We start from the raw sequence: 57671 nt of genomic DNA on the forward strand, positions 1-57671 counted from the left end.
CGCGAGCTGGGTGAGTTGGTACAACACCGAGCGACTACACGGATCCATTGACTACATCCCACCGAAGGAACACGAAATGTGGTACCGTCTCACCAATCCCAACAGGGAGCAATCAGAAGCCCACGCGACTTAAACACCCACCCTCACACTCCCGGGGCGAGTCAATCCTCGAAGACGGATGCATGCTCACCGACGGGAGACTTGACTTCGTGTTCCTCACCGGCGAGGCCGTCCCCCTTGAGCTTCCGCAACGCTGGAGCCCAGTGCTGCGCACAGGCGACCTCGGGGCTATAGGGCGTTGCTGACCGGCTGTGAGAAAGCCTTGAGATCCTCCCATGAATCGGCACGAGCCGTGTCTTGCTCGTAGGCGATCAAGTAGCCCCAGTGCTGCCCCGCATAGGCATTCTCGGCAATCAGACGCCGCACTAGCGCTTCGGCGGCTTTACGCTTCGCCTGAACTTTGACGTCATCGCGGCCGCGCTCGTCTTTACCCTCAATGATCCAATGCACCCCGTTGGTATCGAAGGCCACGAAGTCTGGGAAATAGCGGTCCTTAGCATTGTAGTACACGAAGGCTTTGTCTTGCGGATGTAGTCTGTGCCACCACACGATCCCCGGCGAGGTGTTCAGTAAACGGGCGAGCTGGTATTCGCCAGTGAAAGAGTCGAAGTATTCCTCGGCGAACAAGGACTTAAACCAGCCCCCATAGACCCTGCCGCGCACGAACTGGTCGCGGATCTCGATCTGGTCATGCACCGTCTCACCCAGCGGAAGCGTGTAACCGCTGTCTGGCATCTGCTTGGGGTGAATAGACGACACCTCTCGGGTAGCCCGCAGAGTTTCGACCGTATAGTTCTTCACAAGCCCCAACAGTTCAGCGCGAGCGGAATCCAGCGATTTCACCGTCCAACCACTAAACGACACGTGCTGCATGAACTTCGGCACCAGGAACGTAGCAACGTAGCGGGCAGTTTGCTCGGTCTTGGGCACCAGAGACATGTTGACCACCAGTTTGATCAGTGCGTCTTGCGCATCAGCGTCATCGACGTGCACGGAGTCCACCTCGGCGCTTTCTCGATCCTCGGCCCGTAGTTTCTTGCCCAGCGCGGCGATGATCTCCTTACGCAACAGCACGTCTCCGGTGGATGTGACCCGACGGGCCGCTTGTTCGATCTCAGAGTCACTGATCTCAGACAGGTCAATCGGCGGCTGCTGCACCGTCATCGTCGTCACTGGGAATTGATACGACACCTCAGCAAACTTGGGGTTACGTTCGATCGAAATAACCTCCCACGTGGATTCTTCCTCCTGATCGGTGATGGTGCGAACACCAACACCAGGCCGCCCGGTGCCCGCAACGCCACCGCCATCGACAGAGACCACGCCCAGCTGAGCAACCACACCGAGATCGTTACTATTTGAATCAGCGCCCGCCTCTGATATGGTCGCAACCTTTGGGTGATCGCCGCTGATCGCGGGCGTGCCCGTACCTGTATCGGATTCTTCGGCGACCTTACGGATTACCTCCTCCACTGTGGTCTTATCTGGTGCGGCGACGGCTTCTTCCAGCCCGAACTGCTGCAGCACGTTCTCAGCATTAAGCAACTCGGTGAAGGACTGATGGGCGATAATGTCGAGCTGGTCAATCTGCCACACGCCGGTGTATTTGCCAAACGGCAGCCTCAACCCGCGCCCCATCGTCTGCTGGGTCAGCACCTCGGATGCCATCGCCCGCAGGGTCACCACAACGGCAATGTTCTTGACATCCCAACCCTCTTTAAGTTTATTCACGCTTACTACAGCAAGCACCGGAGAATGGGGACGATCAAGCTCGTTGAGACGACGCTGGGTTAGGTCATCTTCGTGCTTGGAATCCACCTGCAACACGGCGTCGTCCCGACCAAGGTATTCGGGGGTGCGTAGCAACTCAGCTACCTGGGTGGCGTGCTCAACATCCGAACACACCACGAACGCGACCGCGTTGAGATGAGCACGGTTGTTGCTTGCCGCGTAGGAGTCGTAGTACGTCTGCTTGAGGGCGCGTAGCTGCAGCGCGTCACGCAGCTGCTGTTCCTCCGACGCTCCATCAGTCCCGTAACCGGTTTTGCGGAAGGACAACACCGGGGCCTTGACATACTTGTCTTGAATCGCACGGTACAGCGGGTACTCGTAGATTACGTGATCAGTTTTCTTATCTACCGACGCCGTCAGCCCGATTGCTGCCGCCGGGTCAAGCTCTTTCAAAGCAGTGTTAAACGCCACCGCGCTTGAGCCATACAGGTGGGACTCGTCTGCAATCACCACCAGATCGTCTAGGCCCTTCAGATAGTCGAAGAGCACACCAGCGTTCTCATCAAATCTGCGAGGCTTGCGACGAATCGCATCCTGCGTGGCTCCGTGGGTATCGCCTTCAGCATCCTTCGGCGCGATGAGCTGCTGAATGTTGAAGATAAACGCCAGCATCGGGGTTTCGCGACCAAACGCAAGCCGCGCAGGACCATTCTGGCGGGCGATCCACGCCGAATAATCCTGTGGGGTGACCACCTCAGCTGGCACCGGCGAACCCGCAATATAGCGGCTAGAGCCATTGGTGAAGTTCTGTACGGTCTTTGCCTGCACCGTCTTACCCGGGGTAACGATCACGACATTACCCACCCCCTGACGGCGCAAGTACTCAATAAAAGCTGCCATTAGATATGTCTTACCAACACCCGTGGCGAGGTTAAGCACCTGCATCACGGACGGGTCATAGCCACCATCGAGTGTGAAGATGAGCTGCCGGAGCGCTTCTTTGTTCGGAGTCCGCAGATCGAACTCTGCACTGATGGACTCCAGCAAATCCGAATCAAAGCTGATGTTGAGCCTCGTCGACATTACACGTCACCACCTTCCGAGTAGCGAAAAATATCATCCGGGATAGCAATCACCCGCGACCCCTTCACCAGTTTGCGCAGATGATGGCGCACTCCGTCCATCACCGTGGTGGCCGCCAACACGATCGTCTCACCGGACCACACCTGGGTGGCTAACCACTCGACAATCTCCGGGGTGGCCACACCCTCCACCACCTTCAACAAGGCGTTACCGCGACGGGCATCAAAAACATAATCATCATCCGGGTGCAACAACGTGAATCCAAGGTTTGCCGCCACCGAGTCAATCAGGGTCTGCCCACTAGCAGCAGCCGTCAGCATCACCCGGTCCAGAGTGGGATCATAATCGAAACAGGCAGGCGACAGGTGAGCCACCTGGAAACCACCACCACCACGCCAATTCACTACGTCCTTCGAGCGCTTCGTCTTTGCTGCCGACTTCAACGCCTTTACCCGTGGGTCTTTCTTCAACTCCGGATCATCGGCAATCAGCTTGTTCAACACCGACGTGAACTTCGCGGCATCATCAGGAGAGACACCATCCGGCAACTCGACACCATCGGCGGCGATTCGCCCTCCCTTCGTGCGGGTTATCCCACCCGGATCCTCATCGTTGACAACCTTCACCAGTCGCGGGCGCGTGAAGCGGTCGAAGGTGTCTTCCACAAGTTCACAAGTCACCCAATGCCTGCCCATCTTCTGCGCCACCGCAGCCGTAGTCCCAGAACCACCAAACACGTCTAGGACGATGTCGCCGGGGTTTGAGCCGATATGAATAATCCGCTCAAGCAGACGCTCAGGCTTAGGAGTAGAGAAGGGGCTATCGTTGGGGAATAATTTCTTGATTTCGTTCTTTGCCCCGCGATTATGACCTACTTCAGTGTTACTCCACCATGTCTGAGGAGGAACGCCCCTATCCGGAATGTATGCCTTCAGGCCGAAACCGCCTTCAGCGCCTTCTTTTCCGCGCAATAAAACCCTCGGTAGTGGGAAGGTTGCCAAGCGCTCGCGCGCGAAAGCGATGGCTTCCTCTCCCCAGTCTGGAATCGTCAAACAATGCACGTCGGTTCGAATTTCGACCCCAGCGCCTTCGATTATGCCCCGCTTCTCGAGTTCTAGTGGGTCAGGCGGAGTTAGCTGATAATTACCCCATGAACGCATGAGTTCCAACATTGTCTCTTGAGCGAAGTACCAGTTAGCATTTTTGCCTGGGTAGATCATTTTCCCAGTGATTGGATGCTGGATGCCGTAAACACTCGGGTGCTGTCTTTTACCAATCGCGTGTCGAGCTGTGGGGTCGCCATCCCACCAAGGTCCATCAGGATCACCATCGGGGTTTTTGAACCGTGCATTATCAGAGGCGGATCGAGCCATTCTGTTTACGTTAAACAACTCGGAATTTTCGTATATCAAAATAGTGTCGTGATCGCTACTGAAACCTTCAGCATTGTTTCGAGGTCCATCGGCTTTTTGCCACACGACCTCAGCAACAAAATTCCTCGCACCGAACACCTCATCCATGAGCAGCCGCATCCGATGGACTTCGACGTCATCCAGGTGCACCCAAATAGAACCGTCCTCGGATAGCAGCTTCTTCATATGAAGGAGCCGGTCACGCATCATGGTGAGCCACACAGAGTGTTCGAGATTGTCCTCGTAATTGGCGAACGTCTGCGCTGTATTGAAGGGCGGGTCAATGTAGATGAGCTTGATCTTGCCCACGTACTTTTTAGCCAGCTCCGGCACGCGGGTGAGCGCTTCGAGCACGTCACCGGATTCTCCGAGGATTAGCAGGTTGTCATCCTGGGGCTCAACATCAGCGCGCTCGGAGTACTCGAACTCGTCATTCTTGGGCGACTGGACGCCCCGAACGTACTCATCCATGATGAGCGTGTGGGTCTCGCAGTAACGAGGGTCAGACGGGTCAACCCACGTGTAGCCGTACTTGCCGGTTTCGGTGGGAATGAGGGCTTTGTCCTTGTTGTACCAGGTGAGTTGGAGTCGTTGTTTTGTCATCTACTTAACTGCCCCATTTGTTACGACTAAGACAGCTTCGCTTACGAGCTTGCGGTCAATACATCCATGTGGGTCTTTAATCTCAACAATGTCTCCCTCATATATAGGAGCATCCACCGAGACGAAACCAGAATCGAGTTGAGTTTGTGCCTGGATAGAAAAATGCTTCGCATTGGCAGCACCCTCGGCGTGAACAACTTCAACTGTTTCACAGTCAAACGTACGGAACACTGGCGGTTCAATGGTCACAAGACGCTCCTCTCTAATTTTGAATAAGCAGCTCAGGGTGAATCAATCAGGCGGCTAAATCGTAGTTCGCGCGCGATTGTATCCGGCGTGTCATAAAAATTTCAAAAATCTTGATCCTTGAGATACGCTCAAGAAGCTTCTCTAGCTTTGGCACCGAGTCATACGCGGAATCAAACTGCTCCTTGAGGTCGTCGAGAAACAATGGCTCGATGGTCTTTAAAATATTCGGCACCGACGTATAGTGCTGGCCCAGCTCCGAACGAGCCCCGGACTGCACCACGGCCTGGAACATGGAGCCGAAAATATCGGGATTAATGTCCTGCCAGATGAGGCGGCCAAGCTCGATGAGCAGGTTCCGGGACTTCCGATCGAACTGGGGAATCCGGTAGGCGGCATCCTTGGAGAACAAGCGCCCGTTCACGTAAGGGAATACCTGCAGGTGCTCGGCGAGATGGGACTTATCCTTGACGTCGAGGGCATCGAAAATCTCCGCGATCACGTAGGCAACGTCCGAGCCATCCTCCTGCGTCCGGGAGGCGACGGCCTTGGTGAAAGCGCCCTCCGGGAAAAGGTCCGTGTCCTCCGCGAAGTAGCAAAACAACAACCGGGTGAAGAAGATGTTCAGGCCGTGACGGCCCGCCTCCGTAGTCAGGACGTCGGGGTTATTGGCTACGAGGGCATCAAAGAGTTTACCCATCTTCTCCGCGGCCTTGGTGTCCGCGTGTCTTTCCGCGGCAAACTGCGCCTTTTCCATGCCCGCCCAGGGCAGGAAGAAGGCATAGTGCTTGTCAATCTGCGCGATGGGAAAGATTCGGTTTTCATTGGTCTTGGTGTCCACTGCGGCGAGCCAATGGTGATCCGAGGCGATAACAAAACGAGTGGTGTAGCGGACCACACGCTCGTGCTTCCTTAGTTCCTCGGCGGCTTGGAGCAGGCGCGCCTCCCGCTCCGCAGGAGAGAGGGATGCAGAAGATGCGGCGATGTTCCGGTAGTACACCACGTTCTTCTGCGCGTACTCGCACGAGAGATCCTCGGCCACGTTGATGGAGCCATTGCGCAGGCGGGTGATGCTGCTGGTGGAGCGGCCGTACGCGGCGAGGAGATCGAAGAGCAGCTCGTCAGAGTATTCCTCCCGGCCCGCGAGGGCCTGGACGCGCTCTTCGATGGTCTTGACGTTCAGCGGGGGCAAGATGGGGCCTTCTTGGTGATTCAGGGAGGATCGTACAGACTAATACTCTACGGCAACAGTAAACCGGCTAATGAAATTTGCCGTTCTGGAGGCCCACGCCGAATATCCCGTCCTCCCCGAAGAAGAGCCGGGGACGTGACACACTCCCCCGACCCTCGCGTACCTACCCCACCACCTCGTCCCGCAGCACGGACATGGGAATCGAACCCAGGGCCAGGGCCGCGGAGTGGAAGTCGCGCAGGCTCATGCCCGCGGCCAGGGCCTCGTCGCGCACGCCCTCCCACATGCGCTGGCCCAGGGCATAGGAAGGGGCCTGCCCCGGCCAACCCAGGTAGCGATCCAGCTCGAAGGCCAGGTTGGCCTCGTCCATCGCGGTGTTGTCGCGCAGGAAGGTCTTGGCGTAGGAGGCGTCCCAGATGCCGGTGCCCTCCGGCACCTTTTTGCCCAGGTGCACGCCGATGTCGAGCACCACGCGGGCGGCGCGCAGACGCTGGGCGTCGAGGAGACCCATGCGGTAACCGGGGTCGTCCTCGTAGCCGAGGTCGGCCATGAGCTGCTCGGCGTAGAGCGCCCAGCCCTCCCCGTGCCCGGAGATCCAGCAGGCGGAGCGCCGCCACAGGTTGAGCGCCTCGCCCTGGAGCAGCGCGGTGCCGCATTGCAGGTGGTGGCCGGGCACGCCCTCGTGGAAGACGGTGGTGAGTTCCTGCCAGGTGTGGAAGGTCTCCTGGCCCCGGGGCACGGACCACCACATGCGACCCGGTCGGGAGAGGTCGTCGCTGGGCGGGGTGTAGAAGATACCGCCGGTGCCGGCGGGATCGATCCGGGCGTCCACGCGGCGCAGCGCCTCGGGGATGTCAAAGTGGGTACCGGCAAGTTCGCGGATCGCGCCGTCGGCGGTCTCCTGCATCCAGGCACGCAGGTTCTCGGTGCCGGTGATGAGGTAGCGCTCATCCTTGTTGAGCTGGTGCATGGCCTGGCGCACCGTGGCGTCCGGGCCGTAGAGCTGGCGGGCCACGGCCTTTTGCTCGGCGGCGATCTCGCACAGCCGCTCCCAGCCCCAGCAGTAGGCCTCGTCTAGGTCCACCTCGTCGCCCACGAACTCCCGGGAGAACAGCTCGTAGCGCTCGCGGCCCACGGCGTCGCAGGGGGCGGCGGCGGGCACCAGGTTTTCGCCGAGCCAGTCTGCCATCTCCGCGAAGGCCTCCTTGGCCCGCTCCACCTCGGCGGATTCCGGGGCCACGCCCAGGTTTTCCAGCATGGAGCCGGAATCGGCCAGGGCCTCGCACTGCCCGATCACGGCGTCGATCTGGCGCAGCGCGGCGGCCTTGCCGGAGCCGGCCGCTAGGGCGAGGGATTCGCGGTAGCCGCGCAGCGCGGCGGGCACCTTGGACAGGCGGGAGCGCACCTGGTCGCGCTGCTCCGGGGTCTCGGTGGGCATGACCAGGAAGACGTCGCGGATCGTCTGCACCGGGGAGTCGATGTTATTGAGCAGGCGCAGATCCTCGCTGTGGTGGTGCTTGTCCAGCGCCACGCCCAGGCGGTTGCGCAGGGCGGCGGCGGTGACGTAATCGACGGCGTCGAAGTCGTCCTCGTCGTCGCACTCGTCGGTGCCCTCGTCGAAGGCCACCACGTCCATGACCATCTCGCGGGTGCGCTCGGCCACGGCGGACCAATATTCCGGGGAGAAGTCCTGAAGCTCGCCGTCGTAGCCGTCGATGCCGAGGTGGGTGGCGTCGGTGGGCGAGAGCGCCGCCATGTCATTGACAAAGGCCTCGCAAGCGGCATCGAGGAGCGAGGGTTCGCGCGCGGGCTGGGCCACCGCAGAGCGTACGGATTCCGCTGAACTCATAGCCCGCTATCTTAACCACGCCGCCGAGCCCTAGGCTAATGATCCACGGAGCACTCCGGCGGGCCGAATCATTCCGGTGCCGTGCCCGCGTGGGAGGGGTTCCACCGCCAAAAGAGAGTGAGACTAAATTATATTTAGTGAACCCCCTTCACCCAAAGAAATAGTGGCTGCTTTTCCGCTTGACGCGGGACATCACACCCATTACCATTTTTCTCGCTAGAAAGATAGGCGCACAAAGCACTATCCCCGCGCACCGAAAGAGGTTACCGTGCTCACTTTCAAGAGGACTGCCGCCACCGGTCTGGCCGCCGCGATCGCGCTCCTAAGCTCCGTGGTGCCCGCCAGCGCCGGCCCCAGCCCCATCCTGCGCCAGGGGGGCATCATCAAGCCCCCAGGCTCTACCGTTTGCTCCGTCACGGTCGTCTCGACCACGACCGCGTACACGGCCAAGCACTGCGGGCACGGACAGTGGAAAGTGGGCGCGCCCATCTACAACCTCAAGGGTGAGGTTCTCGGTGTGATCGACGGCATGGGAAGCAGCTCCGGCCCGGATGCCATCGACGCCGTGCGCATCAAGCTCAAGGACAACGTCCGGGTGATCGGCGCCAACGGCACGCGGGATCCCAGGACCATGAAGATCGGCGAGACGGTCAAAGTCATGGGCCATATGACCCACTCCACCGGGACCTACAGCAGCGATAAGCGCCTCTCATGGGCAAATACTAATTTCCCCAGCACCGTGATCACGGTGCAGGTTCCCAACACCGGAGGGGACTCCGGCGGAGCGGTCACTGATGCTCAGGGCAAGGTCATCGGTATCATCAAGGGCGGGATCGATAACCATGACACGCGCTTTGTGCCCATCGACATGATCCACAAGTACCTGCCAGAGCATTAAGAAAAAGCCACGGCCACGGTGGTTCCCGCAGCGCGGGAACCACCTTTTTTCATCCTGCTTCATAAATTAAGATTCCCCCTCACCGTGCTCCCTGCCTCGCACTCCGTTGCGTCATCGGCCGCGCCCACCTCATAATCTCAAGTGGATTAACTCACAATCCACCCATCCCCGAGGGGCTACCTCATGCACACACCCTTGGCCTGACCATCGCCGGGCTACTCATCATCGCGCTCACCGTGAGCCTGCTCATCCGGGGCAAGACCAGCCCCGTAGTGGCCATGACGCTGGTTTCGGTCGCCGGCGCCCTGCTCATGGGCTACGGGCCGGGGAGAGATCGGGGAGTTCTTCGACTCGGGCCTGGGCTCCGTGATGAACGTGGTAGTAATGTTCATCTTCGCCATCATCTACTTCGGCATCCTCCAAGACATCGGTTTGTTTAACCCGGTGGTCACCGACCTGATCAAGGCCACGCGGGACAACGTGGTGCTGGCGGCCATCGGCACGGTGGTCCACTTCGACGGCGCGGGGGACATTACCTTCCTACTCACCATCCCGGCGCTGCTGGCGCTGTACCAGGTCATGCACATGAGCCGCTATGTGCTGCTGAGCATCATGGCGCTGGTGCTGGGGCTTAAGGAGCGGCACCAGATCGCCCGTCTGCGCCGCTCGTCGGAGTTCGTGGGCCAAGGCGAGGTGGGCGTGGACGCCCTCGCGGTGCAGCTTGTGGAGCACCAGCGCGCCGAGCGGGCCAGACAGGGGTATCGCTACCGCGAGGCGCGCTGGTCACGGGTGGCCACGGACGCGATCTCGGTGGCGCCGCTGACGGGGTGATGTCCTAAAAACGCAGCCCAGACCATGCGGTCTGCTATGATCTAGACTCAACTAGACTATGCGGTTCATAATGCCTACTATGTGACCATGCCATACCGCAGCATCGCCTCCGCCTTTGCCCGTCCGTTTACCCCCGCGGCGCAGTGCTTACAGGTGATGCGCCAGACCACGGTGTCCACCCGCCTCGACCTCATCCGGGCCACCGGGTTCTCCCAATCCACCGTGACCCGCGCGGTCTCGGCCCTTCTCGACGCCGGATACATCACCCGCCGCCCCGACCTCGCGGAGATCGGCCATCGCGGCCGTCCCACCATCCCCCTGGAGATCAGCCCGGAGGACACCATGTTCGCGGGCATCGCCGTGGGCACCTCAGAGACCACCCTGGGCCTCTACGACCTGCGCGGGCAGCTGCTGCGGCGCACCACCGTGGCCGCCTCGGCGGCGATGGTCAGCCAGTACGACTTCCTCGAATACATCATCGCGGCCCTGCACCGCATCCTGACCCCCATGACCCGCCGCCTGGTGAGCGTGGGCGTGACCGTCTCCGGGGAGGTCAGCCCGGAGGGCGTGGTGGAGGCCCCGAACCTCGGCTGGAGCGGCACCGACATCGCCGCGGACCTGCGCTACTACTTCCCCGTCCCGGTCACCGTCTCTGGGATCGCCCCCGCGATGCTGGCCGCCGAACACCTCACCACCCCGACGACCTCCCCCCACCCCACGCTGGCCCTTTTCGCCGACGATTCCCTGAGCACCGCGCTGGAGGCCCCGGAGGGCATCACCGCGCTGAGCGCCCCCGGCGCGCCCCTGACCACGGGGGATCTGCTGCGCGAGGTGCGCAACCTCGGGGTGGAGGCCCCCACCCTGGCCGACGCCGTGGCCCACCCCGCCGCCCGGCCGATCCTCAACGCCCGGGCGCACGGCCTGGCGCAGCTCGCCGTGGAGCTGGTGCGCCGCCACCAGCCGCAGCGCCTGGTGATCGCGGGCAGCGCCTTTACCGCCGATCCGGAGGCTCCCCGCATCTTCGGCGCCTCGGTGCGCGAGGCCCTGGGCCGGTTCGACTGCCTCAACCGCAGCGTGGAGCTGCGCATGATCCCCTCCCACGCGGAGATCGTGCACGCAATCACCCGGGCGGCGGCCCTGGATCTGGTGTTGCGCGATCCGCTACAGCTCAACCTGCTGCCCTCCTCCTAACCGCCCCGCCAAACAGACCGATAAGTGCAGAAATAACATACCGCTTTGTCATATTGGTCACGGAGAGGCCGCCTGCGGGCATAAAATCCGCGGCGCGACGTTGGGCCAAGGGTACGACGACACAGCGGTAACGAAGAGGTAGCCTATGACTTCCACCCCCTCCCCCACCGCAGCCCCGGCCCGGCGGCTGCCCTCCTGGATGACCAACTTCGGCGCGCAGGTGGTGGCGGGCCTCATCCTCGGCCTCGCCCTGGGGTTCGCCGCCCGGGCGATGGCCGAGGACAACTGGCTCGCCGCCACCCTCGACGCCGTCGGCTCCACCTACGTGCAGCTGCTCAAGCTCCTGATCCCGCCGCTGGTTTTCGCGGCCGTGGTCACCTCCGTGGCCAACCTCCGCAAGGTCACCAACGCCGCCCGGCTGGCGGTGTCCACCCTGGTGTGGTTTGCCATCACGGCCTTCTTCTCCGTGCTCTCCGGCATCCTGGTGGCCCTGGTGCTCAAGCCCGGCGAGGGCACCTCGATCGACCCCACCACCGCGGCCGATCCCTCCCGCACGGGCAGCTGGCTCGGCTTCCTGGAATCCATCGTCCCGGCCAACTTCCTGGGGCTGTCCGCCGCGGAGTCCTCCGGGGAGATCTCCCTGGGCTTTCACGTGCTGCAAATCCTGGTGATCTCCCTGGCCATCGGCGTGGCCGCCGTGCGCGCGGGCAGGGCCGCCGAGCCCTTCCTGGCCTTTGCCGAATCCTTCCTCAAGGTGATCCAGGAGGTGCTGTGGTGGATCATCCGCCTGGCACCCATCGGTACCGCCGCGCTCATCGGCACCGCCGTGGCCAGTTATGGTTGGGACGCTCTGGGTTCCCTGGGCAAGTTCGTCATCGCCGTCTACGCGGGCCTGGCGCTGGTGCTCGGCGTGGTCTATCCGGCGGTGCTGCGCTTCGCCGGGCTGCCGGTGATGGGCTTCTACCGGCGCGTGTGGCCGGTGACCTCCCTCGGCTTCGTCACTCGCTCCTCCATGGGCGTCATGCCGGTCACCCAGCGGGTTTCCGAGGAGTCCCTGGGCGTGCCGCGCGAGTACGCCTCCTTTGCCATCCCCCTGGGCGCCACCACCAAGATGGACGGCTGCGCCGCCGTGTATCCGGCCGTGGCCGCGATCTTCGTCGCTCAGTTCTACGGGGTGCACCTGGATCTCACGCACTACCTGCTCATCATCTTCGTCTCCGTGATCGGTTCGGCGGCCACCGCCGGCACCACCGGCGCCACGGTCATGCTCACCCTCACCCTGTCCACCCTGGGGTTGCCCCTGGCCGGCGTGGGGTTGCTGCTGGCCATCGAGCCGATCATCGACATGGGTCGCACCGCCGTCAACGTCACCGGCCAGGCCCTCGTGGCGGCCGTGGTGTCTAAGCGGGCGGGCATCCTGGACGAGCAGCCGTGGCGGGGTGCGGATGAGCAAACCGCGCTTTTTTCCTAGGATAGGAACATGGACTTGACCATCCGCCGGGAAACGGAAGCGGACATCACCACCATCCGCTCCCTGATCACCCGCGCCTTCGCCGACGACTACCATTCCTGGCACAACGAGCAGGAATTGGTGGAAAAGCTGCGCGATGCGGAACAACTCTCCCTCTCCCTGGTGGCCGTCTCGGACATAGACATCGTGGGGTTCCTCGGCGCCACCCGCGTGCGCTGCGGCGACGGCTCCACCGGCTGGTGCGTGCTGGGCCCCCTCGCCATCGAACCGGAGGCCCGCCGGGGCGGCGTCGGCACCGCGCTGCTCGCCCAGGCGCTGACCGCGCTGCGCGGGGAGGGCACCCGCGGGGTCGCCGCGCTGGGCAACCCGGATTTTTACCACAAGTTTGGATTCCGCCCCGCCCCGGGCCTGCGCCTGGGGCTCGACCGCAAGCCCGGGGCCCAGGTGGAGGTGCTGGCCCTCTCCCTGGACGGCTCCCCTCTTCCCCAGGGCGACGTCGCCCCCCTGGCCGGAGGGCCGCAAACGTGAGCGGGCTGTGGAACGCGAGCGTGCGCATCGCGGGCACGGCAGTGGCCCTCTGGGCGGTCACCGGGCTCATCGCCGGGGTATCCGTCTACGGCGCGACCTCGGGGGAACGCCTCGTCTCTTTTCTGTGCTCCGCCGCCCTCATCGTCGCCCTCAACATGACGGTGCGCCCCGTCCTGCGGTTGATCGGCCTGCCGCTGACCATCCTCACCCTGGGATTCTTCGCCCTCGTCATCAACGCCCTGGTGTTTCTCTTCGCCGGATCCCTCTCCGCCGCGCTGGGCCTGGGGCTGACCGTGGATGGCTTCCGCGCGGCCTTCTGGGGAGCCGTGGTCATGGGCCTGGCCAACTGGTTAATCGGCCCGCTCACCGGGATGCTGCGGGTGCGGGGCTAGGCCTATCACGACGCGAAGGGGTGCCACCATGATCGATTTTTCCGCCACGGCCGACGCGGTGGCACCCCACCTGCTCGGCTGCACCCTCCGCCACGCCGGGGTCACCGTGCGGCTCACGGAGGTGGAGGCCTACCTCGGCGCCGAGGACGCCGCCGCCCACACCTACCGCGGAAAGACCCCACGCAACCAGGCGATGTTCGGGCCCGGCGGGCGCATGTACGTCTATCTCTCCTACGGGATTCACCGCGCCGGCAATATCGTGTGCGCTCCGGAGGGCATCGGCCAGGGGTGCCTGCTGCGCGCCGGCGAGGTCATCGGCGGCGAAGACATTGCGCGGCAACGCCGCGGCGACGTTCCCTTCCATCGCCTCGCCCAGGGTCCGGGCAACCTCGGCCGCGCCCTGGGCCTCGACCTGGGAGATAACGGCGCTCCGGTCACCGGGCCCGATTTCGTGCTACGGCCACGCGCGACGGAACCCGAATGGGTGCGCGGGCCGCGCGTGGGGATCTCCAAGAACGCGGACGCACCCCTGCGGTTCTGGATTCCCGGGAACAAGACCGTCAGCGCGCGGCGGGGGCGAGTAAAGGGGAAGTGAGGATAGGAGGTCATATGTCGATGTTCCACAGAAATTTCGACATGTTTCCCCAACGTGTCGATCTCATCGACACGTCCCCCGGCTGCCGCGCGCTCCTCGCTGGGCGCGCAAAAAAGTCAGCGCTAGGCTTCCGCGTGGGTAGAAGGAGACGAGGTGAGATGTCGAATAAAAAGGCCCACCGCGCTGGCCGGATTGGTTCCCACCTCCTCGAAAGCAAGTTCCGTGATGTTCTCTGCAGCCTGCTTCCATCTTTGAACGGGAAAACCCGTACACAGCGCTTTACCCGTGGGCCCTTCCATGTATCCTTCCCCTTTTAGCTTCTGCTGAAACCACTCCCTGCCCTGAACAGGGATCTTTCCCTCGCTCACATGAGCATAGAGCCAGCAATCAAAGCTTTCGTGCGATACCACCAGGTTCACCGCTATTTTCTTGCCCGTGTTTTCCGGCACAGCGCGGCCGCCCGATGCAATTCTTCCCGTGGAGTATCATCCACGTCTACCAGCACATATACCCTGCGAAAGTCCTCCCGCCGCGCCTTGATCATCGCCGTTTCCACCGCTTTGACGGGATCTAGAGCCTCAGAGTCCACCCGCACATACGGCCACCGTTCTACCCTTTTGAGGAGGCTCAGATAATCCGGCTCCGTTCGCGTCCCCTGGCAAAAGATCAGCGTCTTCACACCCCTTTGCGCCCCATATCCTCACCCCTCCCTTTTCTGACGGATATGACGAATCTCCTCGATAGCCCGCTCGATGTCCGTGCCCGGGCTTGGCAACGCCCCGAACGCCCCCTCCAGGTACTTTTTTTCCACGTTATTACTCCCCCTGATGTGAAACTCATCCAGGCTCAGCAGTTCCGATTCCGCCTCCGCCTTTTCCACCAACCACACGGCAGAAACCGGCAGGCGTTCGCCCACCGCGTTGCCCAAAGTCGCCACGTCATGCGCGGTGTACACCAACTGAGCACCGTCGGAGTTAGTGGCGGGGTTCTCAAAGAGGGAGAGGAAAAAGCGCACCAGCGTGGGATGCAGGCTCGCGTCCACCTCGTCCACCACCAACACGTTGCCCTCCGCCAGCGCTTTAACCCCCTGCATGGTCAGGTTTAACCACGTGCGCGTGCCCTCCGATTCATCCCCCTCACGCAAGCCAAAAGAGCGGCCCCCTCCCTCATGGGTAAAGACTAGCGTCTTCACCATCTTCGCGACCTCTTCCCCGGAAAATATTCCCTCGGCGCGCAGACCTTCCACCGCACCCGTCCGACGGCTTTGCTCAAAGATCTCTCTCAGCTCCGGCGGGATTTCTTCTTCCCGTATCTCCACACTCGTCAGGCCCACATCGGCGGCCCGCAGAACCGCCTCACTCATGCCGCCCCACTCGGGGTCGGTGAGCATATTCAGGAGTTGTTCCCCTCGCTCACCCGGCAGCCTCGGGTTTCCCGGCGAACCACATATCTGGAGCTTTTCCCACCACCAACGCACGGCCCCCTCATGCGGCCCTTTTTCCTTCACCAGTTCCCACGCGCTGAGCACCAAAGTCCAGGCGCGCAGGAACTGCTCGATGATAACCTGCCCGGCGCGCGGCAACCCGATTTCCTTGCCGAAGCGCACCGTGTCACCCGTCCGATGAAAAAGCAGCCGCCGATGCCCTGTGTCCGCCACCGTTTCCAGCCGTTCCTCGGACACGCCCCGATCATCCAATTTCAGCACCCATAGGTATCGCCGCCCTTGCGCCACGTACTCCACCTCGAACTCCGTGGATTGTTTCACGTGAAACATGTGCGGTGTGCGCAGAAAACCCCCGCTTTCCGGCGCGGTGACGGAGTATCGCACTGCCTCGCGCAAAACCCGCAGCGCCCCCACCACGGTGGTTTTTCCCGAGGCGTTGGGACCATACAGGCCCGCCAACCGTTCCGTCACCGCCACCCAATCTCCCCCCTTAGGCAGGTTGCGCCGGAAAGAACGCTTCTGCATGTCCAACACCGCCCGAGTACCGAAGGAGCGGAAGTTGGTCAGAGCAAAACTCAGCAACATACCCCCATCATATGTCGAGTTATGCGGTATAGGAATTTTTTATCCCATTACCCCACCATCACCCCAGGAAAATCCCCGCGCCCGGCCCCAGCGGGAGATTGGCGTAGAACCACAGCGCCAGCAGCAGCACCCAGGTCAGGCCGAAGGGAATCACGAACACGAACATGCGGGACATGAGCGTGCCCAAGCCCGCCTGGGGTTCGTAGCGTCGCAGCATACCCAGGATCACGATCATGTACGGGTTCAGCGGCGTGATGATCTGCGTGGCGGAATCGCCCACGCGGAAGGCGGCCTGCACGAAGCCGGGCTCGTAGCCCAGCAGCGCGAACATGGGCACGAAGACCGCAGCCATGAGCGTCCACATCGCGGATCCGGAGATAATCAGCAGGTTCAGGCAGCTGGCCAGGACGATAAAGGCCAGCACGGCGGCAAAACCCGTGAGCCCCACCGATTCCAGGGCCGCCGCGCCCTTGACCGCCGTCCAGGTGCCGATGCCTGTCCAATTGAAGAGCTCCACGAACTGTCCCAGGATGAAGGCCAGCACCAGAAACTCCAGCATCCCCTTGAGGGATTCGGTCATCATGTCCACGGCGTCGTCCACGCTGCGGATGGTGCCCGCCACCGCACCGTAGGCGATACCCATGACAAGGAAGAACACCATCACCAGGAACACGATGGAGTTGAGCAGCGGGGACTGGGGCAAAAAGCCGCCCTCCGCGTTGCGCCACGGGGAGCCGGGCAGCAGCACCGCCGCCAGCACCGCGACGGTGGCCAGCAGCATCGCCCACAGGGACACCTTGAGCGCCCGCCACTCCCTGGCGGTCAGCTCCGCGGAGAGATCCTGCTCGCCGTCGTGCGCGCCGTCCCCATCGGAAGCCTCGGTGGGTACCCCCTGGCGCGCCATGCGCGGCTCCAGCACCCGGTCGATGAGGAATCCCGCGATAAGCCCCAGCAGGATCGCGGAGGCGATGTTGAAGTAATAGTTCGAGACCGGATTGACCTCCTGGGCCGACAGCCCCGGCAGGCCCTCCATCACGGCGTTGGTGATGCCGGCAAAAAGCGCATCCAGGCTGCTGGGCACCAGCGAGGTGGAATACCCGGCGCCCACGGCGGCGAACCCGCCGAGCAGGCCCGCCACGGGGTGACGCCCGGCGGCCCTAAACACCATCGCCGCCAGCGGCGGCACCACCACGAAGGCGGCATCCGCCATGATGGAGGCCGTCACGCCGGTAACCCCCACCGCGTAGGGCAGCGTCGTCTTATTGGCCGAGCCAAAGAGCTTACGGATCAGCGCGGCGAGCATACCGGAGCGCTCCGCGATTCCCACCGCGAGCATGATGGGCAACACCGTGACCAGCGGCGGGAAGCCAATGTAGTTCTCCCCGATGTTCTCCGTGAACCACACAGCCCCTCGCCGGTAAACAGGCCCCGGATGGTGAGCGTCTCCCCCGACCCCGGCACCTGTACCGAGGCCCCCGACCACGCCATGAGCGAGGACGCCGCGGCCGTGATCAGAAAGAGAATGAGAAAGAGGAGAAACGGCGTGGGCAGCTTGTTGCCCACCGCCTCCACGGCGCCGAGGAAGCGATCGCCCCACCTCCCCAGGGTGCTGCGCGGTTCTGCGGTGGTTTCCATGGACATAACGGGCCTTCCAGGTTTCGCTTGTGCTTCACCATCGCGCGTGCGATGTGGTACAGGATACACACAAGGACCCGCCTGGGCCGCGTTACGCTCCCCGGAACTCCGGTTCGCGCTTCTCGACGAACGCCGCCATCCCTTCCTTTTGGTCCTCGGAGGCAAACACCGAATGCACCAGGCGTCGCTCAAAGAGGAGGCCTTGCGCCAAGTTCGCCTCGAAGGCAGTATTAACGGCCTCCTTGACCATCATGGCGGCCACCTTGGACTTCCCAGCAATGGTACACGCGATCTCCAGGGCCCTATCCAACAGCTCCTCATCCTCCACCACGCGAGCCACCAAGCCGGAACGCTCCGCCTCCTCGGCGTCCATCATGCGCCCCGTTAAACACATCTCCATCGCCTTGGCCTTACCCACCGCCTGAGTAAGACGCTGAGAACCACCCATACCCGGCAAAATACCCAGATTGATCTCCGGCTGACCAAAGCAGGCGCCACGCGCCCGCGAATCTCCTCAACAATAGTGTTCTGCGTCATATTTCCCCCTTCCCCGGCCAGTGTACGGGGCCAGGGCAACGAGGCGAGGCACGCCACAAGAGCCACGCGGCACCGCGATCGTAGTGCTACAGCGCAGAAACCCCACCCTATCCAGTGACCGACGGGATGCATGCCGTTACACCACCATTACACGAAAGGGAACCTAGGATAGCGTATCGGCAAGATCTCGTTCCGTCGGTCGGTCACTTACCTGGCCCAGGCATTACCTACTGGGCAGTGGCGGCATATCTACATCGCTCTTGGCCAGCCTCAATCACATTGGCATAACGACCGTAGCCCCAGGTTCAGCCACTCCTTCACCCCCCAATCTCACAAGCTGGGGAAGCACCTGGCGACAACTGTAGGCGTGAGTGAAACAACGGCTCTAACCCGCGGCTCCGGCGGTGCTGCGGTCTTGCGCTAAGCACCGGGGGGTTATTTTTCTTCGCCACCCATCCGCCACACTCCAAGCAAGATCTCCCCACGATTCCCCTACGACCTAGACAGAGCTAACCATCCACGCTATGCTTCGACTGAATAATTTCAGCCAAAGGAAAGCGATATAATCGCTAAAGAAATTTTCCTACACTATAGTCTCATTGCCGCTAGTGAGTATCACTCTTTCCGGAGTGACCCAAGCAAACGCATCTGAAGTTGACATGGACGGGAAGGTGGTTCCTAAAGAGGTTGCCGATCAACTTAACGAATGGACGGAAGAACAGAACCTCGATCTTGAAGAAGAGTTCAAGGAGACACCTGTCACACACAAGGAGCATATATCTACCCAAACTAAACAGAGGTGGCATCGAACCGTCCGCCGGATATAATTACGATCCGTCTAAAGGAAGTCTAAATGACTACTGCACCAGTTCTCCAGATCAGTTTCAATTCCTGGGGAAAATGCCGATTTCAGCGGAGCATGCACACATCATGATGTATGCTACGCCCAAGCGGAAACCCCTGAGCAATATGTAGCATGCAACACTGTTCTTGGTGCACAGATGGCAGAAATATGTAATAATGTATACACAAACGGAGCCGATCCTCGCCGCGCCGGCCGCTTAGCAACGGCGGCAACTTACTTTGCTGCCGTAACCGTAGCCCACCCAAGTCAATGGCCAGGTATTATCTAGGGATATTTCGAGAGGATATCATGAACAGCAAGAGAAGAATGCCAAAACGGAATTATATCTATTTCTCCTTGGTATAGCACTTATTGTAGCCCACATCGCTACAAGCTACAATGCAGTTTTATATATCGGAGTTCTACTTTCCCTATCTTCGCCGCTATCTACAATCGTAACTTTTTCAACATCTTCCCTATCTAATAAGTGGCAAATATCCCTATTCCTATTCGGGTTAATTATGGCGATATTTGGTTCAATATACTACCTTCAAAACCAAGATTCTCCAGATATTTTCTCGCCTACACTCTTAACTCTGCTGGGGTTCCCTGCGATTCTTTCCGGAACAATAACCTTACTGAATCTAAAATAAAAGTCGTTATCACTCAATATAATGACCCCAGGGCAGCATACAAGGACGATTATGCCCATGTGGAATATCGATTCTTCCATGATGTGGACACGGAATTATATTACAGTAGTCCCGGTGCAGCTACAGAAAACAAAATACCCGCACCGCCCCCACAACGAGCTTGCGGGTATCCCACTTGTGGCCTGATATTTTACTCATGGAATCATATTCCACGAGGAAATACCATCCCCTTGCACGAGGACAATCTAGAATCAACCCGCCTCCGTCTTACCAGGTACATCCTCCTCGATTCAATCTGCTTTGATAATAAGGAAGGAAACGCACTCCGCGTGGCCCCGAAGCAGAAAGAGACAATTCCGCCTGGTCACCTACCTCAACGGCACCTCGCCAATGGTGCGCCGCAATTTCCGGGTGCGCAGCCGACGCGGATCGTGGGCCAGATACTCCATGGCGCGCACCGCGCACATCACGTGGGCCGCCTTGGAGGAGGAGTAGAAGGCCTGGGCCTGCGCCGGGAGCTTGGGCACGGCGTGGAGGGGAAGATCGGAAACGCTGAGCAGGGTGCCGTAGGGCACGCGGTAGCGGTACCCGTTGGCCGCCAGGGTGCACGATTCCATGTCCACGGCCACGGCTGTGGAACCGCGCAGCCACTCCCACAGCTCGCGGGTGGTGCGCCATTCCCAGTTGCGGTCGTCGGTAGAAAGCACCGTGCCGGTGCGCATGAGGGACTTATCGTTGCCGTAAATATCGGTGACGCTGGATTCCAGGGCGCGCTGGATCTCCGGGACGGCCGGGATGGGGACGTCGCGGGCGATCCGCCTGTCCAGGAGGTGATCCTCGCGCTGGTAGGCGTTGCCCAGGATGAGGTCTCCCATGCGCATACGGGCATCAAGCCCGGCGCAGTGGCCGATCATGATCCACGCCTCCGGGCGCAGCACCGCCAGGCAGTCGGTGATCGTCTTGGCGTTGGAGGGGCCCACGCCGATGTTGATCATGCTGATCCCATCGCCGGACTCGGTGCACAGGTCGTAGCGGGGCATCTGCCTGGCAGAAGCGGTGTCTATCTCCTGGCTCGAATCGGTGATCCGCCGCCCATTGGGCAGCACCAGGCGGGTATAGCGGGATCCCTCCCTGCCCAGTTCGCGCAAGCCGAGGTTCACGAACTCGGTGGTGTGCATGGGGTAATTGGTAAAGAGGATGTATTTTTGCAACGTCTCCACCGCTATGCCCGTGTAATGCTCGATGCGCGCGCAGGCGATGTCGAAGCGCTGGGGGCCAAAGTGAAAGAGCGGCTTGACCGGGCCGTGGAACGCCTCCCAGCGGCTATCGACGATCCCGTCGTCCACCTCGTCGAGCGTGGGACGCGGCACCTCCTCCCCCAGGTCGCCCGCCCGGCGCGCCTCGTCCACGTTTTCCAGGCCGCGAAGGTACTCGGGCGGTATGCGGGTGGTGGACGGCCCCACGAAGATCTCGCAGGGGTAATTGCCCGCCAGCTCGGTGAGCTGCTCGGTGAAGTAGCCGCGCAGCAGGGCGGGCCTGCTCAGCTCCGCGGCGTAGCGCCCGGCCTCGTCCACGTAGCCGAAGGGTGCCCTCCGGTCGATGGGTCGCCACCGCGTCACCTCCACCTCCAGGCGGGGGTAGGTGACCTCGCGGTAGTCCTCGTAGGTGCCCTCCCGGAAGATCTCCGCGGCGCGGGCCGCGGCGGCGTCGTACAGCTCGACGAGGCGATCCATCGCCTCGTCCACTCCAGCCATCTTTTCCATGTATACCGAGGGTACTCACCTACACTATCCCCATGAATACCTCCGAGGGGCGCACCTTCCTGGGCCAGCCGTGGGGCCTGGCCAATCTGTTTGGCATCGAGCTGTGGGAGCGGTTCAGCTACTACGGCATGGTCACGATCCTGGGGTACTACCTCTATTACGCGGCCACCGATGGCGGCCTGGGCATGGACGAGGGCACGGCGCTGTCCCTGGTGGGCGCCTACGGCGGCTTCGTGTACATCACGGCGGTGGCGGCGTCGTTCCTCAGCGATCGCCTGCTCGGCCCCGAGCGCACCCTTTTTCTGTCCGCGATCCTGGTCATGGCCGGCCACATCGCCCTGGCCCTGATTCCGGGTTTCCCCGGCCTGGGCCTGGGCGTGGCGCTGATCGGCCTGGGTTCCGGCGGCGTCAAGACCGCCTCCCAGGTGGTGTTGGGCGATCTCTATTCCCGCACCGATCCCCAGCGCGACGCCGGCTTTTCCCTCTTCTACATGGCGGTGAACATCGGCGCGCTGCTGGGGCCGCTGGCCACCGGCGAGGCCTGGAAGCACGGCGGCTTCCACTGGGGCTTTGGCCTGGCGGCCATCGGCATGTGCATCGGGCTGGCGCAGTACGTCCTCATGCGCAAGGGAACCATCAACCCGGCGAGCCGCACCGTGCCCAATCCCCTGCCCCGCGGCCAATACCTGCCCTGGGCGCTGGGCAGCCTGATCCTCTTGGCCCTGCTCGCCTCCCCCTTTGTTTTTGGTCTGCTGCCGCTGAAGAATCTCGCGCATTACATGGCGGGCCTGGCCTTCCTGGCGGCCGTGGTGCTGCTGGCGCAGATGTTCCGCTCCCCGCACACCACCGCGCAGGAGCGTTCCCGGCTCGTGGGATACCTGCCGCTGCTTTTCGGCTGCGTGATGTTCTTTGCCATCTTCCAGTCCCAGTTCACCATCCTGGCGCTGTACACGGACACCCGGGTGAACCTGGACGTTTTTGGCTACCACCTTCAGCCCAGCCAGGTGCAGTCCGTCAATCCCCTCTTCATCATCGCGTTCTCCGGGCTGTTTGCCACCCTGTGGTCGCGCCTGGGCGAGCGCCAGTGGTCCAGCCCGGTGAAGTTCGGCGTGTCCAACCTCATCATCGGCGCCTCGCTTTTCCTTTTCCTCCCCTACGCCGGGGGCGGCGCGAACTCCACCCCGCTGCTTATCATCGTGGCGCTGCTCTTCTTGTTCACCATGGGCGAGCTGCTGCTGTCCCCGGTGGGCAACTCCCTGGCCACTAAGGTCGCCCCGGCGGCCTTCAAGTCCCGCATGTTCGCCGTGTGGCTGATGTCCCTGTCCATGGGTACCTCGTTGGCCGGGGTGCTGGGCACCCGCTACGAGGCGGCTATCGACGCCGGCCCCTCCGCCGAGCGCGCCTTCTTTATCGCCGCTTCGGCCGCGACGATCGGCCTGGGCGTGGCGCTCATCCTGCTGCGCGGCTGGGTGGTGCGGAAGTTCGGGGACGTGCGGTAGTACCGCTCATCCCCCGAGCACGCAGCTGGCGATCACGCGGTCTATCCGGCGCACGTCGAGGCCGCGGCCAATCTTGATCTTCACTGTGCCGGCGCGTGTCCATAGCTCGACTTCCGCGTTGAAATCGAGCGTTCCCGCGTTCTCCGTGGACCACATGGTGATGGAGGAATACGGGAGGGAATACACCTCTACCTTCTTGCCGCGGATGCCCTGAGCGTCCCGAACAATGAGGCGCTTGGTGGTAAAAACCGCCGTGTCACGGAACGTCGTAAAAGCCACGACGGGATTTTCACCCGCCACAAGCAAATCCGAAATATCGGCCGGAATGGGCGCCTCAGAAACGAAGGTCCACTCCGTGATCGACGCCATCTCCATGCGGACCCTCCTGCATAATCTCTCCCCAAATCTCTTACTCTGTTGCTTCCCGACGGGCAATGCGCCACCACCCCTCATACCCCCATAATGGAACCCATGCCCCTCTACGATGACACCCTCGCCCTGCTCCAAGAGCTCATCCGCAACGCCTGCGTCAATGACCTCACCCCGGATTCCGGGCAGGAGGTCCGCAACGTGGAGACGCTGGAGCGCTTTTTCGCCGCTTCCGGGGTGAGCACCCGGCGCTTCGAACCGCACCCGGGGCGAGCGTCGGTGGCCTTCCAGGTGGCGGGCAGCGACCCGGACGCGGAGCCGCTGACCCTGCTCGGCCACATCGACGTGGTGCCGGTGGACGAGGCACGGTGGAGCGTCGATCCCTTCGGCGGGGAGATCCGGGACGGGAAGATCTACGGGCGCGGCGCGGTGGACATGCTGTTTATCACCGCCACGATGGCGGCGGTGACCCGCGAGGTGGCCCGCTCCGCCCGCCGCCCCCGGGGCACGCTGACCTTCGTGGCCCTGGCGGACGAGGAGGCGCGCGGCGGCCTGGGGGCGGGGTGGATCGCGCGGCACGAGCCGGAGGCGTTGAGCTGGCGCAACTGCCTCTCGGAAACGGGCGGCTCGCACCTGCCGACACGCGACGGCTCCGACGCCGTGGTCATCAACGTCGGGGAAAAGGGCGCGGCGCAGCGTCGGCTGCACGTCACGGGAGAAGCAGGTCACGGCTCCACCCCGCACGGCAAGGAGTCGGCCATCGCGGCCATCGGGGAGGTGGCGCGCCGGATCGCCGACGCGCACCCGCCGGTGACGGATAATCCGCTGTGGCAGGGCTTCGTGCGGGCGTTTCGCTTCGATCCCGACACCGAGCGCACCCTGCTGGCGGGCTCGGAGGATTACGAGGTCTTTGGGGATCTGGCCGCCTACGCCCAGGCGTTTTCCCACGTCACCCTCGCCCAGACAGTGCTGCGCGCGGGCGAGGCCATCAACGTCCTGCCCTCCCACGCCTGGCTGGACATGGACATCCGCCCCCTGCCGGGCACCACCCAGGACGAGATCGACGACCTGCTGCGCACGGCCCTGGGCGACATGGCCGAGCGGGTGCGCATCGAGCGCCTCATCACCGAGCCCGCCACGCAGTCTCCCGCCGAGGGGCCGCTGTGGGAGGCCTTGGCGGACACCGTGCGCGAGGAGTTTCCCAACGCCGCCGTGGTGCCGGTGCTCGCCACCGGCGGGTCCGACCTGCGCTTTGCCCGCCGCCGGGGCGGCGTGGGCTACGGCTTTGCCCTCCACGCCCGCGAGCGCACCCTGGCCGAGGCCAATAAACAACTGCACTCCCACGACGAGCACCTGCACCTGGAGGATCTGCGCCTGACCGTGCGGGCCTACCGCCGGGTCGTGGAGCGCTTCCTGGGGGTGTAAACGCCTTTATCTCGCACGAATCCGCCCCGCACCGATTCCTTGTGAGATTAAGGGGGTACCTAATCTCACAATATGCTGTTAGGCTGCCCGCATGTCTCTCTCCCACGCCTCTTTCCTGCGCCACCATCTTGAGCAACAGGTGGCCGCCATACTCGCCACGTCCACGGGAGGCAGGCTCATCCACACGGCAGAGACGCAGCAGGTGGATTTCAAGGAAGAGGCCGGACGGCGCGACCGGGGTGGCATCATCGAGCCGGGCGAACGCACCAATCAAACCGCCGCCACAAAATTGGCCGACGAGGTGGCCTGCATGGCTAATTCTCCAGGCGGCGGGGCCCTCATCTACGGCGTAGAAGATAATTCCGGCCGGATCATCGGCACGGAATTAGATATCGACTGGCTGCGGCAACGCATCTATTCCGCCGTGTCCGTGGCCCCGATATTGTGGCCACCCAGGTCGAGGGGCTGCGCATCCTCATCGTGTACGTGGCGGAGGCCCGAGAGCCGGTGGAAAACACCGGCGGCCAGATTCGGTGGCGGGTGGGCGATTCCTGCGAGCCTGTGGACCGCGCCGAGTGGTGGCAACACCGCGACGCCGCCTCCCAGGCCGACATCATGGTGCAACCCTCCCACCTGGGTGTTGCTGAGATACGCCCGGGTGCCGTCGAGATCGCCCGTCGGTGGTTTTCCCCCGATGGGGGAGGGCTGAGCACCACGGACCTGCTGCGTCGCTCCGGCGCGCTGCGCTCGGACGATCACCTTACCCAGGCCGGTGCCCTGCTCTTCTGCCCGCTGGATAAGGTTGCCCTTGAGGTCACCGTCTTTAACGTTCCCGGCGGCTCCATCCTCAACCGCGTGGTGCCCCCGGCCGAGCTTTCCCTAATCGAGCAGCTCGATATCATCGAGCGCGCCCTCGGCACCGTCAATACCTTCGCCACGCATCAGGCCGGGCTGCACCACGAGCTCGTGCGCCGTGTGCCCGAACAGTCCATCCGCGAGGCCCTGCTCAACGGAGTCATTCACCGCGACTGGAACCGTAGCGAACCTACCGACGTCCGTTGGATAGAGCTCGATAGCTCCCTCACAGTGCGCAGCCCCGGCGCGTTCCCCGGGGCTATCACAGAGAACAATATCTTGAGCAACCGCGAGGCACGCTACCCCGCCTTGGCCGATCTTTTCCGCGCCCTCGGCCTGGTGGATAAACAAGGGGTAGGCGTGGATCGCATGTACCGAGACATGATCGTGCTCGGGCATCGTCCACCCACCATCCGAGAGGTTGCGGGGCCGTACGTGGAATGCTCACTGCATGGGGGCCAACCCGTCTACCCCGTCGTGGATTGCGTGCGAGCCATTACCCCGGCGGAGCGTCAGCAGGATTATCGCGTGGCTATCGTGCTGAATCTCCTGTTGCGTTCCCCCTTTATCACGGTGGCGACCACCGCTCATGCCCTCCAATCCGATCAGGAGGCCGCCCTCATCGCCCTCGAAGCCGCCCGCCAGTCCACAGTGCGCGCAGAACCTCTCATCCGCAGGTACAAGAACACCTGGATCTTGGGGCAGACCGCGCGGCGTCTCATGATCCAGGCTTACGACACCACGAGCACCTATCCCCTCATGGACTATCTCTCTACCGAAGTGGAAGATCAAGCCTCCACCGTCCACGCCTGGCTTGGCACCAATGATTCCATCACCACGGGTGATCTTTCCCTTCTCACCGGCACCTCACGGGGTACCGCCAAAAGAACCCTCGATGCCCTCGTGGAGGATGGCGCGCTCATATCTCGTGGTGCCGGACGGTCGAGCCGCTACGAAAAATCTCACACGAATCCGCCCCGCACCGATTCCTTGTGAGATTAAGGGGGTACCTAATCTAACAAAAATACAGCCCCGCGTGCGCCCCGCACCCCGGATTGAAGGGATGGCCGCACTGGGGACAGCCCGCCGCCCCGTGGTACTGCGCGTACCCCATGTGATGCCCGCACGCCCCGCACAACACGGTGCCGGCTTCCTCCCGCCGCACCCGGCCGAAGGGGTGATCGGCGGCCTCCGCGTGGCAGCGGTGGCAGGCCCACCACGCGCCGCAGGTGGCGCAGAGATTGGCCACCACGTCCCACGATTGCCGATAGTGCGCGCAGCGACCCTGGGCATCCACTCCCCTGCCCCGGATCACGCCCGGGCGACCGCCGCCGGGGAAAAGGGGATGAACAGGCACGAGATCAAGCCTATCCCGCGCGCTAAGGGGTGCCAGTGCGCGTCGGGGTTTTACCGATCGAGGCCAGTGGCACCCCTTAGCGCGGTGCAACGCCGGGCCCCTCGGCATGGTGCGAAGCAACGAAGGTCGGCGACGTCGCTACCTCGCGACGCGCTCGGCGCGCCACCACATCCCCCAGGGGTGCCGCCTGCGGCGGATGAGGACCCCGGCGCGCGTACTGGCACCCCTTCGGGTTACGTTTCCTGCGGCATGAGGCATAAAAATCCCACCCGACTCCTTCCTGGGAGTCGGGTGGGATCTCATCTGTGGGCGAAGGGGGACTTGAACCCCCACGTCCAAAAAGGACACTGGCACCTGAAGCCAGCGCGTCTGCCAATTCCGCCACTCGCCCAAATCAAGTGGCCGCGCTTGCGACTTCTTAGACTCTATACACAGAGCCCCGACCATGCCAAATACGCAGTTCACACCCCCTTTATCCACCCCGCCACCGCCCCGTGACCGACGGTCATGCCTATCCTTCCCCCGTCCCTTGCCCGTATACTAGGGAATACGTGTGTGCGCCTCAGCGGGGCGTGCAGGGTCACCGATGGCCCTTCCATGCGTCCCGGGCCCTCGCCGAGATGGCGTCAGCCGTCGCAAAGCTGCACCAGGATGTCCCCGGTCAGCGCGGCTTTTGGGCAGAAAGTTGAAGGAGAAGCAAGAGGAGGTCAGCCCGTGTCGATCATGGCGCGTTTTGCCAAATTCGATAGCGCGATGCAGCGCGGTCTGGACAATGGCTTTGCCCTCGTGTTCGGCGGCAGCGTGGTGCCTGCCGAGATCGAGGAGCTCCTCAAGCAGGAGATCCAGGACAACGTGGTGACCACGGCTGGCCACCCAGAGGCACCGAACGTGTTTCTGGTGGGCCTATCCCAGAGCGATGTGCGCAATCTCGCCCAGAACAATCCGGCTCTGCCGGAGGACTTCGCGGATCGGATGGGCCGCTATTGCCGCAATGAGGGCCTGGCGCTTCCTGGCCCGATGGTGGTGCGGATCGCCGAGGAGTCGGGAATGCGCACCGGCCAGATGCGGGCGTCGTCCTATTCCGATCCCGACCCCGATCAGCGCAGCGGCTTCGACTGGATCGAGGTGCCGAAGGGCACCGCACCCCCCACCGCAACATCGACCACCGCCGCAACCGCGAAGGAAAGAAAACAGATGAATCAGCCTCAGCCCGACCCGGCCGACCGCAACGCCGCCACGGAGTTCATCCCACGCCAGCAGGTCGGATCCGCGCAACAGCAGAGGCCGCAGCCGGATCACCCCACGGTGAGCCTGCTGCTCCAGGATGGTTCCTCGCGCACCTATCTGGTGCAGGAGGGCTCAAATATCCTCGGCCGCTCCCACGACGCCGATTTCCGCCTCCCGGACACGGGGGTGTCGCGCCAGCACGCGGAGATCACCTGGGATGGGCAGGATGCGGTGCTCGTGGATCTTGAGTCCACCAACGGCACCACGGTCAATGACACCCCGGTGGACAATTGGCTGCTGGCCGATGGCGACATCATCACCATCGGCCATTCCCATATCGAAGTGCGCATCGTCTGGCCGCAACAAAACTGATACCCAAGGAGAGCACTCATGGACTCACTCGTCCTCACCGGGTTCCGCATCGGGGTATTGGTGCTGTTGTGGCTCCTGATCCTCGTGGCCCTACGCGCCATGCGCCGGGACACCGCCCTGGTCGCCGGGTCTTCCCGCCGCCGCAGTACGACCCCCACGCCGCGCAAGGCCGCCCCGGCGCACCAGATCACCATCGTGGAGGGGCCGCTTCAGGGCTCCTACATGGAGATCGCCTCGGTGGGCGAGGTGGTGCTGGGCCGCAGCCCGGATTGCGACTTCGTGCTCGGGGATGATTTCGCCTCCGCCCGGCACGCGCGGCTGTTCCGGCGCGGCTCGGACTGGTTTGTGGAGGATCTGGATTCCCGCAACGGCACGTTCGTGGCGGGGACCCGCATCGATCAACCGGAGCGGGTAGACACGGGGACGTCGATACGCGTGGGCCGAACGACGGTGAGGTTGGTGCCATAATGCTGCGTTTGAATTACACGGTGGCCTCGGATCGCGGCCTGGTGCGCGGGAACAACGAGGATTCCGCCTACGCGGGGCCGCACCTGCTGGCCCTGGCCGACGGCATGGGCGGGCACGCCGCGGGCGAGGTGGCCTCGCAGATCATGATCACCCACCTGGAACACCTGGATCAGGACATGGGCGATAACGACATGCTGGCGCTGCTGGCCGCCGGTGCCGACGAAGCCAACCGCGCCATCGCGGACGAGGTGGGGGCCCGCCCGGAGACGCAGGGCATGGGCACCACGCTTACCGCCCTAGCCTTCAACGGCCGGGAGCTGGGCCTGTGCCACGTGGGCGATTCCCGTGGGTATCGGCTGCGCAAGGGCGCGCTGGAACAGATCACGGTGGACGACACCTACGTGCAATCGCTGGTCAATGAGGGCCGCCTGCTTCCAGAGGACGTCTCCACGCACCCGCAGCGCTCCCTCATCCTCAAGGCCTACACGGGCCGCGACGTGGAGCCCACCCTCACGACCCTGGACGCCCACCCCGGCGACCGCCTCCTGCTGTGCTCGGACGGACTTTCCGACCCCGTCACGCACGCCACCATCGAGGAGACCCTCGCCGAGGGCACCCCCGCCGAGGCCGCCCAGCGCCTGGTGGAGCTAGCCCTGCGCTCCGGCGGACCCGATAACGTGACCGTGGTGGTGGCCGACGTGGTGGACGCGGAGTTCCTCGACGACGAGGCGCTGGCCGCGCTGCCCACCGAGCCGGCCACCGGCGGCGCGCTGTGCGGGGAGTCCGGCGAGGACTCCCACCCGGATACCGCCGCCGGGCGGGCAGCCGCACTGCGCACCAAGGTGGCCACCGTCTCCCCGGACGGTCAGGTCAGCGCCCAGCCGCCGGGCGGCGCCCCCGAGGGCCCGGAGGCCGCCGAGGACCCGGAGCAGGACGAGAGCTCGGGCCGCAGTTCGGCATGGCGCTGGGGCGGGCTCATCGTCGCCCTGGTGGCCATCATCGGGCTGATCTCGGGCGGCTGGTGGGTCTCCCATTCCGCCAAGGAGAACTATTTCCTGGCCACCGACGGCCAGGGCGATAGCGCCGCCATCGTGGTGGAACGCGGCCTGAATTACACCGTGCTGGGCAAGGATCTGCACGAGATCTATCAGCACGCCTGCCTGAGCGAGGACGCCTCGGTGCAGCTCACCGAGCCCGGCGCCCATCAGGACTGCCACCGCTTCCGCCTGCGGGACCTCCCGGAGTCCGTGCGCTCCTCCGTGACCGCCATGCCGACCGGCACCTACGAGGAGGTCAATCAGCAGCTGCGCCGCCTGGCGGATCAGGCCCTGCCCGCCTGCGTCACCCTCCGCCCGGAGGATGCCGATCGCCGCGAGAGCGCCGAGACCCAGCCCACCTCGTCGGCCACCGCCACCCCGACGAGCACCCCCGCCGAGACCGCCGCGCCCGCGCGGCCCCGGGATGAGGAGCTCACCAGGCCGGGCGTGCAGTGCCGGGAGGTGGAGTAAGTGGCGTTGTCTCGGATCTTCTCCCGCCGCACGGAGCTGGGCCTGCTGCTATTATCCGCGCTCTTCGTCTCCTCCATGCTGATCAACCTGGAGCTATCCCAGGGCAACAGCCTTACCGCGGAGCTCGCCTGGGTGATCGGTGGGTTCGCGGTGATCTTCCTGGCCGCCCACGTCGCCCTCTGCCTCACCGCCCCGCACGCGGATCAGATCATGCTGCCGGTGACGGCCACCCTCAACGGCCTGGGCCTGGTGATGATCTACCGCATCGACGAGGCCAACGGCACCTCCCTGGTCACCCGCCAGGTGCTGTGGACCTTCGTGGGCGTGGTGCTGCTGATCCTGGTGCTGGCGCTGCTGCGCGAGTACCGCTCGCTATCGCGGTATTCCTACCTGCTCGGCCTGGTGGGCCTGGTGCTCCTAGCGCTGCCCCTGGTATGGCCGCAGCCCGAGGACGCCGACGCCCGTATCTGGATCACCCTCGGTCCGTTCTCCCTGCAGCCGGGCGAGTTCTCCAAGATCCTGCTGCTGCTCTTCTTTGCCCAGCTCCTGGTGACCAAGCGGGCGCTCTTCACGGTGGCGGGGTACCGCTTCCTGGGGCTTTCCTTTCCGCGCCTGCGCGATCTCGCGCCCATCCTGGCGGTGTGGGCCATCGCGATTGTCATCATGGCCGGCACCAACGACTTCGGCCCGGCGCTGCTCCTGTTCGCCACGGTCTTGGGCATGCTCTACCTGGCCACCGGCCGGGTGTCCTGGCTGCTCATCGGCGTGGTGCTGGTGATCGTCGGCGGCACGGGGGTGTACCTGTTCTCCGCCAAGATTCAGGCCCGCGTGAGTAACTTCATGGACCCATTCGCGGATTACGATCACTCCGGCTTCCAGCTGGCCAATTCCCTCTTCGGCATGTCCTGGGGGGGTATCACCGGCACCGGGATCGGCCAGGGTCACCCGGATATCATCCCGGTGGTGTGGACGGACTTCATCCTTGCCGCCGTGGGCGAGGAGATGGGCCTGGTGGGGCTGTCCGGGGTGTTGATCCTCTTCGCCCTGCTCATCACGCGCGGTTTCCGCACCTCCCTGCTCGCCCGGGATTCCTATGGCAAGCTGGTGGCCTCGGGGCTGTCTTTGACCATCGCCATCCAGGTCTTTGTGGTGGTGGCCGGCATCAGCGCGCTGATGCCCATGACCGGCCTCACCACCCCGTTCATGTCCGCCGGCGGCTCCTCCCTCATGGCCAATTACATGCTCCTGGGCATCCTGCTGCGCATCTCCGATTCCGCGCGCAGGCCCACCGCCGTCCCGGCGGAGTCCACGGACGGTTCGGCTCACCTGCCCCCGGTGGGGACCGCGGGGCAGGCCGATAGCACCGGGTACATGCCCTCGGTGGGGAAGGTGAGTTAGGTGAATCGTTCCATTCGCTTCGCGTCGGTCTTTGCGCTGCTGCTGATCCTGGTGCTGTTGATCAACCTCACGGTGATCCAGATGTTCCGCCATGATCGGTACGCCGCCAACCCGCTCAACCAGCGCAATTTCCTGGAGATCAAGTCCATCCCCCGCGGCCAGATCACCGCCGGAGGCCAGGTGCTGGCCTCCTCCTACCAGGACGAGGACGGCCTGTATCACCGCAGCTACGACGCCGCTCCCGTGGCGTTTAGCCCGGTGGTGGGCTACCTCTCCGATGTGTACGGGGCCGCGGGCATCGAATCCACCTACAACGGCATCCTCAACGGCACGGATGTCACCCCCGGCCGGGTCCTCGATCAGATCATCGGGGCCGACCCCACCGGAAACAACGTGGAACTCACCCTGGTGCCCGAGGTGCAGCAGGTGGCCTACGAGCAGCTGGTCAATAACGGCTACGAGGGTTCCGTGGTGGCCATCCGCCCCTCCACCGGGGAGATTCTGGCCATGGCCTCCAGCCCCGGATACGACCCCAACGCTATCGTGGCCCCGCAGACCGCCCAGGAGGCGTGGGCGCAGCTCAACGCCGATCCCGGCAATCCCCTGCTCAACCACTCCACGCAGGAGACGCTGCCGCCCGGCTCGATCTTCAAGATCATCACCACGGCGGCGGGCCTGGAGGCCGGCTATTCCGCGCAGAGCACGCTGACCGGGGCCGCGGAGATCACGCTGCCCCACACCGAGCAGACCCTGACCAACTACGCCGGTCAAGCCTGCGCGGGCGGCGGAGACGTGACCCTACAGACGGCCTTTGCGCTCTCCTGCAATACCGCCTTCGTGCAGATGGGCATCGACGTGGGCGCCGATGCCCTGCGCCACACGGCGGAGGCCTTCGGCATCGGCCAAACCTACGACCTGGGCCTTCCCATGTCCCCGGGATCCTTGGGCAAGCTGCCCGACGACGCCTCCCTGGGCCAATCCGCCATCGGGCAGCGCGACGTCACCATGTCCGCCCTGCAGGCGGCCGTGATGGCGGCCACGGTGGCCAACAACGGCACCCGCATGGAGCCGCACGTGGTCTCCCGGATTACCGCCCCGGATCTGCGCGAGCTCAACAAGATCGACGCCAAGGAGCTCAACCAGGCCATGAGCCCCGAGATCGCCGCCCAGCTCACGGAGCTGATGCGCGCCTCCGAGCGCTCCACGGTGGGCTACGCTGGCCAAGACATCGCCTCCAAGACCGGCACCGCCGAGCACGGCGATGGCGCCCCCCCACACACGTGGTACGTGGCCTTTGGCCCCAGCGAGGGCGCGGACGTGGCCGTGGGCGTGGTGGTCAAGGACGGCGGCCACCAGGGCCACAGCGCCACGGGAGGCAAGGTGGCCTCTCCCGTGGGGCGCGCCGTACTCAACGCCGCATTGCAGGCGACCCAGTGAGGAGGATCAGAAGGTGACGGACGACAACCAGCACAACGCTTCCACGCCCCACTCCCGCTCGGGGCCTTCCCCCGATGAGCAGCGCGACCGCCTGCAATACCTCATCGGGCAGGACTATCGCCTGCAATGGGTGATCGGCCACGGCGGCATGTCCACCGTGTGGCTTGCCGACGACCCCCGCCACGACCGCGAGGTGGCCATCAAGGCCCTGCGCCCGGAGTTTTCCAACTCCACGGAGTTCCTGGAGCGTTTCCGCAACGAGGCCCAGGCCGCGGAGAACATCACCTCGGACAACGTGGTGCACACCTACGATTATCGCGAGGTCTCGGACGCCCACGGCACCATCTTCTGCTTCATCGTGATGGAGTACGTGCGCGGGGAATCGCTGGCGGATCTGCTCTCCCGGGAGGGTTCCCTGCCGGAGGCCATGGCCCTCGACGTCATGGAGCAGGCCGCGCACGGCCTGGCCGCGATTCACGCCCTGGGCATGGTGCACCGGGACATCAAGCCCGGAAACCTGCTGGTCACCCAGGAGGGTAAGGTCAAGATCACGGACTTCGGCATCGCCAAGGCCGCGGCGGCCGTGCCGCTGACCCGCACCGGCATGGTAGTGGGCACCGCCCAATACGTCTCACCCGAGCAGGCCCAGGGCCAGGAGGTGGGTTCCACCTCGGACGTTTATTCCCTGGGCGTGGTGGGCTACGAGGTGCTCAGCGGCAAGCGTCCCTTCACCGGGGATTCCTCGGTGTCTGTGGTGCTGGCGCATATCAACCAGGCCCCACCCGCGCTATCGACCACCATCAGCGCGCAGACCCGCGAGCTCATCGGCATCGCCTTGCGCAAGGAACCGGGGCGGCGGTTTACCAACGGCAACGAGATGGCGCAGGCCATCTCCCAGGTGCGCCTGGGCAATCGACCGCCGCAGCCCCGCTCGGCGGTGCTGACCAGGCCCGCCCCGGAACCCTCCCCCACGGCGGCCACGGTGGCGCTGGGTGCCGTGGCCCAGCCCACCACGGTGCAGCCGGCCGCGGCACCCAAGCGGCACGTCGTCTCCCCGACCGTGCCCCCGGCGCGTCGCCAGCCGCCTCAGCCCCCGGAACCGCCCAAGCGCGAGGGTCTCAACGTGGCCCTAGCCGTGACCGCGGCCCTGGCCGTGCTGCTCCTGGTTGGTTTTGCGCTCTACCGCATGAATTTCTTCGGCGCCGATTCTTCCGCCCCGGCGGGCAGCTCCACCGTGAGCGCCCCCACGGTGGAGAGCACGGTGATCACGCAGTACGTGGAGGAAAGGGCCCCCGCGCAGCGCAACGATCCCGGCCAGGCGGCGCCGCAGAGCACCGCGCAACCGGAGCCGAAGCGGCACGCGGACCACCGCACCCGCGAGGCCGTGCCGGAGGAAACCGAGGAGCGGGAGCAGGACTCCCCGGCGGCCAGCGTTCGGGAACACACGACCGTGGTGGAGGAACCGGAGCAGGAGGCTCCGCGGACCAGTCACGCGCCGGATACCCCGGCGCAGGTAAACGAAGATAATTCCGATGTGCGGTTGCTTACCTCCGATGCCCCGGCCCGCGTCTCGGAGGACGCCGAGGGAGATACGCCATGACGATGATCGCTGATCGTTACGAGCTGGGCGAGGTGATCGGTACCGGCGGCATGTCCGATGTCTACGCCGCCCAGGACACGCTGCTCGGCCGCGGCGTGGCCGTCAAGGTGCTGCGCATGGAGCTGGCCCGGGACGTCAATTTTCGGGAGAGGTTCCGCCGCGAGGCGCAGAACTCCGGGCGGCTGAACCACCCCGCCATCGTGGCCGTCTACGACACCGGCGAGACCACCATCGAGGGGATCAGCGTGCCCTACATCGTGATGGAGCGCGTCTTTGGCCGCACCCTGCGCGAGATCGTGCGCGAGGACGGACCCATGCCCCCAGCCGAGGCCGCCGCGACGATGATCCCGGCCGCCCACGCCCTCCAGGCCTCCCACGACGCCGGGATCATCCACCGGGACATCAAGCCGGCCAATATCATGATCACCAACACCGGTGCGGTCAAGGTGATGGACTTTGGCATCGCCCGGGCCCTGGACGATTCTACCTCGGCCATGACCCAGACCGCCGCCGTGATCGGCACCGCCCAGTACCTCTCCCCGGAGCAGGCGCGCGGGCGCAACGCGGACGCCCGCTCGGACGTCTATTCCCTGGGCTGCGTGCTCTACGAGGTGCTCACGGCCGCCCCGCCTTTCCAGGGGGAAACGCCCTTCGCCGTGGCGTATCAGCACGTGCAGGAAGAGGCCACACCGCCCTCGCACTTCATCGCGGATCTCAGCCCCACCGCCGCCGTGAACGTGGATTCCGTGGTGCTCACCGCCATGGCCAAGCACCCGGCGGATCGTTATCAGTCCGCCGAGGCCATGGCCGAGGACCTGGCGTTGCTCTCGCGCAACGCCGTCACGCAGGCCGCGCGTTCCCACGTGGCGGCCCAACCGGGGGCGGCCGACGCCCCGGAAACGGCCGCGGCCGCCGCACCCACCGAGGTCGCCCCCGCCGCCCGCCCCGCGGCCTCCGCCCCTCGCGCGGAGCCGCGGCGTCACCGCAAGCCCACGAGGACATCGCGCTGGCCGGCCTGGGTCGCCGCGCTGCTGGGGATGATCGTCGTGGGGGTGGGCGGGGCCTTCGCCTACGACCTGCTGCACGATCGATCTTCGCACAGCGGGAGCGGTACCCCCGCCATCGAGCAGCGCGACACCACGGTGCAAGTGCCGGACGTGGCCGGCCTGCCGCTCCAGGAGGCGCGGCAGGCCCTGGAAAAGCTGCGCCTTGAGGTGGATACCAGCGAGGAGCCCAGCCCCGAGGTCGAGCGGGGATCGGTGATCCGCAGCAATCCAGCAGCCGGATCGACCCTGCAGGAGGGCGCGTCGGTGCAGCTGACCGTTTCCTCCGGCAAGGAGCTCACCGACGTGCCCGATCTCACCGGCATGACCCTCCAGCAGGCCTCCTCCGCCCTGCAATCCGCGGGGCTAGCGCTGCATTCCCAGGCCACGGAGGAGGAGTCCGACTCCGTGCCCGAAGGCCAGATCATGCAGCAGAACCCGGTCGCCGGCACGCAGCTGTCTAAAGGAGCGCAGGTGCGGGTGACGGTCTCCTCCGGCCCCAAGCAGGTGCGCGTGCCCGATCTCACCGGCCTGCAGCTCGCCCAGGCGCAGTCCACGTTGGATTCCCTGGATCTGGACGCCGACATCACCTACGTGGACTCCCTGGAGCCGGAGGGCAAGGTGCTCTCCGTGGCGGAGCAGGGTTCGACGCTTGATGCCGGGTCCCCGATCCACCTGGAGGTTTCCAACGGTCAGCTCTTCGAGATGCCCGACCTCACGCGTTCCTCCGAGTCGCAGGCGCTATCCAAGCTGCGCGCGGCGGGGTGGACGGCTCCGGATTCCGCCCTGGTCTCCGGCTCCGGCGTGAAGACCGGCCTGATCACCGACCGCAAGCTGATTGCCGCCACCGAGCCCCCGGCGGGCCACACGCTGCGCAAGGACGCCCGGATCACCGTGCGCTACTACGAGTTCGACCTCACCGCGCTGGCGCCCTAACGAGCCCCGGGGGCGGGCATGCCACCTGCTAGACTGTGCAGTCAGCACACAAGGGCGCGCCCGCCCCGGCCAGCGCCATCGACGTTTTCCAGCAATCCCAGAGGTGACTGATGCCCAAGTCCAAGATCACGCCCGCTTCCCAGCCCATCGCCGGCACCCCGAACACCGCGGATCGCACCCCGGTGAAGATCAACGCCGGCGGTACGCCCCTGTGGTACAAGGTGCTCATGTTTGGCTTCATGCTGCTGGGTCTGGCCTGGCTGGTGGTCAATTACCTGGCCGGGGGGCACATTCCCCTCATGGTGGAATTGAGTGCCTGGAACTACCTGGTGGGCTTTGGCCTATTCATCGTGGGACTGCTCATGACGATGGGCTGGCACTAGCCGCCCGCGCCACCGGCCCCACCTCTCCGTGCGAGGGGTGGGGCCGGTTTTTTCTGCCCCTCGCCGGCCTCTCGCGGCGCTGAGGGGTGCGGCTGCCGCCCCGGGTAGGAGAACCATCCACAGGCAGGAATCCGGGGCGAAATGACGCTTGTAGCCAAAGATATTCTCACGCCGCCGGGATAGGCACAGCACTATTTCACAGCCTGTGGATAACTCTGTGCACTACTTCCACAACCCGGTCACCCATTCGAGAAATTCCCCGTCTCCCCAGGCACAACCGCCACATCACGAACATCCAAACCTACCTGTTCGGTAAATTACAAGACCGTAACTATCCACAGTGTGGATAACCGCTGTGGATAAAACCCGTTCTCCACAAAGCGCCACAGCAGGCCCAGCACCGCGGCACCCACCACCGCCGTGCCGGCGTACCGCATCTTCGCGGAGCGCGGTAGCAGCGCCCCGGCTAGGGCCGTGCCGGTGAGCAGGCCACCCAGGTGCCCCCACAGGGACACCCCGGGGGTAAGAAAGGTGTAGGCCAGATTGACCCCCACGAGGGAAAGAGGGGCCACGATGTCTCCGCCGCGCTTAAGCGCGGAACCCACCAGCACCGCCATCAGGCCGTAGAGCGCGCCCGAGGCCCCGGCCGTGGGCGTCAGCGGGGACATCTCCACCACGGCATAAGAGGCCCCCAGACCGCTGACCAGGTACACCGCGAGGAAGAGCAGGCTGCCCAGGGAGCGCTCCAGCTCCCGCCCGATGAGGGCGATCATAAACGTGTTCATCGCCAGGTGGCCGATGTCAAGGTGAATGAACATGCTGCTCAGCAGGCGCAGCGGCTCCCCGGCGGATACCAGCGGCGCGAGCAGGAAGCCGTCGCGGGTGATCGAGGCATCGCGGGTGTCCAGGGAGCCGTTGTGCAGGGCCGAGGCGATCCATACTCCCACTATGAGGAGGCAGAGCACGGCAGTCACCGGGGCGCCGCGGAAGAAGCGCCTCACCATCGCAGTATTCATGCGCCCAGGGTATCGCGGGGAAGAAAAATCCCGTGCCCAGCGGGCACGGGATGGGGGAATCGACGGAAGATTACTCCACGATCTCCACGAATTCGATCACCACGGGCTCCGTGGGGCGGTCCATGCGGTCGGTAGCGGTGGTAGCGATCGCATCGACGACCTTCCGCGAGGCCTCGTCGGTAACCTCACCGAAGATCGTGTGGGCGTTATTCAGGTGCGGGGTGGGAGCCACGGTGATGAAGAACTGGGAGCCATTGGTGCCGGGGCCAGCGTTGGCCATGGCCAACAGGTAGGCGCGGTCGAAGCGCAGCTCGGGGTGGAACTCGTCTTCGAACATGTAGCCGGGGCCGCCGCGGCCGGTGCCGGTGGGGTCGCCGCCCTGGATCATGAAGTTCTGGATCACGCGGTGGAACACCGCGCCGTCGTAGAAGGGGCCCTCCTGGGTTCCGGAGGCGTTCTCGGTGCGATACTCCTTGGTGCCCTTGGCCAGGCCCACGAAGTTATCGACGGTCACCGGGGCGTGGTTGCCAAAAAGATCAACCGAAATATCGCCGCGGTTCGTGTGCAGGATCGCGGTAGCGGTCTTCAAACTCATGGGAACAAGTGTAACGCTTTTGCCGCATGAGAGGCCCAACACGATTATTCTAGGATCCTATGAACACCACCGTGATGAAGATGGCCCTCTCCACCGGCCGCGATGCGTGGAGTCGCTACCGCGATTTCCGCGAGCGCAAGGCTTCCGAGGCCTACGACGCCCTGGCCGAGGCCGCCGAGAGCGCCTCCCGCGGCTACGAGGACGCCGCCGAGAACCTCAAGGACAACGCGGGCAAGGTGGCCCGGCAGGCGCGCCGCCGCCTCAACAACGCCGTGGAGACCCTGGAATCCAAGGGCAAGGACCTCTACGATTCCGCCGCCGAAACGCAGAAGAAGAACGCCAAGGAGGCTAAGAAGATGAGCCGTCGCACCAAGCACCGCGCGGAGAAGGCCGCCGCCGAGGCCACCGCCAAGGCCCAGAAGAAGCTGGATCGCAAGGAAAGCAAGAAGAATAAGAAGAGCCCGGTGCGCCGCGCCTTGGGCCTGATCCTGGCACTGAGCGCCCTGGGCGGCCTGGCCGGAGCCCTGTGGAACTACTTCCGCAAGCCCGCCAAGGTGGGACCGATGCCCCCGCGGCTGGAGGAGTTCACCACCTCACGGCCCACGCAGTCCGAGCTGATTTATTCCTCGTCGTCCGCCCCCACCCCGGAGGAGGAGAAGAAAAAGCAGGAGGAGCAGGCCCCGGGCGGCGAGGAGCTGGCCGCCAAGGGCGAGGATCTCATCGCCTCCCTCGACGAGCAGCTGGAGCGTCACCGCAAGGAGGACTAAACCTCTTCCCCCGCCATGGCGGCGGTGAGCCGCTCCAGGCTCACCTCGCCGCGGCGTCCGGCCAGGATTTGCCGCCCCAACCCCAGGATGACGAAGGAATCGCCCACGCGCTCCGCGTGCCTGGGGTTGTGCGTGATAAACACCACGGCTACCCCGCGGTCCCGGGCGGCCTCGATGAGGTCGAGCACCATCCCGGATTGCCGCACCCCCAGGGCGGCGGTGGGTTCGTCCAGAATGAGCACGCGGGCCCCGCTGTGCACCGCCCGGGCGATGGCCACCACCTGGCGCTGGCCCCCGGACAGCGAGGAGATCGGCACGTCCACGTCCTCGATAGTCACGCCCAGCTCGGCCAGGGCCCGGCGGGTTTCCCGCCTCATGCGCGAGGTGCGCAGAATCCCCCAGCGGTTGGTGTCCTCCCGCCCGAGATAGAAATTGCGCCACACGCTCATCTCCCCCACCACCGAAAGGTTCTGGTGGACGGTGGCGATGCCCGCCGCCAGGGCGGCGCGCGGGGAGTCGAAGGCGGCCGGGGCGGAATCGATAAGCATGGTGCCCGAGGTGGGCCTGTGCAGCCCGGAGAGGATGCCAATGAGGGTGGACTTTCCCGCCCCGTTGTCCCCGAGCACGCAGGTGACCTCGCCGGGGGTGATGGTCAGGCTGACCCCGCTCAGGGCGGGGGCGGCGGAGCCGTAGGCCTTGGTCACGTCGTTGAGCTCAATGATACTCATCGCTCGGCCCCCTTGGTCACGGCAGTGTTGGAAAGAACGGCCAGCAGCAGCATGGCCCCCAGGAAGAACTTGAACCAGTCTGGGTTCCAGCCCGCGTAGACGATGCCCTGGTTGATGACGCCGAAGATCAGCGCGCCCAGGGCAGTGCCCACGGCGCTGCCGCGCCCGCCGGTGAGCGCGCAGCCGCCGATCACCGCGGCGATGATGTAGAGGAACTCGTTGCCCACGCCCTGGCCCGCCTGCACGGAGTCGAAGGCGAAGAGGTTGTGCATGCCCATGAACCACGCGGCGGCACCGACCAGCATGAACAACCCGATCTTCACCCGGCGCACGGGCACGCCGGAGGCGCGCGCGGCGGATTCGTCCCCGCCCACGGCAAAGATCCAGTTACCCCATCGGGTGCGCAGCAGCACCACGGTGGCCAGGGCCACGAACAGCAGCCACCACAGCACCGTCACGCGCACCGACACCCCGCCGACCCCGATGGTGGAGGCAAAGACTGCCCGGGCGGAGGCAAAACCCTCCATGTCGGAGATGATCGGCGTGGCCACCTGGCCGGTCACGGCCTTGGTGAGCGCCAGGTTGAGGCCCTGGAGCATGAGGAAGCTCGCCAGGGTGATGAGGAAGGAGGGGATGCCCGTGCGGGTGACCAGAAAGCCGTTCCAGGCGCCGATCGCCAGGGACAGCAGCAGCGAGAGCCCCGCGCCCACCCAGGAGTTCAGCCAGAAGTTGTAATTAAGCATGGTGGCCGCCAGGGCCGTGCTGGTCACCGCCACCCCGGAGGAGAGATCGAACTCCCCGCCGATCATCAACAGGCCCACGGCCAGGGCCATGATGCCCATCGTGGAGCTGGCGTAGAGCACCGTGGAGACCGCATCGAGGGAGCGCATGGCCGGGGCCAGGGCGCTAAAGAGCACCACCACCAGCGCCAACCCCACCAGGCCGGCCGCCTCGGGGCGGCGGGCGAGCGCGGCGGGGATCACCGCTTTTCCGGTTACCGCCGCGCTCATCGCAGCCCCCGTTGCGCGACCTGAGCAATCTCGTCGATGTTCGTAGCGTCCACAAAGCTCGGCCCGGTATAGACGGGCCGCCCGCCGCCCACGGTGGAGCCGTTGCGGTGGGCCAGCCACAGGGCGTCTACCGCCATGTACCCCTGGAGATAGGGCTGCTGATCCACCGCAAACTGGATATTCCCCTCGCGGATCGCCGGAACCAGCTCCGCGTTGGTATCAAAGGTGGCGATCTTGGCTGAGGAACCGGCGGCCTTGGCGGCGTCGGACGCCGTGAGCGCCACGGGCGCGACCAGGCCCATCACCCAGTCGATCCCCTTATCCTGGGCGAGCTTGGCCTGGATGGTGGAGTGCACGCTGGTCAGATCCATGCCATTGACGTAGAGGGTCTCCACCTCGGCGTCCCGGGTGCCCTCCTTGACGCCGGCGCAGCGCTCCTCCTGAGAGGAATTGCCCTGCTCATGGATGACGCACAGCACGCGGCGCGCCCCCTCCTCACGCAGCCGCTGACCCGCCTGGGTGCCCGCGACGCGCTCCTCCTGACCAAAGAAGGCCGTGAGGCCAAAGTCCCGGTAGCGGTCCATGCCCGCGTTGAGGCCCACGGTGGGAATGCCGGCCTCGGCGGCGGCGCGGGCCGCCGGGCCGATGGCGTCGGGGTTGGGCATGGTCACCGCCAGGCCGTCCACGTGGGCGTCGATGGCGGTGCGCACCAGGTTCTCCTGGTTGGGGGCCTGGGGATCGGAGCTGTAGCGCAGCTCAATGTTGTTCTTGCGCGCGGCGTCCTCCGCGCCCTTGCGCACCAGGTCCCAGAAGGTATCGCCGGGGGCCCCGTGGCTGACCATCGCCACCACCAGGCGCGGGGTGTCCACCGTGCCGGCGGCCCCCTCCCCCTCCTGGGTGGTGCGCGGGGCTCCCCCGGTGGCGGAGCAGGCTGTCAATACAAGACAGGCGAGGGCGGCGGCCGTAGCAGCCGCGCGCCTGCCCAAAGGTAATAGGCTCACCTATCAACGTAATAGCAGGTCACGGCGAGAATCAGGGTATTCCCGGCGGTCTGAATCGTTACAGAAGGCGCGCGAGGCCGCTTGCCGACACCGTGGGCTAGGGGCTTTCCCCCACACGCCTCTCGCCAGGGGTTGAGGCTGGCTACGCGAGCACCTGGCTCACGTTTATCCCCGCCACCACCGCGCTCAGGACCGTCATGCCCAGGCAGTTGAGCCAAAACTCACTGCCCAGAAAGCGCTCCCGAACATGGGCCACGATGGCAAAGAGGAAGTATCCGAGCACCCCGAGCGAAGCCGTAGCCGCGATGGCCGGATCGTGACGCAGCGTCCCGCACACCAGCCCCAGGGCCCCGAGCATCTTGATCCCGATCAACACCCACCACCATTCCCGGGGGAAATTGACCCCGGTGAGGCAGCAGGAGATAAACGCGGGCGGCTTGAGAGAAAGCAGTGCGTCCCCGGCGAGGACGGCCGCGAGCAGGTAGGTCAGCGCGATGGCAAGGGTAGACATTGCAATTTCTCCCTTCGTGAATTCTCTATGGCTTCCCTCACTCTACCCCGCTCAGGGATGGAGGTTCCGTAAAATCCTCTAGTGGGCCCTTGACCAGGGTTAAGAAGCGGTAATTTTACCCCACAATTGCTAGGACGTAGCGCGGTCACTTTGAGAGACAGCTTCCGGAACCACACAAGTACCGGCGATGACATATGCGATCGGTCTACTTTCGTGCCGATCTCCTTTTCTTAATAGATATTTTCTTCGAGGTTTGACATTGAGCCTTAGGCTTTTATCTAGACAGGTTTATCACAAGATTTTCCAGGAAACCCACCTCATAGTTTAAAAAGTAGGAACTAGGTAGATTATTTACCCCAGGCAGGAAAAGCCGATGACGGGAGAATAGGATGGTGATTGATCGTCACGGTTTTTTGTGGTGGAATATTGTTTCAGATCCACTGGTCAGCGCGACGGATCAGGCCCCTCCGTGGGCTTGGGTAAGAATGGAGCGGATGACGCCTTGTTTGTTCTGCGTTCGATGAAGTGCAAGTATCGCCAAGAGTTGTCGGGGGTGGTGATGCACAGGCGGGTGAATTAGTCGATATCCGCGAAGGGCGCAGTAAAACCATCGCGGTGAACGCACAACCATCGATTTTTCCAGGCGGGCCGTGGACCGAGTAGCAAAAGAGTGCTTCTTTTACAGCGAATATAAGCAGCAGTGTGGGGACATTTCCCAAAATAAGAACCGTCTCGGAAAGTATGCGCCATGCGCCTATCCCTCCACAGATCAAAAAAGAGCCTCACGGAGGTTTCCGTAAGACTCTCATGAACCACTGTGGAGCATAGGAGAATCGAACTCCTGACCTTCTGCTTGCAAAGCAGATGCTCTACCAATTGAGCTAATGCCCCATTGTCCCTAGTGGTGGGCCTAGCAAGAATCGAACTTGCGACCTCATCGTTATCAGCGATGCGCTCTAACCGACTGAGCTATAGGCCCTTGGAACGAGTATGTACTTTACATACCCGCCCGCCGGGAGCACAAATCGCCAGGTCACACCGGCGATCCGGCCCTAGCGAATGTCCTCGACCTCCACGACCAGGCCGCCGAAGAGATCCACCACGGCGTTATAGATCACCGCGCACAGCGGGGCCAGCAACGTGGCGAGGATGGCACCCAGGGCCCCCACCAGCGCGGACACGCTGATGACCATGCCGAAGTTGATGATTCCCTCGCCGCCGATCCCACCGATCACGGCATTGAGGCTGTCCCACACTCCGGCGGCGGCGAGCCCGATGTAGAGGAGCATCACGCACAGGATCCAGGCCACCAGCGCCACGAGGGAGAGCGCCAGCGCCACGCGGAAGGCCGCCATGGGGGGTATGCGCGATACCACTACTTCTCTGTATGCCATCTGTTTATTCCTCTACTCTTCGCCGTCGGAGGTGGGAGCGCCGGAGTCGGAATCAGATTCTACCCCGCGGCGGGTCTGCGCGGCGTCCTGCTGCTGCACGGGGCCGCCAACCTTGCCGGTAGCCACGGCGGTGGCCTCCTGCTCCCCCTCGCCCTCCACGTTGCGGTCGATGGCGAGCAGGTCCACGTCTTTCTCCAGGTTCACCAGGCGCACGCCCATGGTGGCACGGGAGGAGGGACGGATCTGGGCGACCTCGGTGCGGATCACGCCGCCGGCGGAGGTGATGGCGAAGATTTCGTCGTCGTCATCCACGGTGATCGCGCCGATGAGCTTGCCTCGCTTGGGGGTGTACTTGAAGGTCACCACGCCCAGGCCACCGCGTCCCTGGGAGTTGTACTCCTCCATCGCGGTGCGCTTGCCGTAGCCGCCGGAGGTGGCCACCAACAGGTAGCTGCCGTCGCTGACCACGCACATGGCCAGCAACTGATCCTCGCCGCGGAAGCGCATGCCCTTCACGCCGGCGGTGGCGCGGCCCATGGGGCGCAGCTGCTCGTCGTCGGCGGTAAAGCGGATGGCCTGGCCCTCTTCGGAGACGAGCAGGAGGTCGCTGTTCTCCCCGCACAGGGCGGCACCGATGAGGCGATCGCCCTCGCCGAGGTTGATGGCAATCAGCCCGCCGGAGCGGTTGGTCTCGTAATCCGCCAACCGGGACTTCTTCACCCGCCCCTGCGCGGTGGCCAGCACCAAGAAGGGGGCGTCCTCATAGGACTGGATCTGAATGACCTGGGCGATGCGCTCCTCGGGCTGAAGCTCCAGCAGGTTCGCCACGTGCTGACCGCGGGCGGTGCGGGAGGCCTCGGGCAGCTCGTAGGCCTTGAGTCGATACACGCGGCCGAAGTTGGTGAAAAAGAGGATCCAGTCGTGCGTGGAGCACACGAAGAAGTGACGCACCACGTCGTCGGACTTTAGCTCCGCACCGCGCACGCCCTTGCCGCCGCGCTTCTGCGACTTATAGGCGTCCACCTTGGTGCGCTTGGCGTAGCCGGTGGAGGTGATGGTGACCACCACGTTCTCCCGGGCGATGAGGTCCTCCTCGGAGACGTCGCCGGAGGCCGCCACGATCTGCGTGCGACGCTCGTCGCCGTGCTTCTCGACGATCTCCGCCAGCTCGTCGTGAACGATGCCGCGCTGGCGGGCGGGGGAGGCGAGGATGTCCTTGAGATCCGCGATCTCGGCCTCGACCTCGTTGAGCTCATCGATGATCTTCTGCCGCTCCAGGGCGGCCAGGCGGCGCAGCTGCATCGCCAGGATGTGATCGGCCTGCACCTCGTCGACGTCGAGGAGCTCCATCAGGCCGGTCCGTGCGATGTCCACGGTGGCGGAGCGGCGGATCAGCGCGATGACCTCGTCCAGGGCGTCGAGGGCCTTGACCAGGCCGCGCAAGATGTGGGCGCGCTCCTCGGCCTTCTCCAGGCGGAACTGGGTACGGCGCACGATGACGTCGATCTGGTGCGCCACGTAGTTGCGCAGCATCTGATCCAGGCGCAGGGTGCGCGGCACGCCATCGACGATGGAGAGCATGTTGGCGCCGAAGTTGGTCTGGAGCTGGGAGTGCTTGTAAAGATTGTTGAGCACCACGCGCGGCACGGCGTCGCGCTTGAGCGTGATGACGATGCGCAGGCCCACGCGGTCGGAGGTCTCGTCGTCGATCTTGGAGATGCCGGCGATCTTCCCGTTGGCCACCTGCTCCGCGATGCTCGACACCAGGTTGTCCGGGTTCACCTGGTAGGGCAGCTCCGTGATGACGATGGTCTGGCGGTTGCCCTGCTCCTCGATGCTGGTCACCCCGCGCATGCGGATGGAACCGCGCCCGGTGGTGTAGGCGTCCTTGATCCCCTGGTCGCCCACGATGAGCCCCGCCGTGGGGAAGTCCGGCCCCTTGACGTAGCGCATGCACGCCTCCAGGGCCTCCTTCTCCCCCGCCTCGGGGTTGTCCAGCAGCCAGTAGATGGCCTCGGCCAACTCGTTGAGGTTGTGCGGGGGAATGTTGGTGGCCATACCCACGGCGATGCCGCCAGAGCCGTTCATCAGCAGGTTGGGCACGCGCGACGGCAGCACGTCCGGCTCCATCGTCTTGCCGTCGTAGTTCGGGGAGAAGTCCACGGCGTTCTCCCGGATGTCGCGCACCATCTCCATGGCCAACGGGGTGAGCTTGCACTCCGTGTAACGCATGGCGGCGGGGCCGTCGTTGCCGCGGGAACCGAAGTTGCCCTGGCCGTCCACCAACGGGTAACGCATGTTCCAGCTCTGGGCCAGGCGCACCAAGGTGTCGTAGATCGCGCTGTCCCCGTGCGGGTGGAACTGCCCCATCGTGTCCGAGACGGGGCGGGCGGACTTCACGTAGCCGCGCTCCGGGCGGTAGCCGGAATCGAACATGGCGTAGAGGATGCGGCGGTGGACAGGCTTGAGGCCGTCGCGCACCTCGGGCAGGGCGCGCCCCACGATCACCGACATCGCGTAGTCGATGTAGCTCGACTGCATCTCCTCGTTGATGTCGATGGGGTGGATGCGATCAAAGAGATCGTCGCTCATACTCACCTTTTCTTAGCGATGATTGTTCGACGATCCAGTTTACCGCCCCCAGCGCCCGCTGGCAGCATCGGAAAAAGCAGTGATACCAATGCGGTATCACTGCCGAAGAGAGTAAGACGCGCGCCGCGCATCAGCCGGGCCGCTCGCTCCTGTGGTATCCCGGATCTATGGCCATGACACTCCGGCTCAGCGCCGAACAGGATCGCGCCCTCACCCTGCTCGCCCGGGCGCAGGGGTGCAGCAAGCAGGAGGCCGCCACCCGGGCTATCATTTCCGCCGCCGCGACATTGCTCGACGACACCCGCGTGGCCCAGCTCGCCCGACAATCGCTGCGGGAGTACCTCGACGCGGAACGACGCCTGCACCCATGAGGGGATTGAGCTTCGAACAAATGGTGCTTATTGCCGACGAGGTGTGCGCCCGCACCGATTCCCGGGTTCGCAGCTACCCCGCCCTCGCCGCCTGCGCGGCCACCACGAGCGCCCGCCTACGCGGCGTACCTTTGCACCATCACGTCACGCAGATGGCCGCAACCGTGCAAGACCATATCCGCGCGCTGCGCCCGCTCACCCAGGACAACGATGTGTTTTCCCACGTAGTAGCAGATATTCTGCACGATCTCAACGCTTAGGCCCCGTCATCAGGTTCTTCGGCGTGACAAGCCTTAGGTCTGACGTCTATCATTCTCTTCTGAGAACCTCGACTTTTAATTCGATCCCAAAGGAAGAAACTACATGCGCAAGCGCATTTCCGCCGCAGCCCTGTCCCTGGCACTGACCGGCTCCGTCGTCGCCGTTCCCCTGGCCGGCGCCGAGGACGTTACCCCCGACGTCGAGATCCTTGAGACCACTCAGGGGGACACCGCCGAGGAGGCTGCGGAGGTCACCGAGGTCGCCGCCACCCCGGAGGCCGACGAGAAGACCCCGGCGATCACCACCTACGCCGCAAACAGCTCCGCGAGCTACGGCACCGACAACAAGGTGGAGATCCCCTGGAACAGCGAGAAAGAGTTCGAAATCCAGGGCGAGGTGCCCGGCGCCAAGTTCAGCGTCCCCACCGAGAAGGTCGATGGCTGGGAATACCGGGTCGATAAGGCGACCGGCACACTGACCATCAAGGCCGACGAGACCCGCCGCCCCGGTTCCACCCTGACCCTGCCGGTGCTGATACTCACCCGCTCGGGTTACTCCGAGATCAACGTCGTGGCCACCGTGGTCAAGGGCAGGACCTCCCCCAGCGACGACGTCACCTTCTCCTACCCCGAGGAGTTCACCGAGGTCGCCCCCGGGGACTCCGCCACCATCACGCCCACCGTCGAGGGGACCATCCCCTCCGGCACGAAGTTCGTGATGAACGAGCAGAACAAGGACGGCTGGACCTTCACGGTGGACGAGCAGGGCGTGGTTACCGCCACCCTCCCCAAGGACGCCCAGATTGGCCGCACCTGGACCATGGGCCTGATCGCGGTGTTCCCCGACGGCACCACCAAGGAGTACAAGGTGCCCGTCAAGGCCGCCGCCGGCGAGGATTCCCCCAGCAAGAACCTGGAACTGAGCTACGAGGACTTCGAGGTGCCCTTCGGCGAGGAGGCCAGCCAGGACCTCACCGTGAAGGGGGGTGACCTTGAGGGCGCCACCTTCGAGCTGGTGTACGACTCCTACGCCGGCATGGACTTTGCCATCGACGCCACCACCGGCAAGCTCACTGTGAAGGCCGGGGAGGCCAAGCGCGGCACCGGCGTGTGGGTGCCCATCAAGGCCACCTACTCCGACGGTTCCACCTCCTACGTGGTGTTCCACGCCACCGTCGGCGCCCCAACGAACCCGATGGCCGAGGCCCCCGAGACCACCCCAGCCTACGAGGACGTGGAGGTGGCCGCCGGCGACTCCGTCACGGTGACGCAGAGCGGCTCCGTGCCCGAAGGCACCCGCTACATCGCCCCGAGCACCGAGGGCACCGAGTGGACCGTGGACGTGGCCGAGGACGGTACCGCCACTGTGACCGCTCCCACGGGCACCACCGCGGGATCCAAGCTCTTCATTCCCGTGATCGTGAAGTACGCCGACGATTCCACCGAGACCGTGCGCTTCACCGCCACGGTCAAGTAGCCTCGTTCTCATTACCGACCGCCGCGCTCAGCGCGGCGGTTTTTTCATGCCCTCACTTGTTCCGAATGTTTCGATTGGGTAGAATTGAGGTGGTTGTGGTTGCAGTTAGTTCTTGTGACGTTTGCTGTGGCGGAAGGGCCGCAACACCAAGAGATTCCCATGCTTGAACCTCCTACAATGGAGTTCACCAAGCATGGGAATCCCTTTTTTATCTTCTTCCAGGACAAGAAAGTGCCATAACACACCAAGCGCTATCCTGGAGGAAATCCAGATTTTCCTTCATTATAACAAAACTTCTTCCTCGTCGAAAGAAATATATAGATCCACCCCGGAATCGGCGCGCTCGGTCTCCCCCGGTGCTGCCTGGCCCCTACCGCGAGGCAGAAACACGATTTGGTTGCCCACCATCGACACCACCGCCGCGCGCTTCGGATACCCGCACACGGCATCGCCTACTGGATGACGGAAACCGTTCATGATCGGTGGCGTACTGCGCGGTCGGCCCACGGGCACCACCGTCTGGGCGATCAGCACGCTGGTGCTCGTGAAAATAGCGGCGGCCTGCTCCTTACCCCGCGCCGCCAGCCGCACGGCCTCGATGAGGCGGGCTGATCCTGTGCCCGGGGCACCGCGCTTTCGCCTCGCTATCCCCCGCGAGGCCATCGTCGCCGCGCGCCCACGACGACCCGGCGACCGGGACACGCATCCACGTCGATGACGCGGATGCGTGCCGTGGTGGAACGCGAGACCGTCCCTCGCGGCAGACTAAACGTCGAGGAACCGCACGTCCTTGGCATTGCGGGTGATAAAGGAGCGGCGCGCCACCACGTCATCGCCCATGAGCACGGAGAAGATCTCGTCGGCGCGCTGGGCGTCGTGGAGATCCACGCGCCGCAGGATGCGGGTGGTGGGGTCCAAGGTGGTCTCCCACAGCTCGCTGGCGTTCATCTCGCCCAGACCCTTGTAGCGCTGGATGCCATCGTCCTTGTTGATCTTGCGCCCCTTGTCCAGGCCGGCGGCCAGCTGCTCATCGCGCTCGGCGTCGGAAAAGGCGTATCCCGGCTCCCCCTTTTGCCACTTGAGCTTGTACAGCGGGGGATTAGCCAGGTACACATGGCCGTCCTCCACCAGCTGGGGCATGAAACGGAACAACAGCGTGAGCAGCAGGGTGGCGATGTGCTGGCCGTCCACATCCGCGTCCGCCATCAGCACGATCTTATGATAACGCAACTTGGAAATATCGAACTCGTCGTGCACGCCCGTGCCCAGGGCGGTGATGATGGCCTGCACCTCGGCGTTCTTGAGCACCTTATCCAGGCGGGCCTTCTCCACGTTGAGGATCTTGCCGCGCAGCGGCAGAATCGCCTGGTACATGGAATCGCGTCCGCCCTTGGCGGAACCGCCGGCGGAATCGCCCTCCACGATGTAGAGCTCGGACTTCACCGGGTCCTTCGATCGACAGTCCGCGAGCTTTCCGGGCAGGCCGCCCATATCGCCCGCCGACTTGCGGCGCACCATCTCCCTCGCCTTGCGCGCCGCCTGCCGCGCCTGGGAGGAGGAAATCGCCTTGTTCACGATGACCTTGGCCTCCGCGGGGTTGGCCTCCAGCCAGTGTCCCACGTGCTCGTTGGTCATGCGCTGCACGAAGGAGCGCACCTCGGTGTTGCCCAGCTTGGTCTTGGTCTGGCCCTCGAACTGGGGATCGCCCACGCGCACGGAGATCACGGCCGCCAGGCCCTCGCGGCAGTCCTCGCCGGTGAGGTTGTTGTCCTTGGCCTTAAGCATGTTGTGCTCGCGGGCGTACTTGTTCATCAGGGAGGTCAGCGCGGAGCGGAAACCCTCCTCGTGCGTGCCCCCCTCCACGGTGTTGATGGTGTTGGCGAAGGTGTGCACCGACTGGTTATAGCCGGAGGACCACTGCATCGCCAGCTCCACCTCGTGATCCTCGGCCTTAGCGTCAAAGGAGATGATGGAGGGGTGGATGGGGTTCTTGGACTTGTTGAGGTAATTGACGTAATCCTCGAGCCCGTTGGGGTAATGGAATACGCGCTTTTTCTCCCGCTTCTTGGCGGAGGAATCTCCCTCAGGGGCATCGGCGGCGTCCACCGCGGAATCGATGTCGTCCAGGGAGGTGGCGTTCTCCCCGGCCTCCACGAGCGCCTCAAGCTCCACCTCCTCAGCGGTGGCGCGCTCGTCGGTCAGCGTGATGGTCAGGCCCTTGTTGAGGAAGGCCATCTCCTGGAGGCGACGCGAGATCGTCTCGTAGTCGAAGGTGGTGGTCTCAAAGATCTCCGCATCCGGCCAGAACCGGATGGAGGTACCCGTACCACGGGCATTGCCGCCCTCGATGAGATCCTCCGGGACGGCGTTGGTGAAGTTCTGCTCCCAATGCTTGCCGTCGCGCTTGATATTGGCCTCGACGCGAGTGGAAAGCGCATTCACCACGGAGATGCCCACGCCGTGCAGACCACCGGAAACGGCATAGGAATCGGAGTCGAACTTGCCGCCGGCATGCAGCTGCGTCATCACCACCTGGACGGTGGGGACGCCGGAGGCGTGCATCTCGACGGGGATACCACGACCATCATCGACGACCTGCACGCCGCCGTCGGCAAGCAGGGTGACGTCCACCTTGGTGGCGTAACCCGCCATCGCCTCGTCCACGGAGTTATCCACGACCTCCCACACCAGGTGGTGCAGGCCGCGGGTGCCCGTGGAGCCAATGTACATGCCGGGACGCTTACGGACGGCTTCGAGCCCCTCAAGAATGGTGATGGATGAGGCGCCATATTCGTGTTCGGTGGTAGCCACGTGAAACGTGCACTCCTCGCGTTATAAGGGTTCTAGACCGTTTCATTCTACACGCGCGTACCCCGCCCCGGAACCATCCCGGAGGTGCGTGGCAGCACCCTTCTCGTTCGCCTGCGCGCGACCCGCCGCGATTCCTCTTCGCTCAGCCATAGGTATCGCGCGGCCCGCGCCCCGCCACGTGCAGCGCACCGTGGCGCCACGACGGAGCCTTGGGGCCAAAAATCTTCAGCTCCGTGATCCCGTCGGGCCCCACCTTGGCGGCGATGGCGCGCAGGATCTCCCGCTGCATCATCCGCAGGTTGGTGGCCCAGGCCGTGGAATCGCACGAAATAAACAGGGTGCTGCCCTTGAGCATCTCCACCCTGGTGTGCTCGGCGATCTTCTCCCCCACCAGCTCCGGCCAATTCCCGGTGACCCAGCCACCGGCGATCTCCCGGGTCCACCCTCGGTAGCGGATCTCCCGATTGACGATGCTGCCCAGGCTATCGACGTCCCGACGCCGCGGCAGCCTGCGCCCATCCGGGCCCGTCGGAATCCCTCGCTTCCGACGCCGCGGGGCACCTTCGCGATCCCGCGGCTCCTCCCGCTCGGGCCCCAGCCCCGGCACCCGCACATCCTCGTCCCCGGCCACACCGTGTATATCGCCCCGTCTGCCGGGCCGGGGGGCTCGCCCGGATAGATCCGGCACGGAACCGTTGCGCCTCAGCGCCGTGGCGCGCATGGCGGCAAAGGCCTGCGCGATGGGATCATCGGCGTCGTTCGACATCCGCATCCTCCTTCGCCGCGTCGTCTGGGTTCCCGCCGGTGTGTTTCCCGGCGGAAGCTTCCTCGTCGGGGATCAACACCGAGTATCGCTGCGCCGCCGCGTCGCCCGGGTCCTCCCCGGTTTCCTCCGTGCGCACCTCGATGCGGTGACGCGCCACGATCTTTCCCCCCAGGTTGTCCGGCAGATCCTCGGCCACCGCGGCCGTGATGAGAACCTGCTCCACCCGCGCCGCCAGATCGACCAGTTTGATCCGGCGCTTGGCATCGAGCTCGGCAAACACGTCGTCGAGAATGAGGATGGGATCAGAACCCTCGACGCGCAGCAGGGAAAACTCCCCAAACCGCAGAGCGATGGCCAACGACCAGGTCTCCCCGTGGCTGGCGAAGCCTTTGGCTGGCTGCCGACCCAGCAATAACTCCAGGTCATCGCGGTGCGGCCCGACGAGGGAGACGCCGCGTTCGATCTCTCGCTGGCGCGCGGCCCCCAGCTCGGTCAGCATGGCGGCCTCCACCACCTCGCGCTGACGATCGGGGTCCTCACCCGGATCGGATGGCAGCGGCACCGAGCTCTTATACCGCAGGGCCGCCGGGCGCGACTCCGGAGCCAGGGAGGCATACGCCTCCCGAACCTCGGCGTCGAGCTCGCCCACCAAGCGCCTGCGTGTCACGATCACGTGCGAACCCAGGTGCGCCAGCTGGCCATCCCAGGCATCCAGGGTGCTCAAGGCGGCCGCGCCCTCCGCCGAGGAATACCCCCGGCGCAGCGCCCCCTGCGCGGACTTCAGCAGGGCGTTGCGCTGCTTCACCACCTTGTCGTAATCGGATTTAATGCCCGCCAGGCGCGGGAATCGCATGGCGATGATGGCGTCGAGATAGCGTCGCCGCTCCCCGGGCTCCCCGCGCACGAGCACCAGGTCCTCCGGGGCGAAAAGAACCGTGCGCACCACGCCCAGGATCTCGCGTGGGCTTTTGAGACGGGTCCGATTGATCTGCGCCTGGTTGGCGGCGTGAGGCTTGATCAACAGGTGGGCGGTGAGTTCCCGGCCCCGGTGGATCGCCGTGGCCGAGATCCGCGCGCTCTCGGCCGATACCCGCACCAGCGGGGCATCGTGACTGACCCGGTGGGAGGACAAATGCGCCAGGTAGCCCACCGCCTCCACGATGTTGGTCTTGCCAAAGCCGTTGCGCCCCACAAAGACGGTCACGCCCGGTTGCAGGCTCAGCGAGAGCTGCGGCCAGGAACGAAAGTCCCGCAGAGACAGCTCAGATAAATACACTGCGCTCCCGCCCTTTTACGTATCGCCGTGGTGTTTTCTTAGGCCGCCGCGCCCGCGAAGCCTACTGCGGCAGGCGCACCGGCATGAGGAGATACGTGAAATGCGTTTCCGGGGTGGGAAAGACTCCCTCCTCGTTGCGCTGCGGCATCTCCTCCGGCTCCGGAATCATGATCGCAGGGCGGGAGGGATCGGTGAAGCCGAAGAGCACCCGCTGCGTGTTCACCACCGCGAGGCCGTCCTTGAGGTAGCCGGGGTTGAAGGCGATGAGCAGCTCCTCGCCGCCCTGGAAATCGCAGGACACCGCCTCCTCTGCGTGACCGGAGTCGTTGCCTCCGGCGGAGAGAATCACCTGGCCCTGGGAAAATTGCATGCGAATCTGCGCATTGCGGTCCGTGACCAGGGAGACACGGCGGATCGCCTCCTGAAGCGGGGCAATCTCGACAAGGGCGAGGAAGGCATGGCTTTTGGGCAGCAGGGGCTGCACGTTGGGAAACTCGGCGTCGAGCAGGCGGGTGGTGGTCTCCCGATTATCGGTGTGGATGCCAAAAAGCCCCTCGCGACCCACCTGATCACCCGTGCCCACGGCGAAGTCGATGGGATCGACCCGCTGCGGATCGAGGGTGCGCGCATTATCGAGCAGGGTCTTTGCCGGGATCAGCAGATTGACCTCGACGTCCTCCGAGGTGGGGTTCCATTCCAGGTTGCGCAGGGCCAACCGGAAACGATCCGTGGCCGTGAGAGTCATGTTTTTGCCCGTGGCCTTCATGTTCACTCCGGTGAGCATGGGAACCGTGTCATCCTTGCCCGCGGCGGCGGCTACCTGGGTAACCGCCTCGGTGAACAAGCGCGGGTCGATCGTACCGGTGACCTCCGGCAGCGCGGGTAGCTGGGGATAATCGTCCAGGGGGATGAGGGGCAGCTCGAAGCGGGCCTGACCGCAGGTCATCAGCACCTTGGAACCCTCCACCGTCACCTCCACCTGCTTATTCGGCAGGCTGCCGACGATCTCCGCGATGAGCTTACCGGCCACGGCGATCCTGCCCGGGGTAGTCACCTCCGCCGAGAGCCGAACGCGCGTGGAGATCTCGTAATCGAAGCCCGCCAGCTCCAGGCCATCCTCGTGCGCGTGGATGACCAACGAGCGCAGCACGGGCTGGGTCGGCTTTGTGGGGAGGTTACGGGCCACCCATGCCACGGCATCTCCGAGGTCATCCTTGGCTACTCGGAAGGAAACCTGCTCTGATTCCATGTTTTCTCAGCTCCTTGACCACAACGTGTGATTTCGATGGGCGCGTGGGTGAATCACACGATCTCGCGCAGCACTGGCGGCGGGCGCCGCGCAGCGAATAACAACACTTTCAAGGTACCGGGAGACTCCCCCGGCGGAGCAAGTCTTGTTATTCCCGATGCGGCGCTGCCGCGCCCGAGGCGCGGGCACCGCGGCAAGGATTCTTGGCATTTCCCCACACCCCCTCTTTCCTCTAGGTAAGTACAAGAAATGAAAGAGCAACAGCAGTAAGTCCTGTGCACTCTGTGGACGAGGTCATAAATGACAAGGTAGCGCACCGATTCTCGGCTGTGAAGCCCCGTGTGGAGTGCCTGTGGATAACAAGGAGCGGGTGTGGATAACTTCGCGGCAGCGGGTTTTGTCCCCACGAGGGGTTTTCTTCTCCACAGGACATCCACAGTGCTCAGGGGTGTTATCCACATGCTCGACGATGGAGTGGTCCGGGTGTCAAGGTGAGGAAGGTCATGGAATTACATCCTTGTAATTACACAGATGTGGATAAGCCTGTGGAGACTGTGGACAGCCGACAACGCGTGGTCGATAACGCGCCAAGGGCGCCCCCGCAACCCGGAATGGAATCCGTGGCCGCAGGGGCGCCTTTGTGGCGGGTGTGGTTCCTAGATACCGCGCCCCCGAGACTTGATGGTCTGCGTGAGCTGCTGGATCTCGTCGTACGTATCGCGCTTTTCCTTCATCTCCTTGCGGATCTTGCGGTCTGCGTACATGACGGTGGTGTGGTCCTTGCCGCCGAACTGCGCGCCGATGCGCGGCAGGGAGAGATCGGTGAGTTCGCGGCACAGATACATGGCGAGCTGGCGGGCATGCGCCACCGCGCGCGTCTTGCCCACTCCGCAGAGAGCCTCGGAGGTGATGCCGAAGTACTCCGCTGTTACCTCGATAATGGTGGTGGGGGTGATCTCGATGTCCGCGGCCTCGGGGAGGATATCGCGCAGGGCTATCTCCGCCATCCGCATGTCGATGGGTTCGTTGGTGAGGGAGGAATACGCGGAAACGCGAATAAGCGCCCCCTCTAATTCTCGGATTGAGGATTCAAAGCGAGAGGCGATAAGCTCCAGGACGGAACGGTCCACGCGGGTGCCGTCGGCCTCCGCCTTTTTCATGAGAATAGCGATCCGAGTTTCCAAATCCGGCGGCTGAATATCGGCGATGAGGCCGGCTTGGAACCGGGTGCGCAGGCGATCCTCCAGGGTGGTCAGCTCCTTGGGCGGGCGATCCGAGGACAGGATGATCTGCTTTTCTGCCTGGTGCAATGCGTTGAAGGTGTGGAAGAACTCTTCCTGGGTGCCCTCCTTACCCTGGAGGAACTGAATATCGTCCACCATGAGGATGTCCAGGTTGCGGTAGCGGCGCTTGAAGGATTCCTGGCGGTCGTCTCGGACGGAATTAATGTAGTCGTTGGTGAATTCCTCGCTGGAAACGTACTTGATGCGCAGGGTGGGCTGAAGCACCTTGGCGTAGTTTCCGGCCGCGTGTAGGAGGTGCGTCTTTCCCAGCCCCGAGCCCCCGGAGATAAAGAGGGGGTTATACGCGCGGGCGGGGTTCTCCGCGACGGCCACCGCCGCGCCGTTGGCGAAGCGGTTGGAGGAGCCGATCACGAAGGACTCGAACGTGTACTTGGGGTTGAGTGAGTGTTCCCTGTTGGGATTATGCGCTGGGGCTTCCCGGGGGATGCGCTGGCCGGTGACCGGGGGTGCGGGGTGGGGGGTCTCCGGGGGCTGCGCGGGGGTCACGAGGGTCTGATGCGGGGCCGTCTGCGGGGGCTGCGCCGGGGCGTGACTGACCTGCCACTCCTGGTTAGTGCGGTAATAGGGTTCGAAGGTGCCCGTGGCGGGTGACGCCGGATTCTCTCGGGGGGCGGGAGCCTCCGGGCTTACGCCCGTCGGTTGTGCGGGCGGTGCCGATTCCCCGGCCCGTTGCGGGTCGATGCTGACCGCCAGGCCGCACGGCTGGTGCATCCGCTCCGAAAATACCTGCGTGATGTACTGCCCTAGCTCGTTTTCCACCACGTCCTTGGCCATTTTGTGGGGAACCGCCAGCAGCACGTAGCCCTGCACGATGGTGATGGGCTTGGCCAGATTCAAGAATGCCTGTTGGCGGGCGGTGAGGGTGGGGATGGCGGAGTCGGGTCGCTCGGCTTGGTGGAGCAGATCTGCCATCACCTCGTGCCATGTGTGGTGTAGCGCCGCGGCGTCGTCTGTCACTGGTGTTCTTGTCCTTCGATGGTGTTCGATGCGGAGAAATTCTTGTGAGTAGGTGGGCGGAAGCGCCCGCTTATGCTTTTAATTCAGGTCTTAAGCGGGGCGTGGCTGTTGATCGCGGAACATGTCATTCACCGATCCCTCCACAGGCTTTTTGGGGCAGTGCCCT

Annotated in this window: 47 protein-coding genes, 3 tRNA genes and 3 pseudogenes; 22 read left to right on the forward strand and 31 right to left on the reverse strand. The window is 64.2% G+C overall.

The window, feature by feature from the left end:
- Positions 1-288: 288 nt before the first annotated feature.
- The 5 genes from H7347_RS07595 to H7347_RS07615 all read right to left on the reverse strand — a co-directional run bounded on the left by H7347_RS07595 (position 289) and on the right by H7347_RS07615 (position 8176).
- Positions 289-2874 (reverse strand): DEAD/DEAH box helicase, encoded by a 2586-nt coding sequence (locus H7347_RS07595; RefSeq protein WP_152822915.1) that lies wholly within the window; start codon positions 2872-2874, stop codon positions 289-291.
- Entirely contained in the window at positions 2874-4889 is a 2016-nt protein-coding gene (locus H7347_RS07600) for a site-specific DNA-methyltransferase (RefSeq protein ID WP_152822917.1), read from the reverse strand. Before H7347_RS07600 ends, H7347_RS07595 begins: the two co-directional genes overlap by 1 nt.
- Entirely contained in the window at positions 4890-5138 is a 249-nt protein-coding gene (locus H7347_RS07605) for a hypothetical protein (RefSeq protein WP_152822918.1), read from the reverse strand.
- Positions 5139-5184: 46 nt separating this feature from the next.
- A complete protein-coding gene (locus tag H7347_RS07610; protein WP_186337372.1) occupies positions 5185-6327 on the reverse strand; it encodes a type IIL restriction-modification enzyme MmeI in 1143 nt (380 codons plus the stop codon).
- A gap of 163 nt (positions 6328-6490) precedes the next feature.
- Complete coding sequence (locus H7347_RS07615; protein ID WP_152822920.1) at positions 6491-8176, reverse strand: DUF885 domain-containing protein; 1686 nt, start codon at positions 8174-8176, stop codon at positions 6491-6493.
- Positions 8177-8444: 268 nt separating this feature from the next.
- Here H7347_RS07615 and H7347_RS07620 point away from each other — a divergent pair, with 268 nt between their 5' ends.
- Positions 8445-9074: a trypsin-like peptidase domain-containing protein gene (locus tag H7347_RS07620; protein ID WP_152822922.1), complete on the forward strand. Its 630-nt coding sequence runs from the start codon at positions 8445-8447 to the stop codon at positions 9072-9074.
- A gap of 215 nt (positions 9075-9289) precedes the next feature.
- Here H7347_RS07620 and H7347_RS10805 read toward each other — a convergent pair whose 3' ends face one another.
- Positions 9290-9466 (reverse strand): hypothetical protein, encoded by a 177-nt coding sequence (locus H7347_RS10805; protein ID WP_227659077.1) that lies wholly within the window; start codon positions 9464-9466, stop codon positions 9290-9292.
- Here H7347_RS10805 and H7347_RS07625 point away from each other — a divergent pair.
- The 6 genes from H7347_RS07625 (at position 9459) to H7347_RS07650 (ending at position 14082) form a co-directional block, all read left to right on the forward strand.
- Positions 9459-9905, forward strand: coding sequence for an SLC13 family permease (locus tag H7347_RS07625; protein ID WP_227659078.1), 447 nt, complete (start codon positions 9459-9461; stop codon positions 9903-9905). The two genes, H7347_RS10805 and H7347_RS07625, sit on opposite strands and share 8 nt — an antisense overlap.
- Positions 9906-9992: 87 nt before the next feature.
- Positions 9993-11096, forward strand: coding sequence for an ROK family transcriptional regulator (locus H7347_RS07630; protein WP_152822924.1), 1104 nt, complete (start codon positions 9993-9995; stop codon positions 11094-11096).
- A 145-nt stretch (positions 11097-11241) separates the two neighbouring features.
- The gene (locus tag H7347_RS07635; RefSeq protein ID WP_152822926.1) at positions 11242-12567 is read left to right on the forward strand and encodes a dicarboxylate/amino acid:cation symporter; all 1326 of its coding nucleotides are present in this window, start codon (positions 11242-11244) and stop codon (positions 12565-12567) included.
- A 9-nt stretch (positions 12568-12576) separates the two neighbouring features.
- A complete protein-coding gene (locus H7347_RS07640) occupies positions 12577-13095 on the forward strand; it encodes a GNAT family N-acetyltransferase (protein WP_152822927.1) in 519 nt (172 codons plus the stop codon).
- Positions 13092-13487, forward strand: a complete 396-nt coding sequence (locus tag H7347_RS07645; protein WP_186337373.1) for a phage holin family protein — start codon at positions 13092-13094, stop codon at positions 13485-13487. The genes H7347_RS07640 and H7347_RS07645 overlap by 4 nt, the downstream gene beginning before the upstream one ends.
- Positions 13488-13515: 28 nt before the next feature.
- The gene (locus tag H7347_RS07650; protein ID WP_152822929.1) at positions 13516-14082 is read left to right on the forward strand and encodes a DNA-3-methyladenine glycosylase; all 567 of its coding nucleotides are present in this window, start codon (positions 13516-13518) and stop codon (positions 14080-14082) included.
- A 122-nt stretch (positions 14083-14204) separates the two neighbouring features.
- Here H7347_RS07650 and H7347_RS07655 read toward each other — a convergent pair whose 3' ends face one another.
- From H7347_RS07655 to amn, 6 genes and pseudogenes are all read right to left on the reverse strand, one after another.
- On the reverse strand, positions 14205-14531 hold the full coding sequence (locus H7347_RS07655) for a hypothetical protein (RefSeq protein WP_186337374.1): 327 nt from the start codon (positions 14529-14531) through the stop codon (positions 14205-14207).
- Positions 14504-14761 carry an RloB domain-containing protein gene (locus H7347_RS11010; RefSeq protein ID WP_152822932.1) on the reverse strand — a complete coding sequence of 86 codons (258 nt, stop codon included), beginning with the start codon at positions 14759-14761 and terminating at the stop codon, positions 14504-14506. Before H7347_RS11010 ends, H7347_RS07655 begins: the two co-directional genes overlap by 28 nt.
- A 21-nt stretch (positions 14762-14782) precedes the next feature.
- Positions 14783-16111 (reverse strand): ATP/GTP-binding protein, encoded by a 1329-nt coding sequence (locus H7347_RS07665; protein WP_152822934.1) that lies wholly within the window; start codon positions 16109-16111, stop codon positions 14783-14785.
- Between the two features lie 58 nt (positions 16112-16169).
- Positions 16170-17752: pseudogene (locus H7347_RS07670) on the reverse strand (AbgT family transporter).
- A gap of 85 nt (positions 17753-17837) precedes the next feature.
- Positions 17838-18239, reverse strand: a pseudogene (locus H7347_RS07675) (enoyl-CoA hydratase-related protein); the annotation flags it as partial.
- A gap of 1909 nt (positions 18240-20148) precedes the next feature.
- Complete coding sequence (gene amn / locus H7347_RS07680; RefSeq protein ID WP_186337397.1) at positions 20149-21534, reverse strand: AMP nucleosidase; 1386 nt, start codon at positions 21532-21534, stop codon at positions 20149-20151.
- A gap of 41 nt (positions 21535-21575) precedes the next feature.
- Between amn and H7347_RS07685 the strand changes: the two genes are divergently transcribed.
- Positions 21576-23042, forward strand: a complete 1467-nt coding sequence (locus H7347_RS07685; RefSeq protein ID WP_152822937.1) for a peptide MFS transporter — start codon at positions 21576-21578, stop codon at positions 23040-23042.
- 6 nt (positions 23043-23048) lie between these two features.
- Here H7347_RS07685 and H7347_RS07690 read toward each other — a convergent pair whose 3' ends face one another.
- On the reverse strand, positions 23049-23417 hold the full coding sequence (locus H7347_RS07690; protein WP_152822939.1) for a PH domain-containing protein: 369 nt from the start codon (positions 23415-23417) through the stop codon (positions 23049-23051).
- A gap of 96 nt (positions 23418-23513) precedes the next feature.
- Here H7347_RS07690 and H7347_RS07695 point away from each other — a divergent pair, with 96 nt between their 5' ends.
- Positions 23514-24836 (forward strand): M20/M25/M40 family metallo-hydrolase, encoded by a 1323-nt coding sequence (locus H7347_RS07695; RefSeq protein ID WP_186337375.1) that lies wholly within the window; start codon positions 23514-23516, stop codon positions 24834-24836.
- A 91-nt stretch (positions 24837-24927) separates the two neighbouring features.
- Positions 24928-26687 (forward strand): annotated as a pseudogene (locus H7347_RS07700) (DUF5635 domain-containing protein).
- 19 nt (positions 26688-26706) lie between these two features.
- On the opposite strand, the gene H7347_RS07705 reads toward H7347_RS07700, so the two are convergent.
- Complete coding sequence (locus tag H7347_RS07705) at positions 26707-27048, reverse strand: CHY zinc finger protein (RefSeq protein ID WP_370513942.1); 342 nt, start codon at positions 27046-27048, stop codon at positions 26707-26709.
- Between the two features lie 306 nt (positions 27049-27354).
- Positions 27355-27439, reverse strand: a tRNA-Leu gene (locus H7347_RS07710).
- 323 nt (positions 27440-27762) lie between these two features.
- Here H7347_RS07710 and H7347_RS07715 point away from each other — a divergent pair.
- The 8 genes from H7347_RS07715 (at position 27763) to crgA (ending at position 37420) form a co-directional block, all read left to right on the forward strand.
- Positions 27763-28647, forward strand: a complete 885-nt coding sequence (locus H7347_RS07715) for a DUF3662 and FHA domain-containing protein (protein ID WP_186337376.1) — start codon at positions 27763-27765, stop codon at positions 28645-28647.
- 18 nt (positions 28648-28665) lie between these two features.
- Complete coding sequence (locus H7347_RS07720) at positions 28666-29115, forward strand: FHA domain-containing protein (protein ID WP_152822945.1); 450 nt, start codon at positions 28666-28668, stop codon at positions 29113-29115.
- A complete protein-coding gene (locus H7347_RS07725) occupies positions 29115-30623 on the forward strand; it encodes a PP2C family serine/threonine-protein phosphatase (protein WP_152822947.1) in 1509 nt (502 codons plus the stop codon). The genes H7347_RS07720 and H7347_RS07725 overlap by 1 nt, the downstream gene beginning before the upstream one ends.
- Before the next feature lie 6 nt (positions 30624-30629).
- On the forward strand, positions 30630-32021 hold the full coding sequence (locus H7347_RS07730) for an FtsW/RodA/SpoVE family cell cycle protein (RefSeq protein ID WP_152823027.1): 1392 nt from the start codon (positions 30630-30632) through the stop codon (positions 32019-32021).
- Positions 32022-33458, forward strand: coding sequence for a penicillin-binding transpeptidase domain-containing protein (locus tag H7347_RS07735; protein WP_186337377.1), 1437 nt, complete (start codon positions 32022-32024; stop codon positions 33456-33458).
- Positions 33459-33549: 91 nt separating this feature from the next.
- Positions 33550-35058 carry a serine/threonine-protein kinase gene (locus H7347_RS07740; RefSeq protein ID WP_152823029.1) on the forward strand — a complete coding sequence of 503 codons (1509 nt, stop codon included), beginning with the start codon at positions 33550-33552 and terminating at the stop codon, positions 35056-35058.
- Positions 35055-37037, forward strand: a complete 1983-nt coding sequence (gene pknB, locus H7347_RS07745) for a Stk1 family PASTA domain-containing Ser/Thr kinase (protein WP_152822949.1) — start codon at positions 35055-35057, stop codon at positions 37035-37037. The genes H7347_RS07740 and pknB overlap by 4 nt, the downstream gene beginning before the upstream one ends.
- A 110-nt stretch (positions 37038-37147) precedes the next feature.
- Positions 37148-37420, forward strand: a complete 273-nt coding sequence (gene crgA / locus H7347_RS07750; protein ID WP_152822951.1) for a cell division protein CrgA — start codon at positions 37148-37150, stop codon at positions 37418-37420.
- A gap of 317 nt (positions 37421-37737) precedes the next feature.
- Here the strand turns inward: crgA and H7347_RS07755 are convergent, their stop codons facing one another.
- The gene (locus H7347_RS07755) at positions 37738-38436 is read right to left on the reverse strand and encodes a rhomboid family intramembrane serine protease (RefSeq protein WP_152822953.1); all 699 of its coding nucleotides are present in this window, start codon (positions 38434-38436) and stop codon (positions 37738-37740) included.
- 70 nt (positions 38437-38506) lie between these two features.
- Positions 38507-39031, reverse strand: coding sequence for a peptidylprolyl isomerase (locus H7347_RS07760; RefSeq protein ID WP_186337379.1), 525 nt, complete (start codon positions 39029-39031; stop codon positions 38507-38509).
- 59 nt (positions 39032-39090) lie between these two features.
- Here H7347_RS07760 and H7347_RS07765 point away from each other — a divergent pair, with 59 nt between their 5' ends.
- Positions 39091-39798, forward strand: coding sequence for a hypothetical protein (locus H7347_RS07765; RefSeq protein ID WP_152822957.1), 708 nt, complete (start codon positions 39091-39093; stop codon positions 39796-39798).
- Here H7347_RS07765 and H7347_RS07770 read toward each other — a convergent pair.
- From H7347_RS07770 to gyrA, 8 genes are all read right to left on the reverse strand, one after another.
- Positions 39795-40526 (reverse strand): ATP-binding cassette domain-containing protein, encoded by a 732-nt coding sequence (locus tag H7347_RS07770; protein ID WP_152822959.1) that lies wholly within the window; start codon positions 40524-40526, stop codon positions 39795-39797. The genes H7347_RS07765 and H7347_RS07770 overlap by 4 nt on opposite strands.
- Positions 40523-41536, reverse strand: coding sequence for an ABC transporter permease (locus H7347_RS07775; protein WP_152822961.1), 1014 nt, complete (start codon positions 41534-41536; stop codon positions 40523-40525). Before H7347_RS07775 ends, H7347_RS07770 begins: the two co-directional genes overlap by 4 nt.
- Positions 41533-42522: a substrate-binding domain-containing protein gene (locus H7347_RS07780; RefSeq protein ID WP_152823030.1), complete on the reverse strand. Its 990-nt coding sequence runs from the start codon at positions 42520-42522 to the stop codon at positions 41533-41535. The genes H7347_RS07775 and H7347_RS07780 overlap by 4 nt, the downstream gene beginning before the upstream one ends.
- Positions 42523-42679: 157 nt before the next feature.
- Positions 42680-43048, reverse strand: a complete 369-nt coding sequence (locus H7347_RS07785; RefSeq protein WP_152822963.1) for a DoxX family protein — start codon at positions 43046-43048, stop codon at positions 42680-42682.
- 818 nt (positions 43049-43866) lie between these two features.
- Positions 43867-43939 (reverse strand) — tRNA-Ala (locus H7347_RS07790).
- A gap of 11 nt (positions 43940-43950) precedes the next feature.
- A tRNA-Ile gene (locus H7347_RS07795) sits at positions 43951-44027 on the reverse strand.
- A gap of 73 nt (positions 44028-44100) precedes the next feature.
- Complete coding sequence (locus tag H7347_RS07800) at positions 44101-44442, reverse strand: DUF3566 domain-containing protein (RefSeq protein WP_152822964.1); 342 nt, start codon at positions 44440-44442, stop codon at positions 44101-44103.
- A 12-nt stretch (positions 44443-44454) separates the two neighbouring features.
- Positions 44455-47034, reverse strand: coding sequence for a DNA gyrase subunit A (gene gyrA / locus H7347_RS07805; protein ID WP_152822965.1), 2580 nt, complete (start codon positions 47032-47034; stop codon positions 44455-44457).
- Positions 47035-47201: 167 nt separating this feature from the next.
- On the opposite strand from gyrA, the gene H7347_RS07810 reads away from it, so the two are divergent.
- The 3 genes from H7347_RS07810 (at position 47202) to H7347_RS07820 (ending at position 49142) form a co-directional block, all read left to right on the forward strand.
- On the forward strand, positions 47202-47405 hold the full coding sequence (locus tag H7347_RS07810) for a CopG family transcriptional regulator (protein WP_152822966.1): 204 nt from the start codon (positions 47202-47204) through the stop codon (positions 47403-47405).
- Positions 47406-47425: 20 nt separating this feature from the next.
- Positions 47426-47665, forward strand: a complete 240-nt coding sequence (locus tag H7347_RS07815) for a TetR family transcriptional regulator (protein WP_227659079.1) — start codon at positions 47426-47428, stop codon at positions 47663-47665.
- A 103-nt stretch (positions 47666-47768) separates the two neighbouring features.
- Complete coding sequence (locus tag H7347_RS07820; protein WP_152822968.1) at positions 47769-49142, forward strand: YPDG domain-containing protein; 1374 nt, start codon at positions 47769-47771, stop codon at positions 49140-49142.
- Positions 49143-49424: 282 nt separating this feature from the next.
- Here the strand turns inward: H7347_RS07820 and H7347_RS07825 are convergent, their stop codons facing one another.
- The 6 genes from H7347_RS07825 to dnaA form a co-directional block, all read right to left on the reverse strand.
- Complete coding sequence (locus H7347_RS07825) at positions 49425-49844, reverse strand: hypothetical protein (protein ID WP_152822969.1); 420 nt, start codon at positions 49842-49844, stop codon at positions 49425-49427.
- 63 nt (positions 49845-49907) lie between these two features.
- The gene (gene gyrB / locus H7347_RS07830) at positions 49908-51953 is read right to left on the reverse strand and encodes a DNA topoisomerase (ATP-hydrolyzing) subunit B (protein ID WP_186337380.1); all 2046 of its coding nucleotides are present in this window, start codon (positions 51951-51953) and stop codon (positions 49908-49910) included.
- Positions 51954-52095: 142 nt separating this feature from the next.
- Entirely contained in the window at positions 52096-52719 is a 624-nt protein-coding gene (locus H7347_RS07835; protein WP_152822970.1) for a DciA family protein, read from the reverse strand.
- Entirely contained in the window at positions 52700-53995 is a 1296-nt protein-coding gene (gene recF / locus H7347_RS07840) for a DNA replication/repair protein RecF (RefSeq protein WP_186337381.1), read from the reverse strand. Before recF ends, H7347_RS07835 begins: the two co-directional genes overlap by 20 nt.
- A gap of 61 nt (positions 53996-54056) precedes the next feature.
- On the reverse strand, positions 54057-55244 hold the full coding sequence (gene dnaN / locus H7347_RS07845) for a DNA polymerase III subunit beta (protein WP_152822971.1): 1188 nt from the start codon (positions 55242-55244) through the stop codon (positions 54057-54059).
- Between the two features lie 656 nt (positions 55245-55900).
- Positions 55901-57460: a chromosomal replication initiator protein DnaA gene (gene dnaA, locus H7347_RS07850; RefSeq protein ID WP_152822972.1), complete on the reverse strand. Its 1560-nt coding sequence runs from the start codon at positions 57458-57460 to the stop codon at positions 55901-55903.
- Positions 57461-57671: the final 211 nt, after the last annotated feature.

This window comes from Corynebacterium sp. zg-331 (assembly GCF_014267345.1).
GTDB lineage: Bacteria > Actinomycetota > Actinomycetes > Mycobacteriales > Mycobacteriaceae > Corynebacterium.

Coding starts and splice junctions, on each gene's coding strand:
- H7347_RS07595 (WP_152822915.1), bottom strand. CDS start 2,874: ATGTCGACGAGGCTCAACATCAGCTTTGATTCGGATTTGCTGGAGTCC.
- H7347_RS07665 (WP_152822934.1), bottom strand. CDS start 16,111: ATGTTGCTGAGTTTTGCTCTGACCAACTTCCGCTCCTTCGGTACTCGG.
- H7347_RS10805 (WP_227659077.1), bottom strand. CDS start 9,466: ATGAACATTACTACCACGTTCATCACGGAGCCCAGGCCCGAGTCGAAG.
- H7347_RS07765 (WP_152822957.1), top strand. CDS start 39,091: ATGAACACCACCGTGATGAAGATGGCCCTCTCCACCGGCCGCGATGCG.
- H7347_RS07600 (WP_152822917.1), bottom strand. CDS start 4,889: ATGACAAAACAACGACTCCAACTCACCTGGTACAACAAGGACAAAGCC.
- H7347_RS07630 (WP_152822924.1), top strand. CDS start 9,993: ATGCCATACCGCAGCATCGCCTCCGCCTTTGCCCGTCCGTTTACCCCC.
- H7347_RS07720 (WP_152822945.1), top strand. CDS start 28,666: ATGGACTCACTCGTCCTCACCGGGTTCCGCATCGGGGTATTGGTGCTG.
- dnaA (WP_152822972.1), bottom strand. CDS start 57,460: ATGGCAGATCTGCTCCACCAAGCCGAGCGACCCGACTCCGCCATCCCC.
- H7347_RS07785 (WP_152822963.1), bottom strand. CDS start 43,048: ATGTCTACCCTTGCCATCGCGCTGACCTACCTGCTCGCGGCCGTCCTC.
- dnaN (WP_152822971.1), bottom strand. CDS start 55,244: ATGGAATCAGAGCAGGTTTCCTTCCGAGTAGCCAAGGATGACCTCGGA.
- H7347_RS07695 (WP_186337375.1), top strand. CDS start 23,514: ATGCCCCTCTACGATGACACCCTCGCCCTGCTCCAAGAGCTCATCCGC.
- pknB (WP_152822949.1), top strand. CDS start 35,055: ATGACGATGATCGCTGATCGTTACGAGCTGGGCGAGGTGATCGGTACC.
- H7347_RS07800 (WP_152822964.1), bottom strand. CDS start 44,442: ATGGCATACAGAGAAGTAGTGGTATCGCGCATACCCCCCATGGCGGCC.
- H7347_RS07625 (WP_227659078.1), top strand. CDS start 9,459: ATGTTCATCTTCGCCATCATCTACTTCGGCATCCTCCAAGACATCGGT.
- H7347_RS07685 (WP_152822937.1), top strand. CDS start 21,576: ATGAATACCTCCGAGGGGCGCACCTTCCTGGGCCAGCCGTGGGGCCTG.
- H7347_RS07635 (WP_152822926.1), top strand. CDS start 11,242: ATGACTTCCACCCCCTCCCCCACCGCAGCCCCGGCCCGGCGGCTGCCC.
- H7347_RS07815 (WP_227659079.1), top strand. CDS start 47,426: ATGGTGCTTATTGCCGACGAGGTGTGCGCCCGCACCGATTCCCGGGTT.
- H7347_RS07810 (WP_152822966.1), top strand. CDS start 47,202: ATGGCCATGACACTCCGGCTCAGCGCCGAACAGGATCGCGCCCTCACC.
- amn (WP_186337397.1), bottom strand. CDS start 21,534: ATGGCTGGAGTGGACGAGGCGATGGATCGCCTCGTCGAGCTGTACGAC.
- H7347_RS07820 (WP_152822968.1), top strand. CDS start 47,769: ATGCGCAAGCGCATTTCCGCCGCAGCCCTGTCCCTGGCACTGACCGGC.
- H7347_RS07770 (WP_152822959.1), bottom strand. CDS start 40,526: ATGAGTATCATTGAGCTCAACGACGTGACCAAGGCCTACGGCTCCGCC.
- gyrA (WP_152822965.1), bottom strand. CDS start 47,034: ATGAGCGACGATCTCTTTGATCGCATCCACCCCATCGACATCAACGAG.
- H7347_RS07760 (WP_186337379.1), bottom strand. CDS start 39,031: ATGAGTTTGAAGACCGCTACCGCGATCCTGCACACGAACCGCGGCGAT.
- H7347_RS07690 (WP_152822939.1), bottom strand. CDS start 23,417: ATGGAGATGGCGTCGATCACGGAGTGGACCTTCGTTTCTGAGGCGCCC.
- H7347_RS07650 (WP_152822929.1), top strand. CDS start 13,516: ATGATCGATTTTTCCGCCACGGCCGACGCGGTGGCACCCCACCTGCTC.
- crgA (WP_152822951.1), top strand. CDS start 37,148: ATGCCCAAGTCCAAGATCACGCCCGCTTCCCAGCCCATCGCCGGCACC.
- H7347_RS07615 (WP_152822920.1), bottom strand. CDS start 8,176: ATGAGTTCAGCGGAATCCGTACGCTCTGCGGTGGCCCAGCCCGCGCGC.
- H7347_RS07755 (WP_152822953.1), bottom strand. CDS start 38,436: ATGAATACTGCGATGGTGAGGCGCTTCTTCCGCGGCGCCCCGGTGACT.
- H7347_RS07725 (WP_152822947.1), top strand. CDS start 29,115: ATGCTGCGTTTGAATTACACGGTGGCCTCGGATCGCGGCCTGGTGCGC.
- H7347_RS07775 (WP_152822961.1), bottom strand. CDS start 41,536: ATGAGCGCGGCGGTAACCGGAAAAGCGGTGATCCCCGCCGCGCTCGCC.
- H7347_RS07640 (WP_152822927.1), top strand. CDS start 12,577: ATGGACTTGACCATCCGCCGGGAAACGGAAGCGGACATCACCACCATC.
- H7347_RS07835 (WP_152822970.1), bottom strand. CDS start 52,719: ATGTCGAACGACGCCGATGATCCCATCGCGCAGGCCTTTGCCGCCATG.